General features: G+C 65.5%; 48 protein-coding genes, 2 rRNA genes and 1 pseudogene (2 of these 51 only partly in view). 33 read left to right on the top strand and 18 right to left on the bottom strand.

Going from position 1 to position 56,806, the window contains the following annotated elements; translation table 11 throughout:
- From AAAZ40_RS00575 to AAAZ40_RS00550, 6 genes are all read left to right on the top strand, one after another.
- Positions 1-82: ribosomal RNA gene (locus AAAZ40_RS00575) — 23S ribosomal RNA — on the top strand (it extends 2,795 nt beyond the left edge of the window).
- Positions 83-295: 213 nt separating this feature from the next.
- Positions 296-408 (top strand): 5S ribosomal RNA (rrf, locus tag AAAZ40_RS00570).
- A 69-nt stretch (positions 409-477) separates the two neighbouring features.
- The gene (locus AAAZ40_RS00565; protein ID WP_476660685.1) at positions 478-1,533 is read left to right on the top strand and encodes a homocysteine S-methyltransferase family protein; all 1,056 of its coding nucleotides are present in this window, start codon (positions 478-480) and stop codon (positions 1,531-1,533) included.
- A gap of 7 nt (positions 1,534-1,540) precedes the next feature.
- The gene (locus AAAZ40_RS00560; RefSeq protein WP_476660684.1) at positions 1,541-2,266 is read left to right on the top strand and encodes a GGDEF domain-containing protein; all 726 of its coding nucleotides are present in this window, start codon (positions 1,541-1,543) and stop codon (positions 2,264-2,266) included.
- 17 nt (positions 2,267-2,283) lie between these two features.
- Positions 2,284-3,153 carry a MinD/ParA family protein gene (locus AAAZ40_RS00555; protein ID WP_476660683.1) on the top strand — a complete coding sequence of 290 codons (870 nt, stop codon included), beginning with the start codon at positions 2,284-2,286 and terminating at the stop codon, positions 3,151-3,153.
- 109 nt (positions 3,154-3,262) lie between these two features.
- Complete coding sequence (locus tag AAAZ40_RS00550; RefSeq protein ID WP_476660682.1) at positions 3,263-3,586, top strand: DUF1840 domain-containing protein; 324 nt, start codon at positions 3,263-3,265, stop codon at positions 3,584-3,586.
- A gap of 71 nt (positions 3,587-3,657) precedes the next feature.
- Here AAAZ40_RS00550 and AAAZ40_RS00545 read toward each other — a convergent pair whose 3' ends face one another.
- The 3 genes from AAAZ40_RS00545 to AAAZ40_RS00535 all read right to left on the bottom strand — a co-directional run bounded on the left by AAAZ40_RS00545 (position 3,658) and on the right by AAAZ40_RS00535 (position 6,959).
- Positions 3,658-4,641: a tripartite tricarboxylate transporter substrate-binding protein gene (locus AAAZ40_RS00545; protein WP_476660681.1), complete on the bottom strand. Its 984-nt coding sequence runs from the start codon at positions 4,639-4,641 to the stop codon at positions 3,658-3,660.
- A 127-nt stretch (positions 4,642-4,768) separates the two neighbouring features.
- A complete protein-coding gene (locus AAAZ40_RS00540; RefSeq protein WP_476661747.1) occupies positions 4,769-6,175 on the bottom strand; it encodes a sensor histidine kinase N-terminal domain-containing protein in 1,407 nt (468 codons plus the stop codon).
- A 109-nt stretch (positions 6,176-6,284) separates the two neighbouring features.
- The gene (locus AAAZ40_RS00535) at positions 6,285-6,959 is read right to left on the bottom strand and encodes a response regulator (protein ID WP_476661746.1); all 675 of its coding nucleotides are present in this window, start codon (positions 6,957-6,959) and stop codon (positions 6,285-6,287) included.
- 221 nt (positions 6,960-7,180) lie between these two features.
- Here AAAZ40_RS00535 and recA point away from each other — a divergent pair, with 221 nt between their 5' ends.
- Both recA and recX read left to right on the top strand, forming a co-directional pair.
- Entirely contained in the window at positions 7,181-8,239 is a 1,059-nt protein-coding gene (gene recA, locus AAAZ40_RS00530; protein ID WP_476660680.1) for a recombinase RecA, read from the top strand.
- 46 nt (positions 8,240-8,285) lie between these two features.
- On the top strand, positions 8,286-8,777 hold the full coding sequence (gene recX, locus AAAZ40_RS00525; RefSeq protein WP_476661745.1) for a recombination regulator RecX: 492 nt from the start codon (positions 8,286-8,288) through the stop codon (positions 8,775-8,777).
- Here the strand turns inward: recX and AAAZ40_RS00520 are convergent, their stop codons facing one another.
- Positions 8,778-9,881: a 3-deoxy-7-phosphoheptulonate synthase gene (locus AAAZ40_RS00520; protein ID WP_476660679.1), complete on the bottom strand. Its 1,104-nt coding sequence runs from the start codon at positions 9,879-9,881 to the stop codon at positions 8,778-8,780.
- 128 nt (positions 9,882-10,009) lie between these two features.
- Between AAAZ40_RS00520 and AAAZ40_RS00515 the strand changes: the two genes are divergently transcribed.
- On the top strand, positions 10,010-10,777 hold the full coding sequence (locus AAAZ40_RS00515) for an oxygen-binding di-iron domain-containing protein (protein WP_476660678.1): 768 nt from the start codon (positions 10,010-10,012) through the stop codon (positions 10,775-10,777).
- Entirely contained in the window at positions 10,774-12,957 is a 2,184-nt protein-coding gene (locus AAAZ40_RS00510) for a putative bifunctional diguanylate cyclase/phosphodiesterase (protein ID WP_476660677.1), read from the top strand. Before AAAZ40_RS00515 ends, AAAZ40_RS00510 begins: the two co-directional genes overlap by 4 nt.
- Positions 12,958-12,998: 41 nt before the next feature.
- On the opposite strand, the gene mnmE is transcribed toward AAAZ40_RS00510, so the two are convergent.
- The 5 genes from mnmE to rpmH form a co-directional block, all read right to left on the bottom strand.
- Positions 12,999-14,468, bottom strand: a complete 1,470-nt coding sequence (mnmE, locus tag AAAZ40_RS00505) for a tRNA uridine-5-carboxymethylaminomethyl(34) synthesis GTPase MnmE (RefSeq protein WP_476660676.1) — start codon at positions 14,466-14,468, stop codon at positions 12,999-13,001.
- A gap of 21 nt (positions 14,469-14,489) precedes the next feature.
- On the bottom strand, positions 14,490-16,223 hold the full coding sequence (gene yidC, locus AAAZ40_RS00500) for a membrane protein insertase YidC (RefSeq protein WP_476660675.1): 1,734 nt from the start codon (positions 16,221-16,223) through the stop codon (positions 14,490-14,492).
- Positions 16,220-16,504, bottom strand: coding sequence for a membrane protein insertion efficiency factor YidD (gene yidD / locus AAAZ40_RS00495; protein WP_476660674.1), 285 nt, complete (start codon positions 16,502-16,504; stop codon positions 16,220-16,222). Before yidD ends, yidC begins: the two co-directional genes overlap by 4 nt.
- Positions 16,497-16,952 (bottom strand): ribonuclease P protein component, encoded by a 456-nt coding sequence (locus AAAZ40_RS00490; RefSeq protein ID WP_476660673.1) that lies wholly within the window; start codon positions 16,950-16,952, stop codon positions 16,497-16,499. The genes yidD and AAAZ40_RS00490 overlap by 8 nt, the downstream gene beginning before the upstream one ends.
- Before the next feature lie 77 nt (positions 16,953-17,029).
- Positions 17,030-17,164 (bottom strand): 50S ribosomal protein L34, encoded by a 135-nt coding sequence (gene rpmH / locus AAAZ40_RS00485; protein ID WP_476661744.1) that lies wholly within the window; start codon positions 17,162-17,164, stop codon positions 17,030-17,032.
- A gap of 368 nt (positions 17,165-17,532) precedes the next feature.
- On the opposite strand from rpmH, the gene dnaA reads away from it, so the two are divergent.
- From dnaA to AAAZ40_RS00460, 5 genes are all read left to right on the top strand, one after another.
- Positions 17,533-18,966, top strand: coding sequence for a chromosomal replication initiator protein DnaA (gene dnaA, locus AAAZ40_RS00480; RefSeq protein ID WP_476660672.1), 1,434 nt, complete (start codon positions 17,533-17,535; stop codon positions 18,964-18,966).
- A gap of 151 nt (positions 18,967-19,117) precedes the next feature.
- Positions 19,118-20,224, top strand: coding sequence for a DNA polymerase III subunit beta (gene dnaN, locus AAAZ40_RS00475; protein ID WP_476660671.1), 1,107 nt, complete (start codon positions 19,118-19,120; stop codon positions 20,222-20,224).
- An 87-nt stretch (positions 20,225-20,311) separates the two neighbouring features.
- Positions 20,312-22,927: a DNA topoisomerase (ATP-hydrolyzing) subunit B gene (gene gyrB, locus AAAZ40_RS00470; protein ID WP_476660670.1), complete on the top strand. Its 2,616-nt coding sequence runs from the start codon at positions 20,312-20,314 to the stop codon at positions 22,925-22,927.
- A 173-nt stretch (positions 22,928-23,100) separates the two neighbouring features.
- A complete protein-coding gene (locus tag AAAZ40_RS00465; protein WP_476660669.1) occupies positions 23,101-24,639 on the top strand; it encodes a type I restriction-modification system subunit M in 1,539 nt (512 codons plus the stop codon).
- On the top strand, positions 24,636-25,631 hold the full coding sequence (locus tag AAAZ40_RS00460; protein ID WP_476660668.1) for a restriction endonuclease subunit S: 996 nt from the start codon (positions 24,636-24,638) through the stop codon (positions 25,629-25,631). Before AAAZ40_RS00465 ends, AAAZ40_RS00460 begins: the two co-directional genes overlap by 4 nt.
- 258 nt (positions 25,632-25,889) lie before the next feature.
- Here AAAZ40_RS00460 and AAAZ40_RS00455 read toward each other — a convergent pair whose 3' ends face one another.
- Positions 25,890-27,263, bottom strand: a complete 1,374-nt coding sequence (locus AAAZ40_RS00455; protein ID WP_476661743.1) for an IS1380 family transposase — start codon at positions 27,261-27,263, stop codon at positions 25,890-25,892.
- Positions 27,264-27,475: 212 nt separating this feature from the next.
- On the opposite strand from AAAZ40_RS00455, the gene AAAZ40_RS00450 reads away from it, so the two are divergent.
- Together AAAZ40_RS00450 and AAAZ40_RS00445 are read left to right on the top strand one after the other, a co-directional pair.
- Complete coding sequence (locus AAAZ40_RS00450; RefSeq protein ID WP_034112099.1) at positions 27,476-28,486, top strand: hypothetical protein; 1,011 nt, start codon at positions 27,476-27,478, stop codon at positions 28,484-28,486.
- Position 28,487: 1 nt separating this feature from the next.
- Positions 28,488-32,375: a type II toxin-antitoxin system death-on-curing family toxin gene (locus tag AAAZ40_RS00445; RefSeq protein WP_476660667.1), complete on the top strand. Its 3,888-nt coding sequence runs from the start codon at positions 28,488-28,490 to the stop codon at positions 32,373-32,375.
- Between the two features lie 68 nt (positions 32,376-32,443).
- Here the strand turns inward: AAAZ40_RS00445 and AAAZ40_RS00440 are convergent, their stop codons facing one another.
- Both AAAZ40_RS00440 and AAAZ40_RS00435 read right to left on the bottom strand, forming a co-directional pair.
- Positions 32,444-34,363: an EAL domain-containing protein gene (locus AAAZ40_RS00440; RefSeq protein ID WP_476660666.1), complete on the bottom strand. Its 1,920-nt coding sequence runs from the start codon at positions 34,361-34,363 to the stop codon at positions 32,444-32,446.
- Positions 34,364-34,403: 40 nt separating this feature from the next.
- Positions 34,404-35,120, bottom strand: coding sequence for a transglutaminase-like cysteine peptidase (locus tag AAAZ40_RS00435; protein WP_476660665.1), 717 nt, complete (start codon positions 35,118-35,120; stop codon positions 34,404-34,406).
- 366 nt (positions 35,121-35,486) lie between these two features.
- Here AAAZ40_RS00435 and AAAZ40_RS00430 point away from each other — a divergent pair, with 366 nt between their 5' ends.
- Positions 35,487-37,289, top strand: a complete 1,803-nt coding sequence (locus tag AAAZ40_RS00430; RefSeq protein ID WP_476660664.1) for a TolC family outer membrane protein — start codon at positions 35,487-35,489, stop codon at positions 37,287-37,289.
- 59 nt (positions 37,290-37,348) lie between these two features.
- Here AAAZ40_RS00430 and lipA read toward each other — a convergent pair whose 3' ends face one another.
- The 3 genes from lipA to AAAZ40_RS00415 are packed head-to-tail and all read right to left on the bottom strand — an operon-like array spanning position 37,349 to position 39,358.
- Positions 37,349-38,347, bottom strand: a complete 999-nt coding sequence (gene lipA / locus AAAZ40_RS00425) for a lipoyl synthase (protein WP_476660663.1) — start codon at positions 38,345-38,347, stop codon at positions 37,349-37,351.
- 58 nt (positions 38,348-38,405) lie between these two features.
- Positions 38,406-39,083, bottom strand: coding sequence for a lipoyl(octanoyl) transferase LipB (gene lipB / locus AAAZ40_RS00420; RefSeq protein ID WP_476660662.1), 678 nt, complete (start codon positions 39,081-39,083; stop codon positions 38,406-38,408).
- Positions 39,083-39,358 carry a YbeD family protein gene (locus AAAZ40_RS00415; protein WP_476660661.1) on the bottom strand — a complete coding sequence of 92 codons (276 nt, stop codon included), beginning with the start codon at positions 39,356-39,358 and terminating at the stop codon, positions 39,083-39,085. The genes lipB and AAAZ40_RS00415 overlap by 1 nt, the downstream gene beginning before the upstream one ends.
- 226 nt (positions 39,359-39,584) lie before the next feature.
- Here AAAZ40_RS00415 and AAAZ40_RS00410 point away from each other — a divergent pair, with 226 nt between their 5' ends.
- From AAAZ40_RS00410 to AAAZ40_RS00365, 10 genes and pseudogenes are all read left to right on the top strand, one after another.
- The gene (locus tag AAAZ40_RS00410) at positions 39,585-40,130 is read left to right on the top strand and encodes an ATP synthase subunit I (protein WP_476660660.1); all 546 of its coding nucleotides are present in this window, start codon (positions 39,585-39,587) and stop codon (positions 40,128-40,130) included.
- Positions 40,131-40,168: 38 nt separating this feature from the next.
- The gene (gene atpB / locus AAAZ40_RS00405) at positions 40,169-41,074 is read left to right on the top strand and encodes a F0F1 ATP synthase subunit A (protein WP_476660659.1); all 906 of its coding nucleotides are present in this window, start codon (positions 40,169-40,171) and stop codon (positions 41,072-41,074) included.
- An 85-nt stretch (positions 41,075-41,159) separates the two neighbouring features.
- On the top strand, positions 41,160-41,405 hold the full coding sequence (gene atpE / locus AAAZ40_RS00400) for a F0F1 ATP synthase subunit C (RefSeq protein ID WP_476660658.1): 246 nt from the start codon (positions 41,160-41,162) through the stop codon (positions 41,403-41,405).
- Between the two features lie 106 nt (positions 41,406-41,511).
- On the top strand, positions 41,512-41,982 hold the full coding sequence (locus AAAZ40_RS00395) for a F0F1 ATP synthase subunit B (protein WP_476660657.1): 471 nt from the start codon (positions 41,512-41,514) through the stop codon (positions 41,980-41,982).
- Between the two features lie 19 nt (positions 41,983-42,001).
- Positions 42,002-42,532: a F0F1 ATP synthase subunit delta gene (locus AAAZ40_RS00390; RefSeq protein WP_476660656.1), complete on the top strand. Its 531-nt coding sequence runs from the start codon at positions 42,002-42,004 to the stop codon at positions 42,530-42,532.
- Positions 42,533-42,590: 58 nt separating this feature from the next.
- On the top strand, positions 42,591-44,147 hold the full coding sequence (gene atpA / locus AAAZ40_RS00385) for a F0F1 ATP synthase subunit alpha (RefSeq protein ID WP_476660655.1): 1,557 nt from the start codon (positions 42,591-42,593) through the stop codon (positions 44,145-44,147).
- 32 nt (positions 44,148-44,179) lie between these two features.
- The gene (gene atpG, locus AAAZ40_RS00380; protein ID WP_476660654.1) at positions 44,180-45,049 is read left to right on the top strand and encodes a F0F1 ATP synthase subunit gamma; all 870 of its coding nucleotides are present in this window, start codon (positions 44,180-44,182) and stop codon (positions 45,047-45,049) included.
- Positions 45,050-45,090: 41 nt separating this feature from the next.
- Positions 45,091-46,522: pseudogene (gene atpD / locus AAAZ40_RS00375) on the top strand (F0F1 ATP synthase subunit beta).
- Positions 46,523-46,613: 91 nt separating this feature from the next.
- On the top strand, positions 46,614-47,030 hold the full coding sequence (locus AAAZ40_RS00370) for a F0F1 ATP synthase subunit epsilon (protein ID WP_476660653.1): 417 nt from the start codon (positions 46,614-46,616) through the stop codon (positions 47,028-47,030).
- A gap of 134 nt (positions 47,031-47,164) precedes the next feature.
- Positions 47,165-48,199: a YheT family hydrolase gene (locus tag AAAZ40_RS00365; RefSeq protein WP_476660652.1), complete on the top strand. Its 1,035-nt coding sequence runs from the start codon at positions 47,165-47,167 to the stop codon at positions 48,197-48,199.
- 10 nt (positions 48,200-48,209) lie between these two features.
- On the opposite strand, the gene AAAZ40_RS00360 is transcribed toward AAAZ40_RS00365, so the two are convergent.
- A complete protein-coding gene (locus tag AAAZ40_RS00360) occupies positions 48,210-48,620 on the bottom strand; it encodes a c-type cytochrome (protein WP_476661742.1) in 411 nt (136 codons plus the stop codon).
- A gap of 286 nt (positions 48,621-48,906) precedes the next feature.
- Between AAAZ40_RS00360 and AAAZ40_RS00355 the strand changes: the two genes are divergently transcribed.
- The 5 genes from AAAZ40_RS00355 (at position 48,907) to ubiA (ending at position 55,243) form a co-directional block, all read left to right on the top strand.
- Positions 48,907-49,692: a ParA family protein gene (locus AAAZ40_RS00355; protein ID WP_476660651.1), complete on the top strand. Its 786-nt coding sequence runs from the start codon at positions 48,907-48,909 to the stop codon at positions 49,690-49,692.
- A gap of 184 nt (positions 49,693-49,876) precedes the next feature.
- Positions 49,877-50,971, top strand: a complete 1,095-nt coding sequence (locus tag AAAZ40_RS00350) for a calcium/sodium antiporter (RefSeq protein ID WP_476660650.1) — start codon at positions 49,877-49,879, stop codon at positions 50,969-50,971.
- Between the two features lie 230 nt (positions 50,972-51,201).
- The gene (recG, locus tag AAAZ40_RS00345; RefSeq protein ID WP_476660649.1) at positions 51,202-53,298 is read left to right on the top strand and encodes an ATP-dependent DNA helicase RecG; all 2,097 of its coding nucleotides are present in this window, start codon (positions 51,202-51,204) and stop codon (positions 53,296-53,298) included.
- Positions 53,299-53,402: 104 nt separating this feature from the next.
- Entirely contained in the window at positions 53,403-54,365 is a 963-nt protein-coding gene (locus tag AAAZ40_RS00340) for a LysR substrate-binding domain-containing protein (protein ID WP_476660648.1), read from the top strand.
- Entirely contained in the window at positions 54,362-55,243 is an 882-nt protein-coding gene (gene ubiA / locus AAAZ40_RS00335; protein WP_476660647.1) for a 4-hydroxybenzoate octaprenyltransferase, read from the top strand. Before AAAZ40_RS00340 ends, ubiA begins: the two co-directional genes overlap by 4 nt.
- A 110-nt stretch (positions 55,244-55,353) precedes the next feature.
- Here ubiA and proC read toward each other — a convergent pair whose 3' ends face one another.
- Together proC and glpK are read right to left on the bottom strand one after the other, a co-directional pair.
- Positions 55,354-56,214, bottom strand: coding sequence for a pyrroline-5-carboxylate reductase (proC, locus tag AAAZ40_RS00330; protein ID WP_045537265.1), 861 nt, complete (start codon positions 56,212-56,214; stop codon positions 55,354-55,356).
- Positions 56,215-56,236: 22 nt separating this feature from the next.
- Positions 56,237-56,806, bottom strand: partial view of a glycerol kinase GlpK gene (gene glpK, locus AAAZ40_RS00325; RefSeq protein WP_476660646.1) — the 3' portion only. 927 nt of this gene lie beyond the right edge of the window; only the last 570 of its 1,497 coding nucleotides appear in the window; the start codon falls outside the window, past its right edge — the gene reads right to left on this strand; it ends in the stop codon at positions 56,237-56,239.

Below are 56,806 nucleotides of genomic sequence, written 5' to 3'. Positions count from 1 at the left end.
ACTACGACGTTGATAGGCAGGGTGTGTAAGCGCAGCAATGCGTTGAGCTAACCTGTACTAATTGCCCGTGCGGCTTGACCCTATAATTTTGAAGACCCCATGCATCCTTGCAGGAATGTCTCGAAACGTGTGCCGTAACCATCCGCTGCACTCACGCTCGAGCTCAAAATATTCGCTCAGCATGACCCGGCCAAAGCCCAAAGCTGCAGGCCAACCATGCAAAGCAATCAAGATCCGATTCGACTCTGTGAATCCCGCTGCGCTGCCCCAAAAAGCAGCCCAGCAACCAGTTATGCCTGACGACCATAGCCAGTCGGTCCCACCCCTTCCCATCCCGAACAGGACCGTGAAACGACTGCGCGCCAATGATAGTGCGGATCCCCGTGTGAAAGTAGGTCATCGTCAGGCTGTTATGATGAAACCCCGAGTCAGGCCCAAGCCCGATTCGGGGTTTGCTTTTTTGCGTCTTGCCTCATCATGCCAAGCTACACCCGCGCCGCCCAACTGCCCGATTTGCTGCGTCAACGGATCCTGATCCTCGACGGTGCCATGGGCACCATGATTCAGCGCTTTCGCTTGAACGAATCGCAATATCGCGGCCACGGTGGGCCAGCACTCTCGCCCGAGCTGCGTGCACGCCTCGAGGCCCTACCGCAGGAAGTCAAGGGCAATAACGAGTTGCTCAGTCTGACCCGTCCCGATGTGATCGCTCAAATCCACGCCGGCTATCTGGCGGCGGGTGCCGATATCATCGAAACCAATACCTTCGGCGCGACCTCTGTCGCCCAAGACGATTACGGCATGGCCGATTGGGCGCGCGAGATGAACCTGGCCTCTGCGCGGCTGGCGCGGCAAGCCTGCGATCGCTATTCCAGCCCGGCACAGCCGCGGTTTGTCGCGGGTGCGCTCGGGCCCACGCCCAAGACCGCAAGCATCAGCCCGGATGTGAACGACCCCGGGGCGCGCAACGTGAATTTCGATGAACTGGTGCAGGCCTATGCCGAGCAGACGCTGGCGCTGATGGAGGGTGGGGTCGATCTGCTGCTGGTCGAGACGATTTTCGACACCCTCAACGCCAAGGCGGCGCTGTTTGCAATCGAAGGGTGTTTCGAGCAATCCGGTGAGCGTGTGCCGATCGTCATCAGCGGCACCGTCACCGATGCCTCGGGGCGCTTGCTCAGCGGGCAGACGGTGGGCGCATTCTGGGCCAGTGTGCGCCATGTGCAGCCGTTGGCGGTTGGGCTCAATTGCGCGCTGGGGGCGGCCTTGATGAAACCCTACATTCAGGAATTGGCGCGCCTGGCCAGCGAAACCTTTATCTGCTGCTATCCGAATGCGGGTTTGCCCAACCCCATGAGCGAGACCGGCTTTGACGAAAGCCCTGAGGTGACGTCGCGCCTGCTGCACGAATTTGCCGCCGAAGGGCTGGTCAATATCGTCGGCGGATGCTGTGGCACCACGGCCGAGCACATCGAGGCCATCGCCGCGGCGGTGCGTTACCAGCCGCCGCGACCGGGTTGGTTGCGGTTATGATCCCCGCATGGACATGGCAGTTTTGCGCTTGGAAAAGGTCGACGCCTTGCTGCGCCAAGCGGGTGTGGCGCTGGCACCGCCCGCGCAAGTGGGGGAGACCCATTACCTCCAATCGGTGCTCGATGCGCTCTGCGAACTGTCCTCGACCGACCCCCTGACCGGGGTGATGAATCGGCGCGCATTCCTGACTGCGCTGGAGCAGGAACTGGACCGGGTGACGCGCGGCGGTGAGTATGCGCTGTTGCTGGCCGTGGACATCGACCATTTCAAGCGCATCAATGACAGTTACGGGCACCCGGCAGGCGACCTGGTGTTGCGCGAGGTGACACAGCGCCTGCGCGACGCAGTGCGCCCAATGGACGACGTGGCACGCCTCGGTGGCGAGGAGTTTGCCGTGTTGTGCCCAAGCTGTCCACCCTCCTTCGCCATGGCTGTGGCGCAGAGGGCGCGAGCGGCCATTGAAGCGACACCGATTGCCTTGCCGGGGTTGGTGCCGATCCCGGTGACGGTCAGCGTGGGCGGTGCCTTTGCTTTGCCCTGGGTCAAGGGGGCGTTGGTGGACTGGATGGCGCGCGCCGACCGGCAGCTGTACCGCGCCAAGCAGGAGGGCCGCAATTGTGTGCGCCTGGAGCCGGTGCTGAGCGCCGACGTGAGCGCAGAAGAAAAAGGGCTGCTGTTTGGTTGGTCAGGTGCCGAAGGCCAGCTGGCCGGTCACGGCCAGAGCGCCCAATGAATCAGGAACATTCGAACATGACCGACCACAAATCCCAGCACGCAACCGGCACAGAGGCATCGGGCGTGCTGCTGCATCCGGTCAAGGGCAAGGTGATCGCCGTCACGAGCGGCAAGGGCGGTGTGGGCAAGACCTTTATTTCGGCCAATCTGGCCGCTGCGCTGACGCGGCGGGGGCTCAAGGTGCTGGTGCTCGACGCCGACTTGGGGCTGGCCAACCTGGACGTGGTGCTCAATCTGTACCCGAAACTGACCTTGCACGACGTGTTCACCGGCAAGTGTGCGCTCGAGGATGCGATCATCAAGGCGCCGGGGGGCTTTGCGGTGTTGTTGGCCGGCTCGGGGCTGGTGGAGTACTCGCGCCTGACGCCCGAAGTGCGCGACGATTTTCTGCGTCTGATGGCCGAGGTGGTGCCGCGCTACGACGTGGTGCTGCTCGACACCGGTGCCGGCATTTCGGATGTGGTGTTGTTTGCCCTGTCCTTGGCCTCCGAGGTGCTGCTGGTGGCCACGCCCGAGCCGACTTCGCTCACCGACGCCTACGCCACCATCAAGGTGCTGAGCACGCAGCAGCGGCGCCAGCGCATCCGCTTGCTGGTCAACCAGTCGGCGCGCACGGGCGACGGCAAGGCGATCACGGCGCAGTTGCAAGCGGTGCTCAACCGCTTTGTCGGTACCGTGCCTGGGGCCAGCGCCGCTGCCAAGGGTTTGCCGGTGGTGCGCTTGCACCATGTGGGAGACATTCCGATCGATCAGGCAGTCAAGGACGCGGTCATGCGCCGGCAATTGCTGCTGCTGCACACGCCGGGAGCGCCGGCCAGCGTGGCGATTGGGCAGATCGCGGCCCGGCTTGAAGAGACCGTGATCCGCGCCGAAGAGGCGCTTTGAGGGGTGCCGGGTGGGGCTGAAGAATCTGCCTGGCTTGTCATGCGCAGCGGCCTTTTGAATGCCAAAATAGAGGCTGCCGCATCCCTTCAATCGCATTCAGGAGCAAATCATGGCTTTCAGATTCAAATCCCGATCCACTGGCGACGTGGTGATGCTGGAGCACAATGCCAAGCAGTTGCTGCAAATCCTGGGCAAGGAGCCCACCGGCCCCGGCATTTTGCTGGTCGAGCAGATGCCCGCCGCGATCGAGGCCCTCAAGGCTGCCGTGGTGCACGAAGAAGCCGAATACGAGCGCAAGAAACAGGAGGCGATCGAAAAGGGTGAGTATGTGCCCGACCCGGATCGCGTGAGCCTGCGCACCCGTGTTGCGCCTTTCTTGGAGATGCTGAAACACTGCATGGCCGAAAAGACCGAGGTGGTCTGGGGCGTTTGAGGCCCAAGGCCCAAGGCCACCCGCCCCGGCCGCTCATGGGCCGGAGTGCGGTGGCCTCGACTGCCCTTGGGTCAATCAGCGAACTGCCCTGCGGCCTCGATCACGGTGCGCAGCTGGTTGATTTGGTTGGTCACGAAAGCGCGGTGCCCTTCGGGGGTGACGCGGTTGTCGGTGGCCACCAGGGCGCCCAAGGCGTTCTGGCGCTGGATGAAGGTCGGATCGCGCAGGGCGGCGCGCATGGCGGCGTTGAGGCGCTGTGTGATGGCCGGCGGGGTGCCGCGTGGCGCGTAGAGCCCGTGCCAGATGGTGAGGTTGAAGTTGCGCAAGCCCATCTCTTGCAGCGTCGGGTAGTGGCGCAGGCTGGGGTGGTCGTTGAGGCGCTGCGCAGTGGTCACGGCAAAGGCCTTGATGCGCCCGGCCTCGATCTGGCTCACGGTGTTGGTGGTTTGGTCGCACATGACATCGACTTGGCCACCCATGAGGGCGGTCATGGCCGGCGCCGTGCCGCCAAAGGGGATGGTGGTCATGGCCTGCTGCAAGCCCATGGCGTGCTGCCACATCAGGCCGCAGAGGTGCGAAGCCGAACCCAGGCCGGCGTGGGCCAGGTTCAGGCGACCGGCGTTGGCGCGGATGTGGTTTTCAAAGTCGCGGTAGGTGTTGGCGGGCAGTTGCGGCTTGCCCACCAGCGTCATGGGCACGTCGTTGATGATGCCCAGGTATTCGAAGTCCTGCAGCGCGTTGAAGGGCAGGCGGCGGTACAGGCTGGCGGTGCTGGCCATGCCGATGTGCCAGACCAGCAGGGTGTGGCCGTCGGGCGCAGCGCGTGCCACCCGCCCGGCACCGATGGTGCCACCGGCCCCGGCGGCGTTTTCCACCACGATGCTGGCGTTGCCCAAGTGCGGCCGCATGGCTTCGGCCAGTTGACGCGCCACCGTGTCGGTCGGGCCACCGGCGGCAAAGGGCACGACGATGGTGATCGGGCGGCTGGGGAAATCCTGCGCCACGGCGCCGGCCATGGCGGTGGCCGCCAGGGCGAAAGTCAGCAGTTTTTTCATGAAGGTGTCTCCGAAAAATAAGGACAGCGCATGGTAGCTCAGACGCTGGGCATTGGCATGCGCAGAACTACGTAATCGCTGGGATTCAAGCCGCAGCAAGCCCGCACCGAGGCAGCGCGCTGCGCCCTCAGGGGTTCCCGTCGCCATTCACGGGCAGGCCAAAGCGCACCGTGACGCGCAACCCGCGCCGCAGCGCGCGCGCAGGAAAGCTGTCTTCGAGCTGCAGCGTGGCCTGGTGCTGGGTGGCGATTTCCTGCACGATGGCCAAGCCCAGACCGGAGCCATCGACGTTGGTGCCCAGGGCGCGGTAAAAGGGCTCCAGCACCAGGGCACGCTCGGCTTGCGGGATGCCGGGCCCGTCGTCCTCGACTTGCAGCAGCTGCACGCCGCTGTAACGATCGAACAGCACGCGCACCGTGACCACGCCACCAGCCGGGGTGTAGCGCAGGGCGTTGTCGATCAGGTTGCGCACCAGTTCGCTGATCAGGGTGGGGTTGCCTTGCAGCAGGCAGCCGACGGGCATCTGGCTTGGGCCTTCGTAACCCAGATCGATCGCTCGCTCGAGGGCGCGTGGCACGGCGTCTTCGAGCGCCTCGGTGACGGTTGCGGCCAGGTCGAAGGGGACTTTGGGCAGGCTGCGGCCGCTGGTTTCGGCCCGCGCCAGGGCCAGCAACTGGTTCACGGTGTGGGTGGCGCGCATGCTGGATTGGGCGATTTGCTGCAGCGAGCGCTGGATGTCGCCGTCGTCGTGGTGGCGCGCTTGTTGCGCCATTTCGGCCTGCATGCGCAGCCCCGCCAACGGCGTTTTGAGCTGGTGCGCGGCATCGGCCAGGAAGCGCTTCTGGTTGCTGACCGAGGCCTTGAGGCGCAGCAGCAGGTCGTTGATCGACGACACCAGCGGCGCCACCTCTTGCGGCACCTGCTCTTCGTCGAGCGGGCTGAGGTCGTCGGGGCGGCGCGCCCGGATGCGCCGCTCCAGGTCGTTGAGCGGGCGGATGCCGCGCACCAGCGCCAGCCACACCAGCAGCACCGCCAGCGGCAGAATGACGAACTGCGGCACCATCACGCCCTTGATGATTTCGGTGGCGAGCATGGCGCGCTTGCCGCGCGTTTCGGCCACTTGCAGCAGCACCTGCTGCGGCATTTCGTGCCCGCGCATCACCCAGGTGTAGGCCACGCGCACCGGTTCGCCGCGCAGCACGTCGTCGCGCAAATGCAGGGTGCCGCTGGGTGCCGAACGGTCCGCTGCGCGCTCAAAGTCGGGCAGCGGAAAATTGGGCTCGCCGCTGACCAGCTGCCCTTCGGCATCGAGCACCTGATAGTAGATGCGGTCGGTGTCGTCGGCGCGCAGCAGATCGCGGGCCTGGGCGCCGAGTTCGAAGCGCACCACGGCGTCATCGACGGTGACGAACTGCGCCAGCGCCTGCAAGTTGAACTCCAGCGCCCGGTCGTAGGGCTTGCTGGCAATGCCTTGGGCCACGAGCCAAGTGAGCGCCAGCGACAGCGGCCACAGCAGCAGCAGCGGGGTCAGCATCCAGTCCAGGATTTCACCAAACAGGCTGCGCTGCTCGCGCGGGAACAGACCAAAGGGCGTGCTGGAGGCGGTCTCGGGCGCCGTGTCCACCGGCGCCAGCGCGGGGGCTTCAGCCAGGGATTTTTTCAAGGCAGTACCCCAGACCGCGCACGGTGGCGATGCGGATCGGGCCCTTTTCGATCTTTTTGCGCAGCCGGTGGATGTAGACCTCGATGGCGTTGTTGCTCACCTCCTCGCCCCACTCGCACAGGCGATCGACCAGTTGGTCCTTGCTGACCAGGCGGCCGGCGCGCTGCAGCAACACCTCGAGCAGCCCAAGCTCGCGCGCCGACAGTTCCACCATCTTGCCGTCGATGCAGGCCACGCGGCCGGCTTGGTCGTAGGTCAGCGGGCCGTGACGAATCAGGCTCGAGGCCACGCCGCTGCCGCGGCGCACCAGGGCGCGCACGCGCGCCTCGAGCTCTTGCAGGGCAAAGGGTTTGGCCATGTAGTCGTCGGCGCCGAGGTCGAGGCCGCGCACGCGCTCTTCCACGCTGTCGGCGGCGGTGAGGATCAGCACCGGCAGTGCCGATCCACGCCCGCGCAGGCGCTTGAGCACCTCGATGCCATGCAGGCGCGGCAGCCCCAGATCGAGGATCAGCAGATCGAACTCGGAATTGGCCATGAGGGCGGCGTCGGCTTCGCTGCCACTGGTGACGTGGTCCACCGCGGCGCCGGTGCCGCGCAGGGTGCGCAACAATCCGTCGGCCAGTACCTGGTCGTCTTCGGCGATGAGGATGCGCATGGTTTGGGTCTCGGGCCGGGTGGGGAGGATGAAATGGCGCGGCAGGGCGATGGCGATCGGCTGCAATGGATTTTAGGCTGCGCCGCCGTGGCGGGCAAGATATTTGCGGCACCAGCCCCGACTGGGCGCTGCGGCGTGGTTAAACTGGCAGGCAGTAGGGGGGCCTGTGGGCCTGCCGGTTCTGCGCGCGCGCGCCCATTCTTTTTTTTGGAGATTCGTCTATGAGTTCGAGCACCAAGGCAGCAGACAACGACAAAGCCAAGGCCCTGCAAGCGGCGCTGGCGCAAATCGACAAGCAGTTCGGCAAGGGCACGATCATGCGCCTGGGGGAGGGCGAGGTCGTGGCCGACATCCAGGTCTGCTCGACCGGTTCGCTGGGGCTCGATCTGGCGCTGGGCGTGGGCGGTCTGCCGCGCGGGCGGGTGATCGAAATCTACGGCCCCGAGAGCTCGGGCAAGACCACGCTGACGCTGCAGGTGATCGCCGAGATGCAAAAAATCGGTGGCACCTGCGCCTTCATCGACGCCGAGCACGCGCTGGATGCGCAGTATGCGCAAAAACTGGGCGTCAACCTGCAAGAGCTGCTCATCAGCCAGCCCGACACCGGCGAGCAGGCGCTGGAGATCGTCGATGCGCTGGTGCGCTCGGGTGCGGTCGATCTGATCGTGGTCGATTCGGTGGCCGCGCTCACGCCCAAGGCCGAGATCGAGGGCGACATGGGCGACAGCCTGCCCGGGCTGCAGGCGCGGCTGATGAGCCAGGCCTTGCGCAAGCTCACCGCGACCATCAAGAAAACCAACTGCATGGTGATTTTCATCAACCAGATCCGGATGAAGATCGGCGTCATGTTTGGCAGCCCCGAGACCACCACCGGCGGCAACGCGCTCAAGTTTTATGCCTCGGTGCGGCTCGACATCCGGCGCACCGGCTCGATCAAGAAGGGCGAAGACGTGATCGGCTCCGAGACCAAGGTCAAGGTGGTGAAGAACAAGGTGGCGCCACCCTTCAAAACGGCCGAGTTCGACATCCTGTACGGCGAAGGCATCAGCCGCCTGGGCGAGATCGTGGACCTCGGGGTGCTGCACAAGGTGGTGGACAAGTCCGGTGCCTGGTACGCGTACGGCGGCGAAAAGATCGGCCAGGGGCGCGAGAACGCGCGCGAGTTTTTGCGCGAGAACCCGGCGCTGGCGCGCGAGATCGAAAACAAGATTCGCGCGCTGCTGGCGGTGCCGGAGCGCGAGTCGGTGCCGACCGGCGAGGTGCCGTTCGAGGCCGACTGAGCGGTGGGCCTGAAGCAGGCGTTGCAAGGCCGGCCCCGTGGTGGCGATGTCCCTGAAGGCGCGGGCGCTGCGTGCGCTGGCGCAGCGCGAGCACAGCCGCCTCGAGCTGGCGCGCAAGCTGCAACCCCACGCCGACGCGACGCAGCCGCCGGCCGCACTGGAGGCCCTGCTCGACGAGCTGCAGGCGCAAGGGTGGCTCAGCGATGCGCGCTTTGCCGAGGCCTGGAGCCGCAACCGCGCCCAGCGCCAAGGGGTGGCGCGCATCCGCGCCGAGCTGCGCCAACGTGGGGTGGAGGCGGGGCAGGTGGAGCAAGCCACCGCCGCGCTGGCTGATACCGAGGCCGAGCGGGCGCAGCAGGTGTGGCAAAAAAAGTTTGGCCAGCCTGCGCGCGACGCCACCGAGCGCGCGCGCCAGATCCGTTTCCTGCTCGGGCGCGGATTTGACACCGGTTTGGCCTGCCGCGTGGTGCCCAAGCCGCAGCCACGCGCAGCAGGGCCCGAAGCAAGCCCTGAAGCGGGCTTTGATGAAGGCCTGTGATCAGCCGCCGTTGCGTGAGCGGCGCTGGCGCACGGCCGCCGCCAGTTCGTGCAGCAGCGGCACGGTGTGCTCAAACCCCAGGCAGGCGTCGGTGAGCGAGACGCCGTGGCGCAGCGGCTGGCCGGGCACGATGTCCTGGCGCCCCTCGTGCAGGTGGCTTTCGATCATCAGGCCCATGATGCGCTGTTCGCCGGCGGCCACTTGCGCCGCCACGTCGGCGCCGACCTCGAGTTGGCGCTGCGGCTGTTTGCGGCTGTTGGCGTGCGAGCAGTCGATCATCACCCGCTCGCGCAGGCCGGCGGCGCGCAGGCGCGCGCAGGCGGCCTCGACGTCGGCTGCGCTGTAGTTGGGTTGCGCTCCGCCGCGCAGAATCACGTGGCAGTCGGCGTTGCCACGGGTCTCGAAGATCGCCGCCTGTCCCATCTTGGTCATGCCCATGAAGGCGTGCGGCGCGGCCGCGGCCTGCAGCGCGTCCACGGCGATCTGCACCGAGCCGTCGGTGCCGTTCTTGAAGCCCACCGGGCAGCTCAGGCCGCTGGCCAGTTGCCGGTGGCTCTGGCTTTCGGTGGTGCGCGCGCCGATGGCGGCCCAGCTCACCAAGTCGCTGATGTATTGCGGCGAGAGCAGATCGAGGAACTCGGTGCCCACCGGCAGCCCGAGCGCCAGGATGTCGAGCAGCAACAGGCGCGCACGCTCCAGCCCCTCGTTGATGGCAAAACTGCCGTCGAGGTGCGGGTCGTTGATGTAGCCCTTCCAGCCCACGGTGGTGCGCGGTTTCTCGAAATACACCCGCATCACCAGCAGCAGCTCGCCCGCCAGCGCCGCCGCCTGGGCCTGCAGCAGGCGCGCGTATTCGAGCGCTTGGTCGTGGTCGTGGATCGAGCACGGGCCCACGATCAGCAGCAGCCGGTCGTCGCGCCCATGCAGCAGGCGCGCAATGGCGGCGCGGCTGCGCTCGACCAGGGTCGCGCTGGCCTCGGGCAGCGGCAGCCACTCTTGCAGCAGCGCCGGCGTGATCAGCGGGCGCACGGCGGCGATGCGCAGGTCGTCGATGCGGGTGTGGTCCAGGGTGGCGGGCCGGGCGTGGGGGGGGACGTGGGTCATGGGCGGTGCATGGATATCAGTCAGAACGCAAGGAAAGCGTAGAAAATGCTCGTGGCAGCTGGCTATACTGCGCTGGTTTTGGCTGGATTTAGCCGCATTTCGTTCAAAACAAGGCCTTTGGGAAACGTATGCACAACATCGAACTGTACGACAAACACGACCACCGCTTCATTTTGCTCAACGAGAGCGATCCGGGCCAAGAAGACGGCGTGCGCTCGAACCAATACCTGGTGCAGCACGGCAACGTTGGCGCGTTGCTGGACCCGGGTGGCTTTGGCGTCATGCCGCGCGTGCTCACCGAGCTGCTGCGCTATGGCGCGCCGGACCAGATCAAGGCCATCATCCTGTCGCACCAAGACCCGGACATCGTCGGCGGCATTGCGACCTGGCTCGAACTGACCACGGCCCCAGTGTACATCTCGCGCATCTGGACCCGCTTTGTGCCGCATTACGGCATCGAGGAGATGGGGCGCTTCATCGGCGTGCCCGACTCGGGCATGTCGCTGACGCTGGCGCCGGGCTTCGAGCTCGAGCTGGTGCCGGCGCATTTTCTGCACTCCGAAGGCCAGATCAACGTCTACGACCCGCTGGCCAAGGTCTTGTTCAGCGGTGACATCGGCGCGGCCATGATGCCCAACGACGACGACTCCCCTTTTGTCGACGACTTCGCCGCCCATCTGCCGCACATCGTCGGTTTTCACCGCCGCTACATGTGCGGCAACCGGGCCGCCCGCAACTGGGTGCAGCGCGTGCGCCAGCTCGACATCGACATGCTGGCGCCCCAGCACGGCCCGATCTATCGCGGTGCCGCCGTGCCGGCCTTTCTCGACTGGTTCGAGCAACTGCAATGCGGCATGGATCTGTTGCCCGAAATCCTGGCCGAGGTCGAGCTGTGAACGCGGCCGCGCCGCCACCTCAGCCGGCCAGCATTGCGGAGTTGCGGCTGTATGTGTTGCAGCGCTTTGCCGCTTTGCTCGAAGGCCAGATGCGCACCCAGGGCCTGAGCAACGCGATCTCGCACATGGTTGCTGGGGTGCAGAGCGAAGTGATGCGCAATCTGCGCCAGACCCTGGCAGCGCTGGAGCCGATCGACCTGCCCGAGGCGAGCCGGCGCCCGTTGCTGGCCGGGCTCGAGCAGGCCTTGCAGCGCTGCCGCAACCTCGAGGCCGCGCTGCCGCTGCTGGTGCAGGCGCGGCAAAAGCGCGGTGCCGACAACCGCACCGACTTGCGCAGCATCCTGCTGCGCTTTGACGACACGGCGCAAAAACTGTCCGGGACCCTGGTGCAAAAAGACCTGCTCGAGCGCCAGAGCGCGGTGCTGGAGCAGATCATCCTCTCGCACGAAAACGTGACCCAGTGGAAGCTGTTCGTGCAGAACATCCTGTCCAGCTTCCAGCGCATCTTTCCGTTTCAGTTTTTCTTCATCGCCTTCAGCGAGGGGCGCGGGCTGTCGCTCAACCTCTACTACGTGGGCCACCCGAGCGCCGAGAACAAGCAGTTGGCGCGTGAGCACCTGACCCAGCAGATGCTGCACGAGTTGCGCTTGCCATCCGACAGTGCCGTCGATATCGAGGAGTTCGAGATCGAGCCCTTGGAGCCACAGCAACCGATCGACCATGTCGAGATGATCACGGTGGCGGTGCCCGATATCCACAACGTCAACCTCGCCGGCCTGCTCGGGGTGGCCTATGCCAGCGCCCACCACCCCGAGCCGCAGGAGATCGCCATCATCCGCTCGATTCTGGCGGTGATGGTGATGGTGGTGGGTTCGAGCAAGGCGCTCGGGCGCACCCTGTCGGAGCTGGAGTATTACTCGACCCACGACCCGCTGACCGGCTTGCACAACCGGCGCTATTTCAGCGAAATGCTCGATTACGAGGTCGGGCGCTCGACCCGGCACCGGCACGAGTTCGCGCTCCTGATGCTGGACTTGGACGACTTCAAGGACGTCAACGACACCTGGGGCCATCCGTGTGGCGATCAGGTGCTGCGCCGCATCGCCGAATGCCTCAAGAGCGAGACGCGCAAGGGCGACCTGACGGCGCGGCTGGGCGGCGACGAGTTCATCCTGATGCTGACCGAAACCGGCAGCACGGGCGCCCAAGTGGCGGCCGACAAACTGCGCCAGCGGCTCAAGGAGCTTGAATACCTGGCGCCCGACGGCACGGCCTTCCACATCACGACTTCGGTCGGCGTGGTCACCTTTCCGCAAGATGCCGATACCGTCTCGGACTTGATGGCCGGTGTCGACATGGGCCTGTACCGCGCCAAGGCCCAGGGCAAGGACGGCGTCGGCACCATGCAGGCCGTGGGCGCGCAGGTGCGCCACAACCGGCTCACGCGCGACCTGGTGGAAAAGCTGCGGCTGGCCTTGAAAGAAGACCGGGTGCGGCCGTTTTTCCAGCCGATCTATTCCGGCCGCGGCGAGTTGTACGCCTACGAAACGCTGGCGCGCCTGCACGAGCCCGACGGGCAGACCGTCTCGGCCGGCGCCTTTATCGAAACCATCGAAAAATACGGCATGGGGCGCGAGCTCGACCGCGCCGTGGTCGGCCACGCGCTGCACGCCTTGAAGCAGCGCATGCTGATGGGCAAAGCGCCGGTCAAGCTGTTCATCAACCTGTCGGTGCAGGAGCTGCAGGGGCGGGGCGTCATTGGCTACGCCGAACAGTTGTGCGCCGAGCTGCAGATTCCACCCAGCACCCTGGTGTTCGAGTTGCTCGAGCGCGACGCCATTGGCGACATGACGCACACCCGCAGCTTCCTGACGACGCTGCGTGAAAAGGGGTTTTTGTTTGCGCTCGACGATTTTGGCAGCGGCTACAACTCGTTTCACTATCTGCGTGAGCTGAGCTTTGATTTCGTCAAGATCGATGGCACCTTCGTGCGCAACATCCTCCACTCGCGCATCGACCACTCGCTGGTGCGCAACCTCACCCACCTGTGCCAAGACATAGGCATTCAGATGGTGGCCGAGTTCGTCGAGTCCGAGCCCTTGTGGCAGGCCCTGCGCACCATGGGTGTGGACTATGCCCAGGGCTACCACTTGGGTGTGCCTGGCCCGCACATGCCTTGAGAGGCGGCAGCCCGCCGTCCGCCATTCAGGCCAAGGCGGCCCTACTTGCCGATGCAAAACGAGCCAAAAATCTGACCCAGCAGGTCGTCGGCGCTGAACTGGCCGGTGATCTGATTCAGGGCGTTCTGCGCCAGCCGCAGCTCTTCGGCCAGCAAATCGAGGCGGGGGCTGGGTGTGTGCAGATGCGGATCGGCCGCGTCCAGGTGCCACCCCACTTGCGCCAGGGCCTGCACGTGGCGCGCGCGCGCGCTGTAAAGGCCCTCGGCCCCGCTTTGGCCGCCGGCGCATTCGAGCAGGCGCTGGCGCAGGGCGTCGAGCCCGGCCCCGGTTTTGGCCGATAGGTGCAGACCTGGCGCTGCGCCTGTGGTGCTGGCGCTCGGCAAGGGGCGGCAGGCTGCGGGGGCTGTGCTGGACGGTGCAGAGGGCCGGGCAGCGAGCAGATCGGCCTTGTTCCAGACTTGCAGCAGCGTCACCTGCGCTTGCCGCCGCTCGGCCAGTGCGGCGGCGAGTGCGGCGTCGGCCAAGTCGTAGTCGCGCTGGCCGGCGCGGCTGGCGTCGCGCAGCCACAGCAGCACGTCGGCGCTTGCAATCTGCGCCCAGGCGCGCTCGATGCCGATGCGCTCGACCTCGTCGCTGCTGGCGCGCAGGCCGGCGGTGTCGATGACGTGCAGCGGCACGCCCTCGATCTGGAGGCTTTGCTGCAGCACGTCGCGCGTGGTGCCGGCGATGGGGGTGACGATCGCCAGCTCGGCCCCGGCCAAGGCGTTGAGCAGCGAGCTTTTGCCCACATTGGGCTGGCCGGCGATCACCACCCGAATGCCTTCGCGCAGCAGCGCGCCCTGGCGCGTCTGGCGCTGCACCTGGGCGAGCTGCTGGCGCAGGCGCTGCAGCTGCCCGGTGGCATCGGCTTGCTGCAGGAAGTCGATTTCTTCTTCGGGGAAGTCGAGCGTGGCCTCGACCAGCGTGCGCAGCCCGATCAGGCGCTCGCGCAGCTCCTGCAGCGCCTCCGAGAAGGCCCCCGACAGAGAGCGCGCGGCGCCGCGTGCGGCGCTTTCGGTGGCGGCGTCGATCAGGTCGGCGACGGCCTCGGCTTGCGCCAAGTCCAGCTTGCCGTTCAAAAAAGCGCGCTCGGTGAACTCGCCCGGCCGCGCCAGGCGCAGGCCCGCCAGGCGCGGCTGGCCGGTGGCGGGGTCGGGCTCGGCGGCGGCGCCCAGGCAACGCGCCAGCAGCAGTTGCAGCAGCACCGCTCCGCCATGGGCTTGCAGCTCGAGCACGTCTTCGCCGCTGTAGGAGTGCGGCGCCGGAAAATACAGCGCCAGCCCGTGGTCGATGGCGCTGCCGTCGTGCTCGAGGAACGGGCCGTAGCAGGCCTGGCGCGCGGGCAGGGTGCGGCCGCACAGGGCACGCACCAGCGGCTCCAGCCCCAACCCCGAGACGCGCACGATGCCCACCGCCCCACGCCCAGGCGCGGTGGCGATGGCCACGATCGGGTCGCGCCGCGTGGTCAGCATGGCCAAGTGCCTTTCAGCCCCTCAGCTCTTGAAGTTGGGCAGGGTGAACTTGAGCGGCACGCCCATCTTGGCGTTGATGTAGGCCTGCTGCGCGATCGTCAGCACGTTGTTGACGAACCAGTACAGCACCAGCCCGGCCGGGAAGAAGAAGAACATGATGCTGAAGACGAAGGGCAGGATCCACATCAGCTTGGCCTGCAGCGGATCGGGCGGCAGCGGGTTGAGGGCGGTCTGGATCACGGTCGTGATCATCATCAGCAGCGGCAGGATGAACCAGGGGTCGGGCGTGGAGAGGTCGCCGATCCACAAGATCCAGGGTGCGTTGCGCATCTCGACGCTGGCCAGCAGCACCCAGTAGAGCGCGATGAAGACCGGAATCTGGATCAGGATCGGGAAGCAGCCGCCGAGCGGATTGACCTTTTCCTCGCGGTACAGCTTCATCATCTCTTGCTGCATGAGCTGCGGGTTGTCCTTGAGGCGCTCGCGCATTTCCATGATGCGCGGGTTGACCGCCTTCATCTTGGCCATGGAGCGGTAGGCCTTGGCGTTGAGCCAGTAAAAGGCGGCGCGGATCAGCACCACCAGCAGCACGATCGCCCAGCCCCAGTTGCCGACCAAAGCGTGGATTTGGTAGAGCAGCCAGTACATGGGCTTGGCGAGCACGGTCAGCCAGCCGTAGTCCTTGAGCAGGTCCAGCCCCGGGGCGATGAGCTCGAGCTCGGTTTCGTACTGCGGCCCGACGAACAGGCGGGTGTCGAGGGTTTGGGTTTGGCCCGGCGCGATGCTGCCCAGGGCCATGATGCTGCCGACCGAATACAGTGGCCCGACCACGCGCGCGAAGTTTTCGCGTGCCACGCCGGTCTCGGGCAGCCAGGCGCTGGCAAAGTAGTGCTGCACCATGGCCACGTAGCCGTCGCTGGCGCTGCGCTGGAACGCGGCCTCGTTGGCCCGAATGTGGGCGAACTCGATCTGCTGGAACTTGGCCGCTTCGCTATAGACCACCGGGCCGGTGAAGGTGTAGTAGAACGGCACGTCGCTGCCGGCTTGCAGGCCGTCGCGCACCAGCTGCACATAGACCTGCGGCGACGCGGCTGCGGCGCCGACGTTGCGCACCTCGTGGCGCACGCCGATCACGTGGCTGTCGCGCGCGATGGTGTAGATTTTGGCCAGCACCACACCGCCCACGGGCTCGGATTCGAAGCGCAGTGTGAGCTCGGTTTGGCCTTCGGCAAAAACCGGCGCGCCCGAAACCAGGCGCATCGGGGTGGTGTGGTTGGGGAAGTCGCCGCCGATCAGGCCGCTTTGCGCCACGTAGGTGCGCTCGGGCGTTTGCTTGAGCAGGCGCAGCGGGGTTTGGCTGTGGCGCAGCTCGCGCCCCACCTCTTCGTAGTGGCGCAGCAGCGTGGCGCCGATGAGCGCGCCGCCTTGGGAGTCGAAGGTCAGCTCCATGGCGTCGCTGCGCACGGTCACGGTTGCGCGCGGGGCGGCTGGGGCGGGGGCCGGTGGCACTGCGGCGTCGGGTTGGGCGCCGAGCAAGGTGGCGGTGGGCAAGGCGGCATTGGCCGGCGCCGTGGCCATGGCGGGTGGGGTTGCGGCCGCATCTGCCGCCGCCGCCGGGGCGGCCTCGGTGGCCGGGGGCTGGCCGGTGGGGAAGAAGGTTGCCTCGCGGCCGTTGTGGATTTGCCACTGGTCCCACAGCAGGATCAGCGAGAACACCAAGATCACCCAGAGGATGGAGCGGCGAATGTCGGTCATGAGGGCTTCTTGCGCGAGCGGCGGGGGCTCAGGAGAGAGGAAAAGGGAGGCGCCCATTGCGCGGGCACTGGGTCGCAGCCGCCCTCGCACCAAGGGTGGCAGCGCGCTATGCGCCGCAGCGTCAGGTAGCTGCCGCCCAGTGCGCCGTGCTGACGCAGGGCTTGCAGACTGTAGCCGGAGCAGGTGGGCTCGAAGCGGCAGTTCGCGCCCAGCAGCGGGCTGAGCAGGTAGCGGTAGCCCTGCACCAAGGCGATGAGCAGCTGTTGCGGCCAGTTACGCACGGCGCGGCCCCTGCAGCAGTTGCAGCAGTTCGGCGCGCACGCTCTGGCGCAGGGCGTCAGAGGCGGCGCTGGGAAACGCCTGGCGTGCGTAGGGGCTGCGCAAGCGCACTACCCAGGCTTGGGGTGGCAAGGGCGCCAGCAGATCGGCCGCCAGCGCATAGATCTGGCGCCGCACCAAGTTGCGTGTGACGGCTCGACGCGCCCAGCGCTTGGGCACCAGCGCGCCCAGCCAGTGCGGGACAACGGGGAACAAAGCGGGCGCGGCCCCCAGCGGTGGCGGCACCGGGTCGAACTCGAGCGCATGCAAGGCAAAGTGTGGCGTTTTGGCAACCGGGGCGCGGCGCAGCAACGCGTCAAACTGTTTGCCGTGGCGAATGCGCCCCAAACCGGTGTGAACCGAGGCATGGGCGCCGGCGGGCGCGAGCGGGGTGGCGCTGGCTGCAAGCATACACAGACCGTCTGGGGCGCTGCGAGGGCGGATCAGCCCTTGGGGCCTTCAGGCGTGAGAGCGGGCGGGTGCAAGACTCAAAGGCCGAGGCGCTTGCGGCCCTTGGCGCGGCGTGCATTGATCACGGCGCGGCCACCACGGGTTTTCATGCGAACCAGGAAGCCGTGGGTGCGGGCGCGGCGGATTTTGGAGGGTTGGTAGGTGCGTTTCATGATGTTGGACGGCTCGTGGCAAGCCTGAGGCAGGCTTGGGGTTTGGGTGATTTTGAGACTAAACCTTGGATTATTGCAAATTTTGCCCGTTATGCCAAGAGTTTTGGCTGGCTGGCTGGCCGGCTGGCCAAGGCTGTCCAAGGCTGGCTGGGGCTGGCTGGGGCTGGCTGGGGCTGGCTGGGGCTGGGGTAGGGCGGGGTTCGTCAGTCGCAGGCTCTGATTCCTCACCCCGCCCTACCCCAGCCCCAGCCAGCCTTGGGTGGTGCGCAGAAACCCGCATGTGGATAACTTGAGGGCGCGGCTACAATGCACCTTCACAGTTTGGCCGCTAGGCGCGCTGGCCAGCGTTTCGAATTCACTGCCCCTCCATGTCCCTTGTTTTGATTCCGCCCGAAGTCTCGGAGCCTGCGGAGGCTTTGTGGTCAGCCTGTGTGCAGCGGTTGGCGCATGAGTTGCCGGCGCAGCAGTTCAACACCTGGATCCGCCCCTTGGCGGCGCAGGTGTCGCAGACCGCCGACGCGGTCACCTTGGTGCTGCCGAGCCGCTTCAAGCTCGACTGCATCCGCAACCAGTACGCCGCCCGCATCGCCGCCGCGCTGCAGGCGGTGGCGGGGCAGCCGGTCGCGCTCGAGCTGGTGCTGGCCAGCCGTGCGGGGGTGCGCAAGGCCGCCGCGCCCGATGCGCAGCCGTCCGAGCCGCTTTGGCGTCCGGCCGAGGCGCCAGCAGCGGCACAGGCCAGCGCCGCCCCCGTCGCTGCGGCCAAGGCCAAGCTGGCCGAGCCCGCGCATCGGCTCAACCACGGCCTGACTTTTGCCACCCTGGTCGAGGGCACGGCCAACCGCATGGCGCGCGCGGCGGCCATGCACGTGGCGCACCACCCAGGCCAGCTCTACAACCCCCTGTTCATTTACGGCGGCGTGGGCCTGGGCAAAACGCACTTGATGCACGCCATCGGCAACCAGTTGCTGGCTGGGCGTTCGGCCGCCAAGGTGCTCTACATCCACGCCGAACAGTTCGTGACCGACGTGGTCAAGTCGTACCAGCGCAAGACCTTCGACGAGTTCAAGGCGCGCTACCACTCGCTGGATCTGTTGCTGATCGACGATGTGCAGTTTTTTGCCAACAAAGAGCGCACCCAGGAGGAGTTTTTCAACGCCTTCGAAGCGCTGCTGGCCAAGAAAAGCCACATCGTCATGACCAGCGACACCTACCCCAAGGGCCTGACCGACATCCACGAGCGGCTGGTGTCGCGCTTCGACGCCGGCCTGACGGTGGCCATCGAACCGCCCGAGCTGGAAATGCGCGTGGCCATCTTGCTCAGCAAGGCCGAGGCCGAAGCGGCGGCGCTGCCCGAAGACGTGGCCTTTTTCGTGGCCAAGAATGTGCGCTCCAACGTGCGCGAGCTCGAGGGCGCGCTGCGCAAGATTCTGGCCTACTCGCGCTTCAACCACAAAGAGGTGTCGATCGCGCTGGCGCGCGAGGCGCTGCGCGACCTGCTCAGCATCCAGAACCGCCAGATCTCGGTCGAGAACATCCAGAAAACCGTGGCCGACTTCTACAAGATCAAGGTCGCCGACATGTACTCGCGCAAGCGCCCGGCCAATATCGCCCGCCCGCGCCAGATCGCCATGTTTCTGGCCAAGGAGCTGACGCAAAAGAGCCTGCCCGAAATCGGCGAACTGTTTGGCGGCCGCGACCACACCACGGTGTTGCACGCGGTGCGCAAGATCGCCGCCGAGCGCCAGACCCTGAGCGAGCTCAACCAGCAGTTGCACGTGCTCGAGCAGACCCTCAAGGGTTGAGCGGCGCGGACGCAATCTTCAACGCCCATGCCCGCCCGCGCCGCCCCAGACCCGGTTTGCAAACCTGCAACAATTCGCGTTGCGCCGCCGCCCGCAGCGCGCTAGCCCCCAGCGCCTTCGCCCCTTACCGAACCGAACCGAAAGCCCGCCCATGATCGTTGTGCAATCGACCCAAGACAAGCTGTTGGCCGCCCTGCAAGCGGTGTCTGGCATCGTGGAGCGCCGCCACACCATGCCGGTGCTGGCCAATGTGCTGCTGCGCAAGGAGGGTGGCTTGGTGCAGCTGACCACCAGCGACCTCGAAATCCAGATCCGCACCCAAGCCGAGCTCGGCGGCGACGCCGGCACCTACGCCACCACGGTGGGCGCGCGCAAGCTGATCGACATTTTGCGCACCCTGCCGCCCGAGCAAAAAGTGACGATCGAGGCGCAGCAGAGCAAGCTGGTGCTCAGGGGCGGCAAGTCGCGCTTCACTCTGCAAACCCTGCCGGCCGAAGATTTTCCGCTGGTGCAGCAGGCGCCCAGCTTTGGCCCGGCTTTCAGCGTGCCGCAAAAGGTGTTCAAGAGCCTGTTGGGCCAGGTTTCCTTTGCCATGGCGGTGCAAGACATCCGCTACTACCTCAACGGCATCTTGTTCGTGGCCGAAGGCAAAACCCTGAGCCTGGTGGCGACCGACGGCCACCGGCTGGCTTTTTCCAGCGCCGCGCTCGAGGTCGAGGTGCCCAAGCAAGAGGTGATCCTGCCACGCAAGACGGTGCTCGAGCTGCAGCGCCTGCTCTCGCAAGCCGAGGGCGATGTGGAACTGCAATTTGCTTCCAACCAGGCGCGCTTCAGCTTTGGCGCGCTCGAGTTCATCAGCAAACTGGTCGAAGGCAAGTTCCCCGATTACCAGCGCGTCATCCCGCAGCAGCACCCGCACGTGCTGCTGCTGGGGCGCCAGCCGCTGCTGGCGGCGTTGCAGCGCGCCGCCCTCATGACCAGCGACAAGTTCAAGGGCGTGCGCCTGAGCCTCGAGCCCGGTGTGCTGCGGCTGGTGGCACACAATGCCGAACAGGAAGAGGCGTTGGACGAGCTCGACATCGAGTACCAAGGCCCGATGATGGAAATGGGCTTCAACGTCAGCTACCTAATCGAGGGCCTGTCGAGCATGGCGCAAGAGATGGTGCGCCTCGAGCTGGCCGACAGCAACGCCTCGGCGCTGCTCACCATCCCCGAGCACGAAAGCTACAAATACGTGGTGATGCCGATGCGCATCTGATGCCGCTGCCAGCGCTGCCACGGCCTGGCCGTTTTTGCCTGATCTGCCCGCCAGCGTGCGGGCTGCGCCTTTGATGAGAGTTGATCGATGAATCCCGATTTCCCCACCGCCCAGCCAGACCCCACTGCGCCGGACCCCCTCGAGCCGACGGCCTCGGCGAGCAGCGCCGGCTACGGCGAGGGTTCGATCCAGATCCTCGAGGGACTGGAGGCGGTGCGCAAACGCCCCGGCATGTACATCGGCGACACCTCCGACGGCACCGGCTTGCACCATCTGGTGTTCGAGGTCGTCGACAACTCGATCGACGAGGCGCTGGCCGGGTATTGCGACGACATCGTCGTCACCATCCACACCGACAACTCGATCAGTGTCGCCGACAACGGGCGCGGCATCCCCACCGGCATCAAGTGGGACGACAAGCACGAGCCCAAGCGCAGCGCGGCCGAAATTGCCCTCACCGAGCTGCACGCCGGCGGCAAGTTCAACCAGAACAGCTACAAGGTCTCGGGCGGCTTGCACGGCGTGGGCGTGAGCTGCGTCAACGCCCTGAGCCGCTGGCTGCGCCTGACGGTGCGCCGCGACGGCCGCGTGCACCAGCTCGAATTTGCCCGCGGCGAGGTGCAGCAGCGCCAGCTTGAAACCATCGACGGCGTGGAGGTGTCGCCGATGCGCCGCAGCGGTGTCACCGAAAAGCGCGGCACCGAGGTGCACTTTCTGCCCGACAGCGAGATCTTTCAGCAAAACGCCGATTTTCACTACGAGATCCTGGCCAAACGGCTGCGCGAGCTGAGCTTTCTCAACCACGGGGTGCGCATCCGCTTGCACGACGAACGCAGCGGCAAGCAGGACGATTTTTCGGGCGCCGGCGGCGTCAAGGGCTTCGTCGAGTTCATCAACGCGGGCAAGAAAGTGCTGCACCCCAACGCCTTTTACGCCAGCGGCGCGCGCCCGGCCGAAAGCTACGGCGGCATCCCCGGCACCGAAATCGGCGTCGAAGTGGCGATGCAGTGGAACGAGAGCTACAACGAAAACGTGTTGTGCTTCACCAACAACATACCGCAGCGCGACGGCGGCAGCCACCTGACCGGGCTGCGCGCGGCCATGACGCGCGTCATCGGCAAGTACATCGAGCAAAACGAAGTGGCCAAGAAGGCCAAGGTCGAAGTCAGCGGCGACGACATGCGCGAAGGCCTGTGCTGCGTGCTTTCGGTCAAGGTGCCCGAGCCCAAGTTCAGCAGCCAGACCAAGGACAAGCTGGTCAGCTCCGAGGTGCGCGCGCCTGTCGAGGACATCGTCGCCAAGGCGCTGACCGAGTACCTCGAAGAGCGGCCGCAAGACGCCAAGCTGCTGTGCAGCAAGATCGTGGACGCGGCGCGGGCGCGCGAGGCGGCGCGCAAGGCGCGCGAACTCACGCGGCGCAAGGGCGTGCTCGACGGCCTGGGGTTGCCGGGCAAGCTGGCCGACTGCCAGGAAAAAGACCCGGCCCTGTGCGAGATCTACATCGTCGAGGGCGACAGCGCCGGCGGCAGCGCCAAGCAGGGGCGCGACCGCAAGTTCCAGGCCATTTTGCCCCTGCGCGGCAAGATTCTGAACGTGGAAAAGGCGCGCTACGAAAAGCTGCTCTCCAGCAACGAAATCCTGACCCTGATCACGGCGCTGGGCACCGGCATCGGCAAAGCCAGCGCCGCCGACGAGTACAACCCCAAGGCCAAGAACGGATCGGACGATTTCAACGTGGCCAAGCTGCGTTACCACCGCATCATCATCATGACCGACGCCGACGTCGACGGCGCCCACATCCGCACCCTGCTGCTCACCTTCTTTTACCGCCAGATGCCCGAGCTGGTCGAACGCGGCCACATCTACATCGCCCAGCCGCCGCTGTACAAGGTCAAGTCCGGCAAAGAGGAGCTGTACCTGAAAGACGCGGCCGCGCTCGACGCCTACCTGCTGCGCATCGCGCTGCGCGACGCTTCCATCCACACCGGCGGCGCGCAGGGGCGTACGCTCGAGGGCGAGACCCTGGCCGAGCTGGCGCGCCGACACCAGGTGGCCGAAGCGGTGATCGGGCGCCTGAGCGCCTTCATGGACGCCGAGGCCCTGCGCGCCATGGCCGACGGCGTGGCGCTGGCGCTCGACGACATGGAGCAAGCCAGCGCCAGCGCCAGCGCCTTGCAGAGCGCCCTGCGCGCCCTGAGCAGCACCGGCGTGCCGGCCGAAGTCACGGCCGAGTTCGATGCGCGCAGCGACAAGCCGCTGCTGCGCATCAGCCGCCGCCACCACGGCAACGTGCGCAGCAGCGTGGTCACGCAAGACTTCGTGCACGGCGCCGACTACGCCGCGCTGGCCCATGCGGCGCAGACCTTTGCCGGCCTGCTCGACGCGGGCGCCACGGTGCGGCGCGGCGAAGGCGAGCGGCGCAAGGAAGAAAAAGTGGCCGATTTCCGCAGCGCCATGCAGTGGCTGCTGGCCGAAGCCGAGCGCAGCAGCGCGCGCCAGCGCTACAAGGGCCTGGGCGAGATGAACCCCGAGCAACTGTGGGAAACGACCATGGACCCGGCGGTGCGCCGCCTGCTGCAAGTGCGCATCGAAGACGCGATCGAGGCCGACCGCGTCTTCAGCACGCTCATGGGCGACGAAGTCGAGCCGCGCCGCCACTTCATCGAGCACAACGCCCTGCGCGCCGCGAATCTGGACGTGTGAGGCGCGTCTGTAGGTATACGCATAAGCTGAGAAACGGGACCCATAAGTTGAGAAACTTTGGGTCCTTTGTTTTGAGCAACAAGGGCCATTTAGAGCCTCACGCCGCTATCATTGTTGGTATCCATGCCAGGGTGCCTGAACCATCCCTGGGAGACCTTTGATTCAGGGACCCCATGCTCACCAGCGACATCCGCAGCCAAATCGACGCCATCTGGAACGCCTTCTGGTCGGGCGGCATCTCCAACCCCATGGAGGTGCTCGAGCAAATCACCTACCTGCTGTTCATCCGCCGCCTGGATGACGCCCACACACTCGAAGAAAGCAAGGCGCTGCTGCTCAAGCAGCCTATGGCCCAGCGTATCTTCCCCGAAGGCAAAGACGCCCTGGGTCGCCCCTACGACGACCTGCGCTGGTCGCGCTTCAAGCACTTTGCCCCGGCTGAGATGTTCAACGTGGTAGGCGAGCGCGTGTTTCCCTTCTTGCGCACCCGAGGCGGGGATGGTTCCACCTACAGCCAGCACATGAAGGATGCCCGGTTCACCATCCCCACGCCCGGCCTGCTGTCCAAGGTGGTGGACATGCTGGACCACGTGCCCATGGAAGACCGCGACACCAAGGGCGACCTGTACGAATACATGCTGGGCAAGATTGCCGCCGCGGGCCAGAACGGCCAGTTTCGCACGCCCCGGCACCTCATCAAGCTCATGGTGGCCATGACCGCCCCCACGCCCAAAGACGTGATTTGCGACCCGGCCAGCGGCACCTGCGGCTTTCTGGTGGCTGCCGGCGAATACCTGCGCGAAAAACACCCCACGCTGTTCAGCGACGCCTCGGCCCGGGCGCACTTCCACCATGGCATGTTCCATGGCTACGACTTCGACAACACCATGCTGCGCATCGGCAGCATGAACATGGCACTGCACGGGGTGGACAACCCTGACATCCGGTACAAAGACTCCCTCGCCCAGGACCACGAGGCGGACGAAGAGAAGTACAGCCTCATCCTGGCCAACCCGCCCTTTGCCGGCAGCCTAGACTACGAGAACACCGCCAAAGACTTGCTGAGCATCGTCAAGACCAAGAAGACCGAGCTGTTGTTCATGGCCTTGTTCCTGCGGTTGCTCAAGCCCGGTGGGCGGGCGGCTGTGGTGGTACCGGATGGGGTGCTGTTCGGCTCCAGCAAAGCGCACAAAGAGCTGCGCCGCATGCTTGTGGAAGACCAGAAGCTGGATGGCGTGTTGTCATTGCCCGCCGGCGCCTTCAAGCCCTACGCGGGTGTGTCCACCGCCATTCTGTTCTTCACCAAAACCAACTCGGGCGGCACCGACCAGGTCTGGTTCTACGACATGCAGGCCGATGGCTGGAGCCTGGACGACAAACGCCAGCCTTTGCTCGATGAAAACAAGCTTGGGCCCTACCCCACGCAGCCACTGACCGAAGCCGAACACGCCAAGAACAACCTGCCCGATGCGCTGACCCGCTGGACTCAGCGCGACATCACCGAGCGCGAGCGCCCGCGCACTGCGCAAAGCTTCTGCGTACCTAAAGCCGACATTGCGGCGCAGGGCTATGACCTGTCCATCAACCGCTACAGGGAAGTGGTGCACGAGGCAGTGGAGCACGAACATCCGCTGGCGATTCTGGCCAAGCTTCGACTGCTGGAAGATGAGATTCAGGCGGGAATGGCGGAGCTTGAGGGGATGCTGAAGTGAGTGCCATTCCAATGGTTCCACTTGAAGAGCTGATGGCGACTCGACTGGGGAGTGTTGACCCTTCGAAGTTTGTCGATGAGACATTTGAGCTCTACAGCATTCCAGCTTTTGACAGCCGCAAACCTGAAGTCGTCACTGGTGAACAAATCGGTTCCACGAAGCAAATGGTTCAACCGCGAGATGTACTTTTGTCAAAAATCGTACCCCACATTCGGCGGTCATGGATTGTTGGGCCGGCCGGACAGTATCGACAGATTGCTTCGGGTGAATGGATTGTTTTTCGCAGCGACAGAGCGGCACCAGAGTACCTGCGCCACGTCTTGCTGGGCGATGACTTTCACACCCAGTTCATGCAAACAGTATCCGGCGTTGGTGGGTCTTTATTGAGAGCTAGACCGGCGCAAGTTGCAAAGATTCGCGTCCCACTGCCACAACTGTCTGAACAACGCCGCATCGCCGCCATCCTCGACAAAGCCGACGCCCTGCGCGCCAAGCGCCGTGAAGCCTTGGCCCAGCTCGACCGTCTCGCGCAGTCGATTTTTGTGGATATGTTTGGGGACCCGGTGTCAAATTCGCGTGGCTGGGATCAAGCCTCGTTTGAGCAATTCTTTTTGGACAAAACGTCAAGTTGCGAAAAGCTTCCCTCCTCGGGCTATCAGGGTGAAGGAGTATTTCCCGTTATTGACCAAGGTCAGGCTGCCATTGCTGGCTTTTGCGATGACGAGTCACTTCTGGCGGAAGTCGCGTTGCCTGTGACCTTGTTTGGCGACCATACCCGTACAGTTAAGCATGTCAATTTTCCCTTCGTGGTTGGTGCGGATGGAGCCAAAGTCTTAAAGGCCGTAGAGTGGGTAAACCCCCGCTTTGCATCGCATCTGCTGGCTAACCTACCCATACCGAATCTTGGCTATTCGCGCCACATGAAGGAAGTCAAGCGACTGACGTTCATTGTTCCACCGCGTGTTCTTCAAGACAGCTTTGAAATTACCTGAATCCGTGACCTCAATTCCCGTTCGCACCCCATGAGCACGCCATTGCTGCCGGAATCAAGATTTCGTCTCCGATCTTGGCCAGATCGGGGGGTGCAGCCTCGATTTTGCGGGCGCGACGCTGCGCTCGCCCGTGCTGCAGGGGTGATTCGTACTGCGTTGGCTGCCAGCGGCGCAGCCCAGTGCCCGCAGCCGCCTGCGTGTTGTCGCATCCGTGCGCTCGCTGGCCCGGTTGATGGCCCGTTCGGGCAGTTGAGGGAGCTACGCCGCCTTGAACTTGGCGTGTGCGCGCTCAAACACCGCAAAGCCCGAATCAGCCCCCGAGATTCCCAGCACCCAGCGCCGGGCGTGGCGGATGATGCGCGCGGCCTTGTACATCATCTCCTGCATCACCGTCTTGAGGCGCCGACGCAACGCCGCCTTGCGCAGCGGGCTGTCGCCCTCGTGCAGCGTGTGCTGCCCCACAAGGCGCAACAGGTTCATCGCCACCGCCGCCAGCGCACACACCAAGTGGTTGGTGGCAAACTTGCCCGAAGGCAGGCGGTTCAAGTCCATGTCGGTCTTGAACTCGGCATGGAACTGCTCGTGCGTGGCATGGTCGCGGTACAGCGCCACGACCTGCTCGTCGCTCACCTCAGGCCCCAGCGTGGTGCTCCAGCCTTCGAGCACATACTCGGGCAAGAGCAGCGGCTGGCCGCGCTTGTCCAGGGTGCGCTCGGTCAGCCGGTAGACGCGGCGCAAGGCGCGGCTGTGCCCGGCACCGACCTCAAGCGCCTCGAGCGCTTCGCTCCACAGGCACTCGCGCTTGCCTGGCCGGATCTGCGTCCAGGCCGTGCCCGCATCGGCGCAGCGCTGCGTGGCGATGCGCTCCACCGGCGCGCTGCGCGGGTTCCACTTGATCAGCACATCGACTGGGCGTCCCAGCCGGGCCGCTTGCTGCAGCGTCTGCGCCATCAGGTGCTGCGAGCAAAAGCCCGAGTCGGCTCTGAGCAGCAAGGGCGCTGCGCTCACCGCACAGGCCGTGCGCAGGGCGCGTTCGATGTTGTATTCGCTCTCGCTGGCGCTGTGCTGGCTGCCCGCGCGCAGCTCCAGCTCCAGGCAGTAGCCGCGTGTGCCCAGGTAGAGCGCGATCGGGCAGTAGCCCTGCACCCCGGCGTAGGTCCAAGACACGCCTTCTTTGGCGCTGTCGCTCTGATCCATGACGAAGGTGTCAATGTCCAGCGGCAGGTGGCCTGTGCTCAGGGCGCCAAAGTCGATGGGCGCGCCGTTGATGCGCAGGCCCAGCACGGCGCGGTTGATCCGATCGACCAGCTCGCTCCAGTCGCACCCCATGGCATCAAAGCGCTGGCGCAGTGTGGCGCTCGATGGCACGGCGCGCAGGCCCAGCGCTTGGTGCGCAAAGCGCTGACTGCGCAAGCCTTCGACCGCCTCGAAGTCGTTCTTGCCCAGGGTGAGCAAGCCCAGGTAGCACTTGATGATGTCGCTGTTGGCGATACCGCCGCGCACCGGGTACTGCGGGTCTATCATGGCGCTCAGGTTCATGCGCTTGAACAAGCGCCCAACCAAGGCCAAACCGCCGTGGCTGCTCAAATCATAGGGCAGCTTCTTGACCACAAAATCTACCGGATCCGTCATGCGTTCTTCCTGCACCCGCTGGGTGACACCCACATGCGGATCAAGTCGTTGATTTCAAGGGGCAATCGGGGGGATTTTGGCTTGAGGTCACGGATTCAGGAAATTAGATTAACCGCGCTTGACAAGGTCAGGGTGAAACACCAAAGAGCAGCTCTCAGTAGCGATTTTTTATCCGAATCCCTCCAACACCGCGCCTTCCGAGGAGAGATCAGATGAGCGACCTGACCAGTTCGCCCCATCAGCGCCAAAACATCCTCAACAACCGCTATGCCCTGCAAGCGGCTGAGCAACACCTGGCCTTGGGCGGCACCCACTTTGATGGTGCAACGGTATTCACCAAGCAGCAGGTGACAGCCTTGTTCAACATCAGCGACGCCACGGTGGAGCGCTACATCGCCAGCCACGGGGCAGAGCTCAAGGCCAATGGCTACACCCTCCTGAGAGGGAAAAAGCTCAATGAGTTTAAAGGTTTATCTGATGTTACCCTCATCAATGAGGGTAACAAAGCCCCTGTGCTCGGGGTGTTCAGCTTCCGCGCCGTCTTGAACCTGGCCATGCTGCTGACGGAGAGTGAGCGCGCCAAGGCGGTGCGTTCGCGCCTGCTGGACATTGTGATGGACGTGCTGGCCGAGCGCACTGGAGGCCACACCAAGTTCATCAACCAGCGCGACGACCAATACCTCATGGCGTCATTCCAGGAGCAGAGCTACCGCAAACAGTTTACCGATGCGCTGGACCAGCACATTGTCGCAAACCAGTGGAAGTATGTACGCTTCACCAACTTGGTTTACCAAAGCATTTTCAAAGAGAGCGCAGCGGAATACCGCAAGGTGCTGGATTTGGCAGCCAAAGACAACCTACGGGACACCATGTACTCGGAGGTGCTCACCCTGATTGCCAGCTACGAAACTGGCTTTGCCCATGAACTGGCCGACGAGTCTGCCAGACTGGGGCGGAAGTTAACTATGCAAGAGGGTGAGGCACTGTTCACGAAGTTCCAAGGGCACCCCATGTTCAGGCCCCTGATTTTAGATGCCCGCACCAAAATGGCCAGCCGCGATCTGGGTTTCCGAGACGCCCTGCATCACAAGCTGGAGGCCTACATCCAATCCATCCCTGAAGCCGACTTTGACCGTTTCTTGGGCGAAACCAGCAAATCGCTGGAAGAGCGGCTGAGCGACCCAGCAACCTTGGCGGTGTTCAAGCGCCTGAAGGACCGCTGAGATGGACGAGCACGAAGGCCTGCGGTACCTTTATTTCGATGTGGCCCATGCCTTGCAAACTCAGCGCTGGGTGATTGACCACTCTGGTGGCTTGCCTGGCGTCAAAAATGTGGAGCACTTGGAAAGTGTGCTGGGCCACATTCGGAACGGTGCCTACTACCCCGAAATGACCGACAAACTCTGTCATCTGGTGTTTTCCATCAACAAGAACCACTCGTTCAACGACGGCAACAAGCGGTCTTCCATTGCGTTGGGCGCCTACTTTCTGGAGCTCAACGGCTACGACTATGTGGTCGCGCGCTTCGTTCACGAGATGGAAAACATCGCCGTGTATGTGGCCGACAACGTGGTCAGCAAAGAGTCTCCTTCGGGATGTGATTGCCTCCTTGCTGTACGAGGACGATTTCTCCGAAAGCCTGAAGCTGGCCCTGATCACGGCCATTTCAAACGCACAAACAGGGACGGATTTCGAATGAGCAACTTCGCCTTCCTCCAGCCCGAATGGCCGCTGTTCTTTGAGGCCGCCACCAAGGCTGAAGGCTTGGCGAATGCCGACGCCCGCGCTTCCTGCTTCTATGCCCGCCGCACGCTGGAACTGGCCGTGGCGTGGATGTATGCCCACGACCACAGTCTGCACCGCCCCTACAAAGACAACCTGAGCGCCTTCATCCACGAGCCCTGCTTCAAGTCCACCGTGGGCGATGCGCTGTTTACCAAAGCGCGCCTCATCAAAGACTTGGGCAGTCTGGCCGTGCACAGCACCCGCAAGGTGCACGATACCGATGCCGTCATCGCCCTGCGCGAGCTGTTCCACTTCTGCTACTGGTTGGCCCGCACCTATGGGCGCAGCGCCCGGCCATCCCCCGGGCTGGGGTTCTCACCCGCCTTGTTCCCCGCTGCATCTGGCGCCGCCCCCCAGTCGGCCGAGCAGTTGCAAAAGCTCGAAGCCAGCCTGAAGGAGCGCGACGACAAGCTGGCCGCCGCCCTCAAAGAACAAGCCGCCCTGTCCAGCGAGCTCAAGCAGCTGCAAGCCGAAGTGGCTGCCGCCAAAAAGGCCAACGCCGCCGAGCCCGACAGCCACGACTATTCCGAAGCCGAAACCCGCCAAGCCTTCATCGACGTGCTGCTGAAGGAAGCCGGCTGGAACCTGAACCCGGCGGTGAACTTCGAGGTGGAAGTGAGCGGCATGCCCAACCACGAGGGCAAGGGCTATGTGGACTACGTGCTGTGGGGGGATGACGGTAAACCCCTAGCCCTGATTGAAGCCAAGCGCACCACCAAAAGCGCTGCCGTGGGCCAGCAGCAGGCCAAGCTCTATGCCGACTGCCTGGAGCAGAGGTACGGCCAGCGCCCGGTCATCTTCTATTCCAACGGCTACGAGAACTGGCTGTGGGACGACGCCGCCTACCCGCCGCGCCCAGTGCAGGGCTTCTACAAGAAAGACGAGCTGGAGCTGGCCATCCAGCGCCGCAGCAGCCGCAAGAGCCCGGCCGCGGTGGTGATTGATGCCGCCATCGTGGAGCGCTACTACCAGACCCGTGCCGTGCGCAAGGTGGGGCAGCACTTCGAGGTGGACCGCCAGCGCCGCGCCCTACTGGTCATGGCCACCGGCTCCGGCAAGACCCGCACGGTGATTGCGCTGGTCAAGGTGCTCATGGAGAGCAACTGGGCCAAGCGGGTGCTGTTCCTAGCCGACCGGGTGGCCTTGGTCAACCAAGCGGTCAACGCTTTCAAAAAACACCTGCCCGATTCCTCCCCGGTGAACTTGGGAACCGAAAAACACACCGATGGCCGGGTGTTCGTCTCGACCTACCCCACCATGATGGGCTTGATTGACGACGTGGCCAGCGGCCAGCGCCGCTTCGGGGTGGGCCACTTCGACCTCATCGTCATCGACGAAGCGCACCGCTCGGTCTATCAGAAATACGGCGCCATCTTCAACTACTTCGATTCGTTGCTGGTGGGGCTGACCGCCACGCCCAAGGACGAAATCGACCACAACACCTACGGCCTGTTCGGGCTGGAAGACGGCGTGCCCACCGATGCCTATGGCTTGGACGAAGCCGTGGCCGACGGCCACCTGGTGCCGCCCGTGGCCATCTCGGTGCCCCTCAAGTTCCAGCGCGAGGGCATCCGTTACGCCGACCTGTCGGCCGAAGAAAAAGCCCAGTGGGACGAACTGGAGTGGGACGAAGAAGGCAATGTGCCCGACGAGGTCAACGCCGAGGCCCTGAACAAATGGCTGTTCAACGAAGACACGGTGGACAAGGTGCTGGCCACCCTGATGGTGCACGGCCAGAAGGTGGCCGGTGGCGACCGCTTGGGCAAGACCATCATCTTCGCCAAAAACAACGACCACGCCAACTACATCGCCCAGCGCTTTGACGCCAACTACCCGCACCACAAGGGCGCCTTTGCCCGGGTGGTAACCCACAAGACCGAATACGCCCAGAGCCTGATTGACGATTTCTCCAAGCCCGAGAAGCCCCCACACATCGCCATTTCGGTGGACATGCTGGACACCGGCATCGACGTGCCGGAGGTGGTCAACCTCGTGTTCTTCAAGGTGGTGCGCAGCAAGACCAAGTTCTGGCAGATGGTGGGGCGTGGTACGCGCTTGCGCCCTGACCTGTTCGGCCCCGGGCAAGACAAGCAGAACTTCTTCATCTTTGACTACTGCCAGAACCTCGAATTCTTCAGCCAGAACCCAGATTTCAAGGAAGGCGCGGCATCCGAACCCTTGGGCACCCGCCTGTTCAAGGCCCGGCTGGAACTGGTGGCCGAACTGGATGCGCGCATCCCCGGCGGCACCCATGGCGACATTTCGGCCAATGACGCAGCGCCCAAGCCATGGGCCACCAACCTGACGCTCAAGGACGTGCGGCAAGCCCTTGCCAGCCTGCTGCACGAGCAGGTGGCTGCCATGAACCCAGACAACTTCGTGGTGCGACCCAAGCGGCAGCACGTGGAGCGCTACGCCAAGGCCGATGCTTGGGAGAAGCTCGACACCGAAGCCCGGCACGAGCTGGAAACCCATGTGGCTGGCTTGCCCACTGCGCTGGTGGACGAAGACGAAGAGGCCAAGCGCTTTGACATGCTGATGCTGCGCACGCAGCTGACGGTGCTGCAAGCCGGCTCCGACTTCGCCAGCCTGAAGGACAAAATTCAGAAGATAGCCAGCGCCCTAGAAGAGCAGGTGGCCATCCCCGCCATCAAGGCCGAGTGGGTGCTGATTCAGGCCGTGGCCAGCGATGAGTGGTGGGAAGGTGTGACCGTGCCCATGCTGGAGATGGCCCGCAAGCGCCTGCGTGCACTGGTCAAGCTCATCCCCAAGGGCCAGAAAAAGGTCGTTTATACCGACTTTGAAGACGCCATCGGCGAACTCACGAACATCGACCTGCCGCAAGCAACGGCCGGCCTGAACATGGCCAAGTTCAAGAAAAAAGCCCGCGTATTCCTGAAAGAACACGAATCCCACCTGGCCCTGCAACGCCTGCGCCGCAACCAGCCGCTGACGGGTGTGGACCTAAAAGAGCTGGAGATGATGCTGTTGCAGGCGGGCGGCAACGCCGCGCTGATTGCCGAGGCCAAGGAAAAAAGCCACGGGCTGGGCCTCTTCGTTCGCTCCTTGGTCGGCCTAGACCGGGAAGCGGCCATGCAGGCTTTCAGTGAGTTCCTGCAAGGCGGCACCGCCACGGCGAACCAGATTGAGTTCATCAACCTCATCGTCGAAGAGCTGACCCAGACCGGAATCATGGAGTCTGGGCGGTTGTTTGAGTCGCCGTTCACGGATGTGAATGCACAGGGGCCGGTAGGGGTGTTTGCGCCTGCGAAGGTGACGGAGATTGTGCGGGTGCTCGAAGTCATCCGGGCTCGGGCGGTGGCGTAACAGCTCGGTGGGTGCAAAGCTCGCCGCCGCACCGCCGCACCGCCGCACCGCCTCACCGCCTCACCGCCTCACCCCACCACCCCGGGCCCGGTGGCGCCGTCGAAGCCGAGCTGAGCCAGCAGTGGCAAGTCCTCGGCTTGTTCCACGCCTTGGGCAATCACGGTGATGCCCAGCGCATGCGCCATGGTGCACAGCCCGCGCAAAAACTCTTGGTTGCCCGGGTTCAGGCTGACGCCGCGCACGAAGCTGGGGTGCACTTTGATGTAGTCCAGCCCCAAGCTGGGCAGTTTGCCGTTGCTGGCAAACTGCTGGCCAAAGTACTCGATCCCCACCCGGCAGCCCAGCGCCTTGAGGCTGCGCACCAGGTCGCAAAAGGCGTCGAACCGCTTGTACACCCCGTACTCGGGCACCTCGAACAGCAGGCGCGGGCACAGCTGCGGGTAGCCTTGCAGCAGCTGCACTAGGCGGTTGCGAAAGCCAAAGTCGGCGATCGTTTCGGCCGATAGGTTGACCGCCACGTCGCCGCTGCCCTTGCCTAGGTGCTCGATGGCCAGTTGCACCACCCCTAGGTCGATGGGGGCGGTCAGGTTGAGGCTGGCGGCCATGGGCATGAAATCGCCGGCGCTGAGCAACTGCCCGTTGTTGTCTAGGCGCAAACGGATCACGCCTTCTTGGTGCAGGGCGAGCTTGGGGTCGCGCTGCACCACCGGGTAGAAGGCCAGGCTCAAGCGGCCGCCTTGCACCGCCTCGGTGAGCAGGGTGCGCCAGCGCTCGGCCGGCAAGGCGAGTTGTCCGCCGCCTTCGTGTTCGTCGGCATGCCAGCGGTTGGGGCCTTTGGTGCGTGCCTGCGCCAGCGCCTGGTCGGCCCGGGTGAGCAAGTCGGGCAGGTTTTGCGGCCTCACATAAGACACCGCGGCCAAGTGAAACAGATCCGGGAACTCGGGCTCCCAGTCGGGCAGCCAGTCGCGCCAGAGGCGCTCGAAGAGCCGTTGCGCGGCCTCGGTCGGTGAGGCCAGCGTGGGGCAGACCACAGCGAATTCGCCGCCTTTGACGCGCCCAGAGCGCTGCCCCGGGTGTTCTTGATCGCAGCCCAGCAGCACGGCGCCCAGTGCGCGCAGCAACTGGTCGGCGCGCTGGTGCCCAAACTTGGCGTTGAGCTCGTTGAGGTGCGCCAACCGCACCAGCACCAGGGAGCCGCTGGAACCGAACGCTTCGCCATCGAGCACCTCGCGCAGGTAGGCCATGAAATGCTCGCGGTTGGCCAAGCCGGTGACGGGGTCGAAGTTGACGCGCTTGTGCAGTTCGTCCAAGCGGTTCGATTCGTCGGCAAACATGAGTTGTATGCGGCCCGCCATGTCGTTCATGGCGCGGCTGACGGCGCGTAGCTCCGGCGTGCGTGGCTCGGGCACGGTGAGGAAGCGCCGTTCCGAAATGGCTTGTGCCTGCTGCACCACAGCGCCCAGCGGCCGCGTGATGACGCGCAGCGCGTAGCTGCCCAGCAGGCCAGTGAAGAAGGCGCCCAGCACAAACCAGAGCAACAAGTCGAGCGTGCCTTGCCACAGGTTTTTGTAGGCGAACTGCTCGTTGCTGGCCAGCACCACGGTGCCAAACTGGCGCCAGCCGTCTTGCACCTGGGCCCGGCCCGGTTCGGCCTCGAGCGGAATCAGTTGCGTAAACCAGCGGGGCGCACCCACGACTTCGCCCTCAAACACACGCTCCACCAGGGTTTCGCCGGTGGGGGCGACGATGCGGATGAAGCGGTAGTGGCCGGCATCGAACTGCGCCGAAACCAGCAACTCCACCGTCATCGGGTCTTTGTCGAGCTGCGTCAGGGCCAGCGCCAGTGAGGTGGCGTTGTCGATGTTCTTGATCTGCAGCTGCTGCTGCAGGTAGGCGCGCGCCGACAGCACGTTGACGATCAGGCTGCCACCGAAAGCGATCGCCATCACGACGACGATGGCCAGCCAGAGTTGCTTTACCAATGACATAGCGTTTCCCCTTGGGATGAAAACGGGAGCGGGTGGTGCTTCACAACCCCTCCCGGGACATGCGCTCGAGCACATCGCGCCAGCGCGACAGCCGCGCGGTCGAGCTGGCGACTTGCTGCGTTTGGCCCGCCACCCACAGGCCTTCGCTGTTGAAGCTGAACAGGGGGGTGAGGTCGGGCCGGCTCGCAGCCGGTCGCACGCTGGTGATGAGATTGTCCAGTATCAGCGGCTCGGCGTTGGGGGTTTCGTAGAAGCCCAACACCATGTGCGCTTCGGTCAGGGCGCCGGCGGTGCGTGCGCGCACGTAGATCAGGCGCATCTGCTCGTTGGGTACGCCCAGCAGCAGCAAGGTGACGTATTTGGCGATCGAATAGTCTTCGCAGTCGCCCGCGCCGCGGCCCATGAACTCGAGCGGCGTGGCCCAGTAGTCGGCCTGGTTCCAGACCGTGGGGTCGAGGGCGTACAACATGCGCCGGTTGAAAAAGGTGTTGACCAGTTGCAGCTGGCGCTCGATGGGCTGCGTGCGCGCGTCCGCCATCATGCTGCGCCACGCGGCCACGGTTTGCGCCGCCTGCGGGCCGAAACGCTCCAGCGCCAGCCGCTGCTTGAGGTCCAGATTGGGGCTGGCCCAACCCCAACCCGATCCCACCGCCAGACCGAAAAGCAAGCCGACCAATGCCAACGCGCTGGCGCAGGCGAGCCCAAGCCGGCTGGGCAATGTTGGGGTGCGCGCAGGGCGCAAGAGCCAAATGGGCACGGTGGGTTGAGGCGGGAGCCGTGGGGGTGGGTGAGGGATTTGAGTGCAGTGTGTGGTTTTTTGTGCAGGTCGGAAAATGATCGAAGCAATACCTGAGCACGCCGGGCGAGATTTGCTTTAAGATGCGCCCCTAGCATAGCTCAAGTCGGGCTGGCTACCTTTGGTCAAGTAAGTCTCGTGCGCCGGCAAGGACGGTGCGCCCATGAAAGGTTCCACATCATGAAAACATTCTCGCTCACGGCAGTTGCGCTGGCTGCTCTTCTCAGCGTTGGCAGTTTGCAGGCGCAAGTGACGCCACCTCGGCCCGTTCCAGCTGCCACGGCAGCGGCGCCTGTTGCACCAACCGCGCCCGCCACGGCGGCTGCCTTGCCCGCCCCGATGATCGCGGCCGTGCGCCAAGCCATCCTCAACAACCCCGAGGTGCAGGCGCGTTGGCACAATTTCACCGCTTCGCAGTCCGAGCGCGATGCAGGCATGGCGGGTTGGCGGCCGCAAGTCGATTTCAACTATGGCATAGGGCGCGAGACCAACCGCGCGCCGGGCAACAACACCGGCTGGTACGGCCGCCACGGCGGCGCCCTCACCCTCAACCAGATGCTGTTCGACGGCGGCTTCACCCGCAACGAGGTGCAGCGGCTCGAATACGCCGAGCTGGTGCGCTACTACGAGCTGCTGGAGGTGGTGGAGAACGTGGCCCTGGAGGCGGCACGCGCCTACGTCGATGTGGCCCGTTATTCTGCGCTGACCGAGGAGGCCAAGCAAAACTACGTCGAACACCGCATCCTGTCGCGCCAGATCGATGAGCGCGTCGGCGCGGGCGTCGGGCGTCGGGTCGATGCCGACCAAGCGACCGGTCGTTTGGCGCTGGCCGAATCCAACTTGCTGACCGAGATCAGCAACCTGCACGACGTGAGCGCGCGCTTCCAACGCGTCATGGGCACGCTGGCGCCCGCCACCCTGCCGCCGTTGCGCGAAGGCCTAGATCTGCCGGGCATGCCCGCGACCATGGCCGATGCCCTGCGTCAGGGTTTGCCCGCCAGCCCGACCATCAACGCCGCTTTTGAGAACGTGCGCTCCAGCCGCAGCCAGATCGAGGCGCGCCAGTCCGCGTTCTGGCCGCGGGTCGATTTTCGTCTGCGCCAAAGCTGGGGCCGCGACCTGAACAACGTGCCCGGCCGCACGCGCGACACCGTGGCCGAGGTGGTGCTGAACTACAACCTGTACCGGGGCGGCGCCGATCAGGCGCGTGAGCGCCAAGCGGTGGAGCAAAGCGCCCAGGCGCGCCAGTTGCAGGAGCTGGCCTGCCGCAACGTGCGCCAGACGCTGACGATTGCCTTCAACGACGTCCAGCGCCTGAACGAGCAGCTCGGCTTCCTCAATCAGCACCGCCTCTCGACCGAGGTGGCGCGCGACGCCTACCGGCAGCAGTTCGACATCGGCCAGCGCACGCTGCTCGATTTGCTGGATTCGCAAAACGAGTACTTCGAGGCCAGCCGCGCCTTCATCAACGCCCAATACAACGAATTCCTAGCGCAGGCGCGCACGCTGGCGGCGATGGGCCAGCTGACGACGGCGCTGGGCGTGAGCCGGCCCGACCAGCCGACGCTGGAGCAGCTGGGCCAAGACCGCGGTGCCTTGCCACCCGAAGAGCTGTGCCCGTTCGAGGCGCCCGCCTTGCTGGTGGTGGACAAGGCGCGTGCGGTGGCGGAGGCGCCGGTGCGCGTTCGCCCGACCCTGCCGGCTGCAGCTCCAGCCGCCGCTGCGCCAGCGGTGGCCGCCCCCGCACCCGCACCCGCCCCAGCAGCCCCTGCGCCGCAGCAGATCACCTTTTCCTCCGACGCCCTGTTCGACTTCGATCGCGCCGTGCTGCGCCCCGATGGCCGCCAGCGGCTCGATGAAGTGGTGGCGCGCATCCGGGCCATCAACCTCGATGTGGTGATCGCCGTCGGCCACACCGACAGCATGGGCAGCGAGGCCCACAACCAGCGCCTGTCGCTGCGCCGCGCCGAGGCGGTCAAGGCCTATCTGGTGAACCAGGGCGTGCCGGCTGACCGCATCCGCACCGAAGGGCGCGGCGAGACGCAGCCAGTGGCCAGCAACGACACCGCCCAAGGACGGGCGCAAAACCGCCGGGTCGAAATCACGGTGGTCGAGCAACCCCGGCGCTGAAGCCGATCGGAAGGCTGGTGGCAGGGCGGCGGCGGGCGAGAACGAAAGCGCCGCGCCGCTCAAACCCCAGCCGCATGCGCTTGCGCGTCGGCGTGGTAGGAGCTGCGCACCATCGGCCCGACGGCGGCGTGGTCAAAGCCCATGGCCTGGGCCTGCTGCTCGAACCACTTGAAGGTGTCGGGGTGCGCGTAGCGGCGCACCGGCAGATGCTGGTTGCTGGGCGCGAGGTACTGGCCGATGGTCAGCATGCTCACGCCGTGCGCGCGCAGGTCGTGCATCACGGCCAGAATCTCGTCGTCGGTTTCGCCCAAGCCCAGCATGAGGCCGCTTTTGGTCGGGATCTGCGGTTGGCGTTGCTTGAATTTTTTCAGCAGGTTCAAGCTGAAGGCGTAGTCGCTGCCGGGGCGCGCCTCTTTGTACAGGCGCGGCACGGTTTCCAGGTTGTGGTTCATCACGTCCGGGGGGGCGGCGCACAGAATGTCGAGCGCGCGCTCGTCGCGGCCACGAAAGTCCGGCACCAGCACCTCGATCCGGGTCTGCGGCGACAGGGCGCGCGTGTGCTCGATGCAGGCCACGAAATGGGCCGCGCCGCCGTCGCGCAAGTCGTCGCGATCGACGCTGGTGATGACCACGTATTTGAGCCCGAGTGCGGCAATGGTGCGCGCCAGCTTTTGCGGCTCCTCGGAGTCGAGCGGGTCTGGGCGTCCGTGCCCGACGTCGCAAAAGGGGCAGCGCCGGGTGCACTTGTCGCCCATGATCATGAAGGTGGCGGTGCCTTTGCCGAAGCACTCGCCGATGTTGGGGCAGGAGGCCTCTTCGCACACCGTGACCAGTTTTTGGCTGCGCAGCACGCCTTTGATCTCGTGAAAGCGGCTGCCCGGCGTGGCCGCCTTGACGCGGATCCAGTCGGGCTTGCTGAGCGCTTCGGCAGGCACGATCTTGATCGGGATGCGCGCCGTTTTGGCAGCGTTTTTTTGCTTGGCGCTGGGGTCGTAGGGGGCCGGTGTGGCCGCGCTGGTTGCGAGGTCGGCGCGAGCGGGGGGCGTGGCAGCGGTCATGAGGGCGTGGGTGCGGTCAGGGCGGTAGGGAGGTGCAGGCGATCGGGTGCGGTTTGCCTCAGTGCCCCAGCAAATCCGACAGGTGGCGCCACAACAGCGGTTCGACCTCGGATACCGAAACCGCCACGCCGATGGACTGCAAATCCACCGTGCGCAGCCCGGCATGGCCACAGGGGTTGATGCGGCCAAAGGGCTCCAGATCCATGGCCACGTTCAGCGCCAGCCCATGGTAGCTGCAATGGCGATGCACCTTGATGCCCAGCGCGGCGATTTTGCCCAGGCCCGCAAAAGGATCGTCGCCTGGGCGTGGCCCGGTGAGGGCAGCGTGATCGAAGGGGTCGGCCAGCCGCACGTAGATGCCGGGCGAGCCGGCGATGCGGTGCCCGGTGACGCCCAGCTGCACCAGTGTGCGCAGCAGCGCTTCCTCGAGCCTATAGACATAGGTCTTGACGTACAGACCGGCGCGGCGCAGATCGATCAGCGGATAAGCCAGCAACTGCCCCGGACCGTGGTAGGTGACCTGGCCGCCGCGGTCGGTTTGCAGCACGGCAATGGTGCCTGGTTGCCGCACATGCGCTGCCTTTCCCGCCACGCCTTGGGTGTAGGTGGGCGGGTGCTGGCAGAACCAGATTTCGTCGGGGCTGTCGGGGCCGCGCTGCTGGGTGTGGGTGCGCATGGCTTGCAGCGTCGGCGCACAGTCCACCGTGCCCAGGCTGCGCAAGATCAAGTCAGCCATCAGAGCACGACCTTGACGAGGGGGTGCGAACTCAAGGCGCGGTACAGCTCATCGAGCTGCACACGGTGGTGCACATGCACGGTCAGGGTCAGGCCGAGGTATTTTCCAGCCTTGCTCGGGCGCTGCTCGAGGGTGAGCGGGTCAAAGTCGGGGTCGAAGCGGCGCACAATGGCGAGCATCTCCTGAACCAGGCCGGGGGTGTGCAAGCCCATGACTTTGATCGGAAAATGACACGGGTAGGTGATCAGCGAGTCTGGGGCGGGTGGGGCCGACATGGCGTTATTATCGCAAGATCAGACGAAGCAAGCACGGGCCGCTGTGTGACTAAAGCATGACGTTTGGAAGAAAAGAGAAACAAAGATTTGTTGCCTGCGGGTTTCTACGTATAATGCGCAGGTTTTGTCGCAGCGGCGACGGGCTGAAGGCGGTGCCCATGGGCGCCAAGGCCGCCTGAGCGCCGCCCAGCGGCACGTAATCGATCTGTAATCCGAGGGGGTGACAATGCGCCGTGGTACGCAAGCAGGCGCCGAGGAGCGTGGCAACCCGCACGGTTTGCAGGCCGATGAAGCGCCAGACGATGAGGGGTTCACGCCCCTCACGGCCGAACAGGCCAACGAGTGGCGAGCGCGGCAACCGCAGACTTCGGTCTGGGGTGTGGTGCGCTGGCAACTGGTGCTGCTGCTGCTGGCCACTGCGCTGTCGGTGCCGTTCGCCCTTGTGTGGGGTGCGCCGGCCGTGGTGGCCTCGGTGTTTTACGGTGGCCTGTGTGTGCTCTTGCCCACGGCGCTGATGGCCTATGGCCTGACCGGCAGCCGCTGGGCGCGCAAGCGCGCAGCCCAGGCGCAGGGCTCTCGGGGCTCTGCGGCGGGCGTGTTGGCGGGGGTGTTTTTTTGGGAGGGGGTCAAGATCGTGCTGGCCGTTGCCATGTTGGCACTGGCGCCGCGTCTGATCCCCGATTTAAGCTGGCTCGGCCTGTTGCTGGGCCTGGTGCTGGTTTTGAAGGCGTATGGTTTGGCGTTCTGGCTGAAAAAACGCCAAGCCAGCTAGCGCAGTTGTACAGATTTTTTTGACGGACCGATTCAAACATGGCTACTGAGATCGCGGGACCGACACCGGGCGAGTACATTCGCCACCACCTCGGCCACCTGACCAACGACAAGCAGACCACGCTGGTCGATTTTTCGGTCGTCAACATCGATCTGGTCGGCGTCAGCATTTTGTTGGGCGCGCTGGTGTGTTACGTGTTGTGGCGCGTCGGCAAGCACGCCACGTCGGGCGTGCCGGGGCGTTTCCAGGCGTTCTTTGAGCTGCTGGTCGAAATGGTCGACAACCAGGCCAAGGCCGTGATTCACAACCCGCAAAGCCGCAAAGTCATTGCACCCATGGCGCTGGTGGTGTTCTGCTGGGTGTTCATGATGAACTTCATGGACCTGATTCCGGTCGATCTGTTCCCCTTCATCTGGGATTACGGCGTGCCGTTCGTGCACGACCACACCGACCACGGTCTGCACGCCGTCTTTGGCATGCCCGACTACTTCAGCGTCGTGGCCACGGCCGATCTGTCCACCACGCTCGGCATTGCCAGCGCCGTGCTGCTGATGTGCATCTACTACAACATCAAGATCAAGGGCCTGGGTGGCTGGGCGCACGAACTGGTGTCGGCCCCCTTTGGCACCAGCAAGAATCCGGTTTGGGCGGTGTTGCTGGCGCTGGTCAACTTCCCGATGCAGATCATCGAATACATCGCCAAGACGGTTTCGCACGGCATGCGGTTGTTTGGCAACATGTTCGCCGGCGAACTGGTGTTCATGCTGATTGCGCTGCTCGGTGGTTACGCCGCCTTTACACTCGGCGGCGGCATGCTGTTCGTCGGGCACCTGATCGCCGGCACGATGTGGGCCATCTTCCACATCCTGGTGATCACCCTGCAGGCGTTCATCTTCATGACTCTGGCCCTGATCTATCTGGGACAGGCGCATGATGCGCACTGAGTTCGCGCAGAAAACCTCTCGCGGCGCTGTGTTTTTCTCTCTCCTCGCTTAACCTCAACCTTCCTCTCAATTCAAAGGAATCAACATGGAAATCACTCTGGGTCTCGTCGCGCTGGCTTGCGGCATCATCGTCGGTCTGGGCGCCATCGGGGCCTCGATCGGTATCGCTCTGATGGGTGGCAAGTTCCTCGAGGCATCCGCTCGTCAGCCCGAACTGATGAACGAGCTGCAAACCAAGATGTTCGTGTTGGCCGGTCTGATCGATGCCGCGTTCCTGATCGGTGTGGCCATCGCCCTGTTGTTCGCATTCGCCAACCCCTTCGTGGTCTGAAGAATAGGGTGGTCTGGAAGGTTGCCTCAGGCCCCCTTCAGGGCTTGAGGTTTGCCACTGAACCGCAGATGCGTATCAACACTCTTCATAACAGAAAGGCGTTGCGATGAATATCAATGCAACCCTGTTTGCACAAGCGATCGTTTTTGCGATCCTGGTGTGGTTCACGATGAAGTTCGTGTGGCCGCCGCTGGCCAAGGTGCTCGATGAGCGCGCGCTCAAGATCGCCGACGGTCTCGCCGCAGCCGAAAAAGCCAAAGTGGAACTGACGCTGGCCAACAAGCGCGTCGAAGAAGAGCTGAGCAAATCGCGCAACGAATCCGCCAGCCGGCTGGCCGATGCCGAGCGCCGGGCGCAGCAGATCATCGAAGAGGCCAAGCAGCGCGCCACCGAGGAATCGGCCAAGATCCGCGCCGCCGCCGAGGCCGAGGCCGAGCAGCAGGTTTACAAGGCGCGCGAGCAGCTGCGTGAACAGGTGGCCTTGCTGGCGGTGCAGGGCGCCGAGCAGATTCTGCGCCGCGAAGTCAACGCCGGTGTGCACGCCGATCTGTTGGCGCGCCTCAAAGCCGAGCTCTGATCCTCACACCGAGCACACCATGGCCGAACTCGCAACCATCGCCCGCCCTTACGCCGAGGCGTTGTTCAAATCCGCCAGCCACCAAGCCCAAGCCGCCGCCGATTGGCTCGACGAGCTCGCGCTGGTGGCGGCGCACCCGCAACTGCTGCTTTGGGCTGCCAACCCCAAGGTGTCGGCGCAGCAGGTCTTTGATCTCATCACCGGCCTGCTCAGGCAGCCGCTGCCCGAGCTGGGCGGCAACTTCCTGCGCACCGTGATCGACAACGGCCGCCTGAATGCCCTGCCCGAGATGGCGCGCCAGCTGCGCGTGTTGATCAACGAGCAAAGCGGAAGCGCCGATGCCTTGGTGGGCAGCGCCTACCCGATCGACGAAGCGGCGCTGCGCGAGCTGGCGCAGGTGCTGGAGCGGCACTTCAAGCGCCCGCTCAAGCTCCAGGTCGAGGTGCAGCCCGAGCTCATCGGCGGCGTGCGCGTGCGGGTCGGCGACGAAGTGCTCGACCTCTCCGTCAAGGCACGTCTGGATCAAATGAAGGTGGCGCTGACGGCTTGACAAGGCCGGTTCGAGCGTCGAAGTACAGCGTCACAACATACGAAAGAAGGAAAGAGTCATGCAACTCAATCCCGCAGAGATTTCAGAACTGATCAAGTCGCGCATCGAAGGCCTGGCGGTCAGCGCCAGCGTGCGCAACCAGGGCACGGTGGTGTCGGTCACCGACGGCATCTGCCGCATCCACGGCCTGTCGGACGTGATGCAGGGCGAAATGCTCGAGTTTCCCGTCAACGCCGAAGGCCAGCCCACCTATGGGCTGGCGCTCAACCTCGAGCGCGACTCGGTTGGCGCCGTGATTCTGGGCGCCTACGAGCACATCTCGGAAGGCGACACGGTCAAGTGCACCGGCCGCATTCTGGAAGTGCCGGTGGGCCCCGAGCTGATCGGCCGCGTGGTCAACACGCTCGGCGCACCGATCGACGGCAAGGGCCCGGTCAACGCCAAGATGACCGACGTGATCGAAAAGGTGGCGCCGGGCGTGATCGCACGCAAATCGGTCGATCAGCCGGTGCAGACCGGCCTCAAGTCGATCGACTCGATGGTGCCGGTGGGCCGTGGCCAGCGCGAGCTCATCATCGGCGACCGCCAGACCGGCAAGACGGCGGTGGCGATCGACGCCATCATCAACCAGAAAGGTCAGAACATGACCTGCGTCTACGTGGCCATCGGGCAGAAGGCCTCGTCGATCAAGAACGTGGTGCGCGCGCTGGAGCAAGCCGGCGCCATGCAGTACACGATCGTGGTGGCGGCCTCGGCCTCTGATTCGGCCGCGATGCAGTACCTGGCCGCCTACTCGGGCTGCACCATGGGCGAATACTTCCGCGACCGCGGCCAGGATGCCCTGATCGTCTACGACGACCTGTCCAAGCAGGCCGTGGCCTATCGCCAGGTGTCGCTGCTGCTGCGCCGCCCGCCGGGTCGCGAAGCCTACCCCGGCGACGTGTTCTATCTGCACAGCCGCCTGCTCGAGCGCGCCGCGCGCGTCAACGCCGACTACGTCGAAGCCTTCACCAAGGGCGAAGTCAAGGGCAAGACCGGCTCGCTCACGGCGCTGCCGATCATCGAAACCCAGGCCGGTGACGTGTCGGCCTTCGTGCCCACCAACGTGATCTCGATCACCGACGGCCAGATCTTCCTCGAGACCAGCCTGTTCAACGCCGGTATCCGCCCGGCGATCAACGCCGGTATTTCGGTCTCGCGCGTCGGTGGCGCAGCGCAGACCAAGCTCATCAAGGGCCTGTCGGGCGGCATCCGCACCGACTTGGCGCAGTACCGCGAGCTGGCCGCCTTTGCCCAGTTTGCCAGTGATCTGGACGAAGCCACGCGCAAGCAGCTCGACCGCGGTGCCCGCGTGACCGAACTGCTCAAGCAAAAGCAGTACAGCCCGCAGTCCATCGCCCTGATGGCCGCCACGCTGTTTGCGGTCAACAAGGGTTTCGTGGACAGTGTGGAAGTGAAAAAGGTGCTGTCGTTCGAGGCCGGCCTGCACGGCTACCTCAAGGACAAGCACGCCGCCTTGCTGGCCAGGCTCGAGAGCGAGCGCGCCATGAGCAAGGAGTCCGAGGCCGAACTGAGCCAAGCGATTGGCGCGTTCAAGCAGTCTGGCACCTACTGAGGCGCTGCAGCGCGACCCGACAAGGAGCACCAATGGCAGCCGGCAAGGAAATACGCACCAAGATCAAATCGGTGGAAAACACCAAGAAGATCACCAAAGCCATGGAAATGGTGGCCGCATCCAAAATGCGCAAGGCTCAGGAGCGCATGCGCATGGCCCGGCCCTACAGCGAAAAGGTGCGCCAGATCGCCGCCAACCTCGGGCGTGCCAACCCCGAGTACCAGCACCCCTTCATGCTGCACAACGAGCAGGCCAAGGTCTGCGGCCTGATCGTCATCAGCACCGACAAGGGGCTGTGTGGCGGCCTCAACACCAACGTGCTGCGGCTGGCCACGCAGCAACTGCGCGAGGCGCAAGGGCGCGGGCAAAGCACCCACGCGGTGGCCATCGGCAACAAGGGGCTGGGTTTCCTGAACCGCATCGGCGCCCAAGTGGTGTCGCATGCCACCGGTCTGGGCGACACGCCGCACCTGGAAAAGCTGATCGGCCCGGTCAAGGTGCTGCTCGATGCCTACGCCCAGGGCCAGCTGGCCTCGGTGCATGTGTGCTACACGCGCTTCATCAACACCATGCGCCAGGAGGCGGTGGTGCAGCAGCTGCTGCCCCTGAGCGCCGAATCACTCGACAGCGGTGAGGCCGGTCACGACTGGGATTACCTCTACGAGCCCGACCCCCAAACCGTGATCGACGAGCTGCTGGTGCGCTACATCGAGTCGCAGGTCTATCAGGCCGTGGCCGAGAACATGGCTTCGGAACAATCGGCGCGCATGGTGGCCATGAAGGCCGCGACCGACAACGCCGGCAGCGTGATCTCCGAACTCAAGCTGGTTTACAACAAAACGCGCCAGGCCGGCATCACCAAAGAGCTGTCGGAAATCGTGGCCGGTGCGGCAGCCGTTTGAGCCTGCCATTCAAAGATTCAGAGCATTTAAAGGTATCCATCATGTCTCAAGCCAACGCAGAAGTGAACACCGCGGTACAGGGCAAGATCGTCCAGTGCATCGGCGCCGTGGTCGATGTGGAATTTCCGCGCAACCAGATGCCGCGCATTTACGACGCGCTCAAGATGGAGGGCTCGGCCCTGACGCTCGAAGTGCAGCAGCAGCTCGGCGACGGCGTGGTGCGCACGATCGCGCTCGGCTCCTCCGACGGCCTGCGCCGCGGCATGCTGGTGAGCAACACCCAAGCCCCGATCACCGTGCCGGTGGGCAAGGCCACGCTGGGCCGCATCATGGACGTGCTCGGCCAGCCGATCGATGAGCGCGGCCCGGTGAGCCAGGAGCTCACCGCCTCCATCCACCGCAAGGCCCCGGCCTACGACGAGCTCTCGCCCTCGCAAGAGCTGCTCGAAACCGGCATCAAGGTGATCGACCTCGTGTGCCCGTTCGCCAAAGGCGGCAAGGTCGGTCTGTTCGGCGGCGCCGGTGTGGGCAAGACCGTGAACATGATGGAGGTCGATCAACAACATCGCCAAGGCGCACAGCGGCCTGTCGGTGTTTGCCGGTGTGGGCGAGCGCACCCGCGAAGGCAACGACTTCTATCACGAGATGGCCGACTCGGGTGTGGTCAATCTCGAGAACCTGCTGGATTCCAAAGTGGCGATGGTCTATGGCCAGATGAACGAGCCACCCGGCAACCGCCTGCGCGTGGCGCTCACCGGCCTGACGATCGCCGAATCGTTCCGCGACGAAGGCCGCGACGTGCTGTTCTTTGTCGACAACATCTACCGCTACACCCTGGCCGGTACCGAAGTGTCGGCGTTGCTGGGCCGTATGCCTTCCGCCGTGGGCTACCAGCCCACGCTGGCCGAAGAGATGGGCCGCCTGCAAGAGCGCATCACCTCGACCAAGGTCGGTTCCATTACCTCGATCCAGGCCGTGTACGTGCCGGCCGACGACTTGACCGACCCCTCGCCCGCCACCACCTTCGCCCACTTGGATTCGACCGTGGTGTTGTCTCGCGACATCGCCTCGCTGGGTATCTACCCCGCTGTGGACCCGCTCGATTCGACCAGCCGCCAGCTCGACCCGCTGGTCGTGGGCCAGGAGCACTACGAAACCGCACGCGCCGTGCAGGGCACGCTGCAGCGCTACAAGGAGCTGCGCGACATCATCGCCATTCTGGGCATGGACGAACTGGCCCCCGAAGACAAGCTGGCGGTGGCGCGGGCGCGCAAGATTCAGCGTTTCCTGTCGCAGCCCTTCCACGTGGCCGAGGTGTTCACCGGCGCGCCGGGCAAGTACGTGCCGCTGTCCGAGACCATCCGCGGCTTCAAGATGATCACCAGCGGCGAGTGCGACCACTTGCCCGAGCAAGCGTTCTACATGGTCGGCACCATCGACGAAGCGTTCGAAAAAGCCAAGAAAATGGCCTGATGCGCAACGCCGCCTGTCGGCCTCACGCCCGAGCTGCGTTCGGGCGCACAGCCGACAGCGCCATGGCCTGGACTTTAGACTAGGAACCCAGATGAATACGATACAAGTCGAGGTGGTGAGCGCCGAAGAGTCGATCTTTAGCGGCAAGGCCAAGTTCGTGGCCCTGCCCGGTGAGATGGGTGAACTCGGCATCCTGCCGGGGCACACGCCCATGATCACGCGCATCAAGCCGGGCGCGGTGCGGATCGAAAAGGACGATGGCGATGAGGAATTCGTGTTCGTCGCCGGCGGCATCCTGGAGGTGCAGCCGCGCGTGGTCACGGTGTTGAGCGATACCGCGATCCGTGGCCACGACCTCGACGAGGCCAAGGCCAACGACGCGCGCAAGCAGGCCGAAGAGGCGCTCAAGAACGCCAAGAGCGACGTCGATCTGGCCAAGGCCACTTCCGAGCTGGCGGTGATGGCGGCGCAGATCGCCGCGTTGCGCAAGTACCGCCAGAAGCGCTGAACCGCGTTCGGTTCTTCGTCATCGCGCAACCTCCCTGGCGATTGTGTGCTGCGGCGCTCAGAAGCCCATAGGCCATTGACCGTCCAGGCGGGTTCGAGCGACTTCCGTTTGGCCTCTCAGGCAGGGTTGCGCTGATGGGTTCAGCTTGGCGCTACGCCGCGCCACTCTGGATCCCCGGTGGTGACGCGCAAACGATAGCCAGCGCCTTGTGGGGCCGACACTTGGCGCGCCCCCGTGTGCCGTGGTGGCGCGAGCGCTGGCCCACCCCCGATGCCGATTTCATCGACGCCGACTGGCTGGGCCACGCGCCCAGTGCCTGCCGCTGCGCGGCTGCTTGCAGCACCACTCTGGTGCTGTTTCACGGCCTCGAGGGCGGTTCGAGCAGCCACTATGCCCAGACCTTTGCCCTCGAGGCGCAGCAGCGCGACTGGTGTTTTGTGCTGCCCCACTTTCGCGGCTGCTCTGGGTCGATCAACCTCGCCCCGCGCGCCTACCACAGCGGCGATTTTGATGAAATCGGCTGGCTGCTGCAGCGCATTCGTGCGCAAGTGGGGCCTGCTTGCACGCTGTATGCGGTCGGTGTTTCGCTGGGCGGCAACGCGCTGTTGCGCTGGGTGCAGGAGGCGGGCAGCGCGGCCCACCGCACTGTGAGCGCGGTGGCCGCCATATCGGCCCCGCTGGACCTGTGCGCAGCCGGTGACGCGATCGACAGCGGCCGCAACCGCTGGCTGTACGCGCAACTGTTCTTGCGCACCATGAAGCACAAGGCGCGCAGCAAGGCGCAGCAGTTTCCCGGTCTGTTCGACTTGCCGCGCGCCCTGGCGGCGCAGACGCTGCGCGAGTTTGACGACGCCTTTACCGCGCCGTTGCATGGGTTTGCCGGGGTTGAGGACTACTGGAAGCGCGCCTCAGCCAAGCCGGGGTTGGCGGCCATTGAGCTGCCGACGCTGATGCTCAACGCCCGCAACGACCCGCTTGTGCCGGCGTCGAGCTTGCCCGAGCCGGATGCGGTCGGGCAAGGCGTCACCCTGTGGCAACCCGAAACCGGGGGGCATGTGGGGTTTCCGGGGCAGATCGGCTGGCGCTCAGGCCAGCCCACATTGCGACTGCAGGCCATGCCGCAAGCAGTCTGCGGCTGGCTATCGGCCTCGGGTCAGCAAAGACCCTGAGCCAGCGCAATCACCGCGCAGCAGCGGCGTCCGGAGCCACCGGTTCGGGGAAGTTGCCGCCGCCAGCATTGGCCAAATAGACCACGGCGCGCTTGATCTCGAAGTCGCTAAAGGCGCCGCCCCCTTGGGCACCCATGGCGCCCTTGCCTTGCAGGGTGGAGGTGACCAAGCGCTCGAGGCCGGCGCCGATGCGCGGAGCCCAAGCAGCCGCGTCGCCAAACTTGGGCGCGCCGACCACGCCGGCGGCGTGGCAAGCCATGCAAGCCGCTTGATACACCTGCTGACCCGTGCGCAGTTCGCGGGTGGCCTCGCGCAGAGCCACCGTGCCGACGCGCTGGAGGCGCTCAGCGGCAGCCAACTCCTGTGCCGCCAGATCGGGCGCCGGGGCAAAGGGCTTTTGCAGCACCAAGGTGACCAGCACAATACTCAAGACGACTGGGGCCAAGACACCCAAAAGCAGAATCCAGCGTTTGAGACTGAAACCAGAAGGAGTCTGGGTAGAGGGGGTTTTTGCGTCACTCATGGGAGCCTTTGCAAGCGTATACGAATCGGGATCGGTGCCATAGCAACCAGCACGAACTCTTGTTCCTCGTCGATTATATCGGCCTCGTAGGCGCAAAAGCTCTAAGCCTGAAGCGGATGCAGGGCCATGGGCCGGCGCCTACGGCGCTATGATGCGCAAGCCACGCAGCCCCCGGAGCCCAGACATGCCATTGGTCGTATTCAATCAAAAAGGCGGGGTGGGCAAGTCCACCATCGCCTGCAACCTGGCCGCCATCAGCGCGGCGCAGGGTCGGCGCACCTTGCTGATCGACCTCGATGTGCAGGGCAATTCCAGCCGCTACCTGCTCGGTGCCGCTGGTGCGCAGAGCGCTGCCCAGAGCGGCACTGGCACGGTCGGCGTAGCGGGTTTTTTCGCGCAGACGCTCAGCTACACCTTCAACCCACTGCCGCCTTCGCACTTCGTGCAGCGCAGCCCATTCGAGGGGCTGGATGTGCTCGCCGCCAGCCCAGCGCTGGACGAGTTGCAAGTCAAGCTGGAGGCGCGCCACAAGATCTACAAGCTGCGCGAGGCGCTTGCGCAGCTGGGCAACGAATACGAGCAGATTTATCTCGACACCCCACCGGCGCTCAACTTTTACACCCGGTCCGCGCTCATGGGGGCCAGCGGCTGCCTGATCCCTTTCGATTGCGACGACTTCTCGCGCCAAGCGCTCTATACGCTGCTGGCCAACGTGCAAGAGATCCGCGCCGACCACAACCCCGGTTTGCAGGTCAAGGGCATCGTGGTCAATCAGTTTCAGCCGCGCGCCCGGCTGCCGCAGCAGCTGGTGCAGGAGCTGATCGACGAGGGCCTGCCGGTGTTGCAGCCCTACTTGCAGGCTTCGGTCAAGGTGCGCGAGTCGCACCAGTTGGCGCGGCCCCTGATCCACCTCGAGCCCAAACACCCGCTCACCCAGGCCTTGCTGGCCCTGCATCAGCGGTTGCTCTGATAGGCTGTGCTTTTGTGCGCTCATTTGGGCGCGCACGATCGCCTCACAGCCCTTGGATCGCGTTGCGCCACCTTTGCCGTCACGGCAACCTCTGGCTTTCCCTGTACCATGTTCCTATTTGGCGGATGAAAGCGCGGGCGGGCGCTTGCTAACATGCGCGCCTTTCCTTCGAGGGTATTTACATATGCTGCTGCACATCGTTTTTTTCGTCGCCGGACTGGTGGCGCTGGTCGCCGGGGCCAGCTCGCTGGTGCGCGGGGCCTCCAAGCTGGCGCTGTCGGTGGGCATCTCGCCGCTGGTGGTGGGGCTAACCATCGTCGCTTTTGGCACCAGCGCGCCCGAGATGGCGGTCACCGTGGGGGCGGTGCTCGAGGGCCAAAACGACATTGCCGTGGGCAACGTGATCGGCAGCAACATCTTCAACGTGCTCTTCATCCTTGGGCTCAGCGCGCTGATCGTGCCGCTGGTGGTCAACAGCCAGCTCATCCGCCAAGAGGTGCCGATCATGATCGGCGCTTCGCTGTTGGTGCTGGCCTTGGGGCTGGATGGCGCGATCAGTTGGCTCGAAGGCGGCCTGCTGTTTGGCCTGCTGCTGGGTTACACCGCGTTTCTGGTGATCCAGTCGCGTCGCGCCACCAAGGCCGAGTCGGCCGACTTTGACGCCGAGCTGCAACCCGCTGCGGCCAACGAATGGGACGCCAAACTGCCGGTGCAGATCGTGCTGATCGTCATCGGCTTGGTGCTGCTGGTGCTGGGCTCGGGCTGGCTGGTCGATTCGTCGATCGCCTTTGCGCGCGCCTTTGGGGTCAGCGAACTGATCATCGGCCTGACCATCGTCGCCGCCGGCACCTCGATGCCGGAAGTGGCCACCTCGATCACCGCCGCCATCAAGGGCGAGCGCGATATCGCGGTGGGCAACGTGGTCGGCAGCAACACCTTCAACCTGCTGGGCGTGCTCGGGCTGGGGGGCATGGTGTCGTTTGGCTCGGCTGGGCTGGTTTTTTCCGAAGCCGTGCTGGCCTTCGACGTCTGGATCATGCTGGCGGTGGCGCTGGCTTGCCTGCCGGTGTTCATCTCGGGGCGCGAAATCGCGCGCTGGGAGGGCGCGGTGTTCGTGGGCTACTACGTGGCCTACGTGGCGTACTTGATTTTGGCGGCGCAGCAGCACGCCGCGCTGGAGGGCTTTAGCATGGTGATGATGGGCTTTGTGGTGCCGCTGACCATCGTCACGCTGGTGGTGGTGTTGCTGCGGCACAAAGCGCCGGCCAAGGCGGACTGAGAGACTGGGAGGCAATCGCTCATGCCCGCCTTGACGCTCCTAAACACCGCCTGCGGCGTTGCAAATGCGCGCCGTAGCTCGAGCTACGGCTGTGCTTTGCGCCTTGCCGGCGGCGCTCATGAGCGCCCTTTCGGGCACGCTCAATTGCCTCCCAGCCTCTGAGGCGCCCGGAGTGCGGGCTCGATGGCGGCGCAAGGGTGGGCACGGGGCGGCCCAAAGGTGGCCAAAGGGTGACTGATCCCGCCCCACGCGCCGCCACCCTGAGCGGGCCACAAAAGGCGCTGCGCAAGCTCGGCTTGCTGCGCCCGATCGACCTGGCGCTGCACCTGCCGCTGCGCTACGAAGACCAGACCCGCATCACCCCCTTGGCCCAGGCGCAGCCGGGGCAGACGCTGCAGCTCGAGGGCACGGTGCGCAGCGCCGAGGTGCGCAGCGGCGGCCGGCGGCAGTTGCAGGTGCTGCTCGACGACGGCAGCGGTTGCTGCACCCTGTTGTTTTTCCACTTCAGCGGCGCGCAGCACAAGGCGCTCGCGCCGGGTACGCGCATCCGCGCCCGGGGCGAGCTGCGCCACGGCCTGTTTGGCCCCACGCTCTTGCACCCGCAGTGGCAGCGCGCCGAGGGCGAGTTGCCGCGCAGCCTGACGCCGGTCTATCCGGCCAGCGCTGGCTTGCCGCAAGCGTATTTGCGCCGCGCCATCGCCAGCGCGCTGGAGCGCGCCGACTTGAGCGAGACCGTGCCACCGCAGGCTTGGGCCGACTGCCCGGGGCTGGCAGGGGGCGGCCTGCGTGCGGCCCTGCTCGGGCTGCACCAGCCGCCGCCCGAGGTGGCGCTGGCCAGCCTCGAAGACCGCAGCCACCCGGCCTGGCAGCGCCTCAAGGCCGAGGAGCTGCTGGCGCAGCAACTGGCGCAGTGGCAGGCGCGCCAGCTGCGGGCGGCGCGCTGCGCCCCCGAGATGGCCCCTTTGGCGGGCGGTTTGCACGCGCAGCTGCTGGCGCGCCTGCCCTTTGCGCTCACGGCGGCCCAGCGCCGGGTGGGCGCCGAGATCGACGCCGACCTGCAGCGGCGCACCCCCATGCACCGGCTGCTGCAAGGCGATGTGGGCAGCGGCAAAACGGTGGTGGCGGCGCTGGCAGCGGCGCGCGCCATCGACGCCGGTTGGCAGTGCGCCCTCATGGCGCCGACCGAAATTTTGGCCGAGCAGCACTTTGGCAAGCTGATCGACTGGCTGCAGCCGTTGCTGCAGGCCCAAGGGCGGCACATCGCCTGGTTGACCGGCAGCCAAAACAAGGGCCAGCGCACGCAGGCCCTGGCAGGCATCCAAGACGGCCGCGCCGCGCTGGTCGTGGGCACCCATGCGGTGATCGGCGAGCAGGTGCAGTTTGCGCGGCTGGGTTTGGCGCTGATCGACGAGCAGCACCGCTTTGGCGTGGCGCAGCGGCTGGCCCTGCGCAGCGCGCGCGAGGGCGTGGAGCCGCACCTGCTGATGATGAGCGCGACCCCGATCCCGCGCACGCTGGCCATGAGCCACTACGCCGACCTCGACATTTCCAGCCTCGACGAGCTGCCCCCCGGCCGCAGCCCGATCCTGACCAAGCTGCTCAGCGCCAGCCGGCGCGACGAGCTGCTGTCGCGGCTGCGCGCGCAGCTGGCGCAAGGCCGCCAAGCCTACTGGGTCTGCCCCTTGATCGAAGACAGCGAAGCGATCGATTTGCGCAACGCCCAAAGCACGGCGCTCGAACTCGCCGCCGCGCTCGAGGGCTGCAGTGGCCCCACCGGCGCGCCGGTGCAAGTCGGGCTGCTGCACGCGCGCCTGCCGCTGGCCGAAAAAAAAGAGGTGATGGCGCGCTTCTGTGCCGGCCAGATCGGGGTGCTGGTGAGCACCACGGTGGTCGAGGTCGGGGTCGATGTGCCCAACGCCACGCTGATGGTGATCGAACACGCCGAGCGCTTTGGGCTGAGCCAGTTGCACCAGTTGCGCGGCCGCGTCGGGCGCGGGCAGGCGGCCTCGGTCTGCGTGCTGCTCTACGAGCCGGGTGAAAACGGCCGCTTGGGCGAGGCCGCGCGTGCGCGCTTGCGCGCCATGCTCGAGACAGCCGACGGCTTCGAGATCGCCCGGCGCGACCTCGAGATCCGTGGGCCGGGTGAGTTTTTGGGCGCACGCCAGTCCGGGGCGCCGATGCTGCGCTTTGCCGACCTCGAGCACGACGCGCACCTGCTCGACTGGGCGCGGGCGTGGGCGCCGCGCCTGCTGGCCGAGCAGCCGCAAGCGGCGCAGCGCCACATCGAGCGCTGGTTGGGGGCAAAATCGGACTTTCTCAAGGCCTGAAGTGAAACTGCCCCCACGCTCGCTGCGCTCGCTGCCCCCCAAGGGGGCGCTTCAGTGGCTTCGGGCGGCCGGGCGCCACTGAGAGGACAACTGGCCCCCTTACCATGACCCTGACCGAACTCAAATACATCGTTGCGGTGGCGCGTGAGCGCCACTTCGGCCGCGCCGCCGAGGCCTGCTTCGTCTCGCAGCCGACGCTGAGCGTGGCCATCAAAAAGCTCGAAGAAGAGCTCGACCTCAAGCTGTTTGAGCGCAGCGCCAGCGAAGTGAGCACCACGCCGCTGGGGGTCGAGGTCGTGCGCCAAGCGCAGGTGGTGCTCGAGCAGGCGGCACGCATCAAAGAAATCGCCCGGCGCGGCCAAGACCCGCTCAGCGGCCCGCTGCGTCTGGGTGTGATCTACACCATCGGGCCCTATCTGCTGCCCGAGCTGGTGCGGCGCGTGATCGAGCGCACGCCGCAAATGCCGCTGCTGCTGCAAGAAAACCTCACCGTCAAGCTGCTGGAGCAGCTGCGCATCGGCGAACTCGACGCCGCCATTTTGGCCGAGCCTTTCCCCGACACCAATCTGGCCATTGCGCCGCTGTACGACGAGCCGTTTTGGGTGGCGTTGCCGGTGCAGCACCCGCTGGCGCAGCAGCGCAGCGTGAGCGCTGAGCAGCTCAAGCAAGAGACCATGCTGCTGCTGGGGGCCGGGCACTGTTTTCGCGACCACGTGCTCGAAGTCTGCCCCGAGTTTGCGCGCTACGCCAGCAACGCCGAGGGCATCCGGCGCAGCTTCGAGGGCTCGTCGCTCGAGACCATCAAGCACATGGTGGCCGCGGGCATGGGCATCACGCTGGTGCCGCGCCTGAGCGTGCCCGCCGCCGTGCTGGAGGCGCAAAACGGGGCGCCGCTGCCGGCCGATGGGGCACCCTACGTGCGCTACCTGCCCTTTGCCGGTGAGCCGCCGCGCCGGCGCGTGGTGCTGGCTTGGCGGCGCAGCTTCACCCGCTACGAGGCCATCGCCGCCTTGCGCAACGCCATTTACGCCTGTGCCTTGCCCGGGGTGCAGCGCCTGACCCCATGAGCGCCGCCGCCTCGGACGCGCCGGACCGGCTGGCGCTGTACTTGGACCTGATCCGCTGGGACCGCCCGGCCGGCTGGTTGCTGCTGCTGTGGCCGAGCTTGTCGGCGCTGTGGCTGGCCGCCGACGGCTGGCCGGGCTGGCACCTGCTGGCGGTGTTCGTGCTGGGCACCATTTTGATGCGCAGCGCCGGCTGTTGCGCAAACGACGTGGCCGACCGCCAATACGACCGCCACGTGCAGCGCACCGCGCAGCGGCCCGTGACCAGCGGGCGCGTGCAGCCGCGCGAGGCGCTGCTGTTGGGGGCGTGCTTGGCTTTTGCGGCCTTTTTGTTGGTGCTCACGACCACGGCGGCGGCGGTGGCGTGGTCGGTGCCGGCGTTGCTGATCGCCATCGCCTACCCCTACGCCAAGCGCTTTTTTGCCATGCCGCAGGCGGTGCTTGGAGTGGCGTTCAGCTTCGGCATCCCGATCGCCTACGCGGCGGCGCAAGGCAGCGTGCCGGCTTTGGCCTGGGCGCTGCTGCTGGCCAACCTGTTCTGGGTGCTGGCCTACGACACCGAGTACGCGATGGTGGACCGCGACGACGACTTGCGTATCGGCATCAAAACTTCGGCCATCACGCTCGGGCGCTTCGACGTGGCGGCGGTGGCGGCTTTTTACCTGCTGCACCTGCTGCTGTGGGGCGCGCTGCTGTGGCCGCAGGTGGGCGGGCTCTGGTTTGGCTTGGGGCTGGCGCTGGCGCTGGCGCAGGTGGGCTGGCATCTGTGGCTGATCCGCGCGCGCAGCCGCGAAGGATGCTTTCGCGCCTTCAGGCTCAACCACTGGATCGGTTGCACCCTGTTTGTAGGGCTGGCGCTGGAGTTGGCGCTGCGCGGCTAAAGCCCCAGACACTGCGCCCGGCCGCAACGCAGCGTGCAACGCAGCGCGCAGAGGTCCGTGCACAGGCCACAGGGCCGCGCACAGGGTCTAGGGGGGCGGAGCCCCGCCTGTTAATCGCCGAACTCGGCGCCCATTTCGCGCGCCCGCCGGTGCGCGGCCGCGATCGCCGCCACGAAGGCGTCGGAAATCTGCGCCGCTTCCATGGCGCTGAGGGCGGCGTGGGTGGTGCCGCCTTTGGAGGTCACGCGCTGGCGCAGCACCTCGGGCGGTTCGCTGCTGCGCTGAGCCAGTTGCGCCGCCCCGGCAAAGGTGCCGATGGCCAGTTCGGTGGCGGCTTGCGGCGTCAGGCCCAGTTCGGTGCCGGCGCGGCGCATGGCTTCCAGAAAATAAAACACGTAGGCCGGGCCAGAGCCGGACAGCGCGGTCACGGCGTCTAGGTCCGACTCTTGCGCCAGCCAAAGCGTGCGCCCGGTGCCCGCCAGCAGCGCCTGCACCTGCTCGCGCTCGGCGCTGCTCACGGCCGGGCGGGCGTACAGCCCGGTCATCCCTAGGCCGACCAGGGCCGGGGTGTTGGGCATGGCGCGCACGATGCGCTCGCTGCCGAGCCAGCGCACCATGCTGTCGCTGCGGATGCCAGCGGCCACGCTCAGGTGCAGCGCGCTGGCGCTCAGGTGCGGCGCGCATTCCAGCGCCGCCTGCTTGAAGACCTGCGGCTTGACTGCCCACAGCACCAGCGCGGCATCGACCAGGGCGCTGTCGGCTGCCGGGTGCAGCGCCACGCCGGGGAACTGCTGCGCCAGCCGGCTGCGTTGCTCGGCCACGGGCTCGACGATGTGCAGCGCCTGCGCCGGGTAGCCTTGCTGCAGCAGGCCGCCGACGATGGCGCTGGCCATGTTGCCGCCGCCGATGAAGGCGATGCGGGGCTGCTGCAAGAGGTTTGAAGCGTGGTAAGGGCTGGTGGGGCTGTTCATGCCGCCATTGTCGCGCATGGGATCACGGCGCCACGGTCTGGCGCACCGCGTGCTCCCAGCGCGCCATTTTCTCGGCCGCCGCGTCGCGCCCGAGGGTGGGCACAAAAGTGCGCTCGCAGCGCCACAGCCGCGTCAGGTCCTCCAACCCGCCATAGACGCCGGCTTGCAGGCCGGCCAGCCATGCGGCCCCGAGGGCGGTGGTCTCGGTCACCGCCGGGCGCAGCACCGGGATGCCCAGCAGGTCGGCCTGCATCTGCATCAGCAAATCGTTGACGCAGGCCCCGCCATCGACGCGCAGCTCGCTTACCGGCACCCCGCCCGCCGCCACCGCGTCGCGGCTCATGGCTTGCAGCAAGGCGGCGCTCTGAAACGCGATGCTCTCGAGCGCCGCGCGGGCGATGTGCGCCAGCGTGCTGCCGCGCGTCAGGCCGCTGATGCAGCCGCGCGCCTCGGGCTGCCAGTAGGGCGCCCCCAAGCCGGTGAAGGCGGGGACGAACAGCACGCCGCCGGCGTCGGGCACGCTCTGGGCCAGGGCCTGCACCTCGCTGCTGGAGTCGATGGCGCGCAGGCCGTCGCGCAGCCATTGCACCAC

The organism is Serpentinimonas sp. SMBJO2 (assembly GCF_056341105.1).
The sequence above is the reverse complement of the archived record's forward strand: the minus strand, read 5'-3'. Positions and strand labels throughout refer to the sequence as shown.

Excerpts from the sequence above, each read along its gene's own strand:
- ubiA (WP_476660647.1), top strand. The coding sequence starts at position 54,362 with ATGAGCGCCGCCGCCTCGGACGCGCCGGACCGGCTGGCGCTGTACTTG.
- AAAZ40_RS00520 (WP_476660679.1), bottom strand. The coding sequence starts at position 9,881 with ATGACCCACGTCCCCCCCCACGCCCGGCCCGCCACCCTGGACCACACC.
- AAAZ40_RS00365 (WP_476660652.1), top strand. The coding sequence starts at position 47,165 with ATGGGTTCAGCTTGGCGCTACGCCGCGCCACTCTGGATCCCCGGTGGT.
- atpE (WP_476660658.1), top strand. The coding sequence starts at position 41,160 with ATGGAAATCACTCTGGGTCTCGTCGCGCTGGCTTGCGGCATCATCGTC.
- gyrB (WP_476660670.1), top strand. The coding sequence starts at position 20,312 with ATGAATCCCGATTTCCCCACCGCCCAGCCAGACCCCACTGCGCCGGAC.
- mnmE (WP_476660676.1), bottom strand. The coding sequence starts at position 14,468 with ATGCTGACCACGCGGCGCGACCCGATCGTGGCCATCGCCACCGCGCCT.
- AAAZ40_RS00450 (WP_034112099.1), top strand. The coding sequence starts at position 27,476 with ATGAGCGACCTGACCAGTTCGCCCCATCAGCGCCAAAACATCCTCAAC.
- AAAZ40_RS00560 (WP_476660684.1), top strand. The coding sequence starts at position 1,541 with ATGGACATGGCAGTTTTGCGCTTGGAAAAGGTCGACGCCTTGCTGCGC.
- AAAZ40_RS00410 (WP_476660660.1), top strand. The coding sequence starts at position 39,585 with ATGCGCCGTGGTACGCAAGCAGGCGCCGAGGAGCGTGGCAACCCGCAC.
- atpA (WP_476660655.1), top strand. The coding sequence starts at position 42,591 with ATGCAACTCAATCCCGCAGAGATTTCAGAACTGATCAAGTCGCGCATC.
- rpmH (WP_476661744.1), bottom strand. The coding sequence starts at position 17,164 with ATGAAACGCACCTACCAACCCTCCAAAATCCGCCGCGCCCGCACCCAC.
- lipA (WP_476660663.1), bottom strand. The coding sequence starts at position 38,347 with ATGACCGCTGCCACGCCCCCCGCTCGCGCCGACCTCGCAACCAGCGCG.
- AAAZ40_RS00465 (WP_476660669.1), top strand. The coding sequence starts at position 23,101 with ATGCTCACCAGCGACATCCGCAGCCAAATCGACGCCATCTGGAACGCC.
- AAAZ40_RS00340 (WP_476660648.1), top strand. The coding sequence starts at position 53,403 with ATGACCCTGACCGAACTCAAATACATCGTTGCGGTGGCGCGTGAGCGC.
- AAAZ40_RS00455 (WP_476661743.1), bottom strand. The coding sequence starts at position 27,263 with ATGACGGATCCGGTAGATTTTGTGGTCAAGAAGCTGCCCTATGATTTG.
- proC (WP_045537265.1), bottom strand. The coding sequence starts at position 56,214 with ATGAACAGCCCCACCAGCCCTTACCACGCTTCAAACCTCTTGCAGCAG.
- AAAZ40_RS00350 (WP_476660650.1), top strand. The coding sequence starts at position 49,877 with ATGCTGCTGCACATCGTTTTTTTCGTCGCCGGACTGGTGGCGCTGGTC.
- AAAZ40_RS00535 (WP_476661746.1), bottom strand. The coding sequence starts at position 6,959 with ATGCGCATCCTCATCGCCGAAGACGACCAGGTACTGGCCGACGGATTG.
- dnaN (WP_476660671.1), top strand. The coding sequence starts at position 19,118 with ATGATCGTTGTGCAATCGACCCAAGACAAGCTGTTGGCCGCCCTGCAA.
- yidC (WP_476660675.1), bottom strand. The coding sequence starts at position 16,223 with ATGACCGACATTCGCCGCTCCATCCTCTGGGTGATCTTGGTGTTCTCG.
- atpG (WP_476660654.1), top strand. The coding sequence starts at position 44,180 with ATGGCAGCCGGCAAGGAAATACGCACCAAGATCAAATCGGTGGAAAAC.
- AAAZ40_RS00545 (WP_476660681.1), bottom strand. The coding sequence starts at position 4,641 with ATGAAAAAACTGCTGACTTTCGCCCTGGCGGCCACCGCCATGGCCGGC.
- atpB (WP_476660659.1), top strand. The coding sequence starts at position 40,169 with ATGGCTACTGAGATCGCGGGACCGACACCGGGCGAGTACATTCGCCAC.
- recA (WP_476660680.1), top strand. The coding sequence starts at position 7,181 with ATGAGTTCGAGCACCAAGGCAGCAGACAACGACAAAGCCAAGGCCCTG.
- AAAZ40_RS00515 (WP_476660678.1), top strand. The coding sequence starts at position 10,010 with ATGCACAACATCGAACTGTACGACAAACACGACCACCGCTTCATTTTG.
- dnaA (WP_476660672.1), top strand. The coding sequence starts at position 17,533 with ATGTCCCTTGTTTTGATTCCGCCCGAAGTCTCGGAGCCTGCGGAGGCT.
- AAAZ40_RS00395 (WP_476660657.1), top strand. The coding sequence starts at position 41,512 with ATGAATATCAATGCAACCCTGTTTGCACAAGCGATCGTTTTTGCGATC.
- AAAZ40_RS00355 (WP_476660651.1), top strand. The coding sequence starts at position 48,907 with ATGCCATTGGTCGTATTCAATCAAAAAGGCGGGGTGGGCAAGTCCACC.
- AAAZ40_RS00490 (WP_476660673.1), bottom strand. The coding sequence starts at position 16,952 with ATGCTTGCAGCCAGCGCCACCCCGCTCGCGCCCGCCGGCGCCCATGCC.
- recX (WP_476661745.1), top strand. The coding sequence starts at position 8,286 with ATGTCCCTGAAGGCGCGGGCGCTGCGTGCGCTGGCGCAGCGCGAGCAC.
- AAAZ40_RS00390 (WP_476660656.1), top strand. The coding sequence starts at position 42,002 with ATGGCCGAACTCGCAACCATCGCCCGCCCTTACGCCGAGGCGTTGTTC.
- AAAZ40_RS00555 (WP_476660683.1), top strand. The coding sequence starts at position 2,284 with ATGACCGACCACAAATCCCAGCACGCAACCGGCACAGAGGCATCGGGC.
- AAAZ40_RS00550 (WP_476660682.1), top strand. The coding sequence starts at position 3,263 with ATGGCTTTCAGATTCAAATCCCGATCCACTGGCGACGTGGTGATGCTG.
- AAAZ40_RS00565 (WP_476660685.1), top strand. The coding sequence starts at position 478 with ATGCCAAGCTACACCCGCGCCGCCCAACTGCCCGATTTGCTGCGTCAA.
- AAAZ40_RS00445 (WP_476660667.1), top strand. The coding sequence starts at position 28,488 with ATGGACGAGCACGAAGGCCTGCGGTACCTTTATTTCGATGTGGCCCAT.
- lipB (WP_476660662.1), bottom strand. The coding sequence starts at position 39,083 with ATGGCTGACTTGATCTTGCGCAGCCTGGGCACGGTGGACTGTGCGCCG.
- AAAZ40_RS00540 (WP_476661747.1), bottom strand. The coding sequence starts at position 6,175 with ATGCTGACCCCGCTGCTGCTGCTGTGGCCGCTGTCGCTGGCGCTCACT.
- AAAZ40_RS00440 (WP_476660666.1), bottom strand. The coding sequence starts at position 34,363 with ATGTCATTGGTAAAGCAACTCTGGCTGGCCATCGTCGTCGTGATGGCG.
- AAAZ40_RS00415 (WP_476660661.1), bottom strand. The coding sequence starts at position 39,358 with ATGTCGGCCCCACCCGCCCCAGACTCGCTGATCACCTACCCGTGTCAT.
- AAAZ40_RS00370 (WP_476660653.1), top strand. The coding sequence starts at position 46,614 with ATGAATACGATACAAGTCGAGGTGGTGAGCGCCGAAGAGTCGATCTTT.